The 56959-nt window shown below is 65.6% G+C and carries 53 protein-coding genes (2 of these 53 only partly in view); 23 read left to right on the top strand and 30 right to left on the bottom strand.

The window, feature by feature from the left end; genetic code table 11:
• The 5 genes from QX010_RS24795 to QX010_RS24775 all read left to right on the top strand — a co-directional run.
• Positions 1-1068 carry the 3' portion of a formimidoylglutamate deiminase gene (locus QX010_RS24795; RefSeq protein ID WP_315803424.1) on the top strand. 291 nt of this gene lie to the left of the window's left edge, so only the last 1068 of its 1359 coding nucleotides appear in the window; its start codon lies beyond the left edge, outside the window; the stop codon is at positions 1066-1068.
• The gene (gene hutC, locus QX010_RS24790) at positions 1065-1802 is read left to right on the top strand and encodes a histidine utilization repressor (protein ID WP_315803423.1); all 738 of its coding nucleotides are present in this window, start codon (positions 1065-1067) and stop codon (positions 1800-1802) included. The genes QX010_RS24795 and hutC overlap by 4 nt, the downstream gene beginning before the upstream one ends.
• 127 nt (positions 1803-1929) lie before the next feature.
• Positions 1930-2874 carry an ABC transporter substrate-binding protein gene (locus QX010_RS24785; RefSeq protein ID WP_316182453.1) on the top strand — a complete coding sequence of 315 codons (945 nt, stop codon included), beginning with the start codon at positions 1930-1932 and terminating at the stop codon, positions 2872-2874.
• Positions 2875-3130: 256 nt separating this feature from the next.
• Entirely contained in the window at positions 3131-3904 is a 774-nt protein-coding gene (locus QX010_RS24780) for an ABC transporter permease (RefSeq protein WP_315803502.1), read from the top strand.
• Positions 3901-4686: an ABC transporter ATP-binding protein gene (locus QX010_RS24775; RefSeq protein ID WP_315803421.1), complete on the top strand. Its 786-nt coding sequence runs from the start codon at positions 3901-3903 to the stop codon at positions 4684-4686. Before QX010_RS24780 ends, QX010_RS24775 begins: the two co-directional genes overlap by 4 nt.
• A gap of 316 nt (positions 4687-5002) precedes the next feature.
• On the opposite strand, the gene QX010_RS24770 is transcribed toward QX010_RS24775, so the two are convergent.
• On the bottom strand, positions 5003-5269 hold the full coding sequence (locus tag QX010_RS24770; protein WP_315803420.1) for a hypothetical protein: 267 nt from the start codon (positions 5267-5269) through the stop codon (positions 5003-5005).
• 11 nt (positions 5270-5280) lie between these two features.
• A complete protein-coding gene (locus QX010_RS24765) occupies positions 5281-6042 on the bottom strand; it encodes a DUF899 domain-containing protein (RefSeq protein ID WP_316182452.1) in 762 nt (253 codons plus the stop codon).
• A gap of 86 nt (positions 6043-6128) precedes the next feature.
• Here QX010_RS24765 and QX010_RS24760 point away from each other — a divergent pair, with 86 nt between their 5' ends.
• Both QX010_RS24760 and QX010_RS24755 read left to right on the top strand, forming a co-directional pair.
• Entirely contained in the window at positions 6129-7349 is a 1221-nt protein-coding gene (locus QX010_RS24760; protein WP_316182450.1) for a helix-turn-helix domain-containing protein, read from the top strand.
• A gap of 32 nt (positions 7350-7381) precedes the next feature.
• Positions 7382-8026, top strand: a complete 645-nt coding sequence (locus QX010_RS24755) for a PQQ-binding-like beta-propeller repeat protein (protein ID WP_315803417.1) — start codon at positions 7382-7384, stop codon at positions 8024-8026.
• Between the two features lie 30 nt (positions 8027-8056).
• On the opposite strand, the gene QX010_RS24750 is transcribed toward QX010_RS24755, so the two are convergent.
• The gene (locus QX010_RS24750) at positions 8057-9196 is read right to left on the bottom strand and encodes a hypothetical protein (RefSeq protein WP_316182449.1); all 1140 of its coding nucleotides are present in this window, start codon (positions 9194-9196) and stop codon (positions 8057-8059) included.
• Positions 9197-9411: 215 nt separating this feature from the next.
• Here QX010_RS24750 and QX010_RS24745 point away from each other — a divergent pair, with 215 nt between their 5' ends.
• From QX010_RS24745 to QX010_RS24720, 6 genes are read left to right on the top strand one after another with little or no spacing between them, the layout of a single operon-like run.
• Positions 9412-10233: a sugar phosphate isomerase/epimerase family protein gene (locus QX010_RS24745; protein WP_316182448.1), complete on the top strand. Its 822-nt coding sequence runs from the start codon at positions 9412-9414 to the stop codon at positions 10231-10233.
• 49 nt (positions 10234-10282) lie between these two features.
• On the top strand, positions 10283-11920 hold the full coding sequence (locus QX010_RS24740) for an ABC transporter substrate-binding protein (protein ID WP_315803414.1): 1638 nt from the start codon (positions 10283-10285) through the stop codon (positions 11918-11920).
• A 4-nt stretch (positions 11921-11924) separates the two neighbouring features.
• The gene (locus QX010_RS24735) at positions 11925-12899 is read left to right on the top strand and encodes an ABC transporter ATP-binding protein (RefSeq protein ID WP_315803413.1); all 975 of its coding nucleotides are present in this window, start codon (positions 11925-11927) and stop codon (positions 12897-12899) included.
• The gene (locus QX010_RS24730; protein WP_316182447.1) at positions 12896-13888 is read left to right on the top strand and encodes an ABC transporter ATP-binding protein; all 993 of its coding nucleotides are present in this window, start codon (positions 12896-12898) and stop codon (positions 13886-13888) included. The genes QX010_RS24735 and QX010_RS24730 overlap by 4 nt, the downstream gene beginning before the upstream one ends.
• The gene (locus QX010_RS24725) at positions 13888-14817 is read left to right on the top strand and encodes an ABC transporter permease (RefSeq protein ID WP_315803411.1); all 930 of its coding nucleotides are present in this window, start codon (positions 13888-13890) and stop codon (positions 14815-14817) included. Before QX010_RS24730 ends, QX010_RS24725 begins: the two co-directional genes overlap by 1 nt.
• Positions 14814-15671 carry an ABC transporter permease gene (locus QX010_RS24720; RefSeq protein WP_315803410.1) on the top strand — a complete coding sequence of 286 codons (858 nt, stop codon included), beginning with the start codon at positions 14814-14816 and terminating at the stop codon, positions 15669-15671. Before QX010_RS24725 ends, QX010_RS24720 begins: the two co-directional genes overlap by 4 nt.
• 6 nt (positions 15672-15677) lie before the next feature.
• Here QX010_RS24720 and QX010_RS24715 read toward each other — a convergent pair whose 3' ends face one another.
• Both QX010_RS24715 and QX010_RS24710 read right to left on the bottom strand, forming a co-directional pair.
• Entirely contained in the window at positions 15678-15845 is a 168-nt protein-coding gene (locus tag QX010_RS24715) for a hypothetical protein (RefSeq protein ID WP_315803409.1), read from the bottom strand.
• Between the two features lie 109 nt (positions 15846-15954).
• Positions 15955-16848: an NAD(P)/FAD-dependent oxidoreductase gene (locus QX010_RS24710; protein ID WP_315803408.1), complete on the bottom strand. Its 894-nt coding sequence runs from the start codon at positions 16846-16848 to the stop codon at positions 15955-15957.
• A 225-nt stretch (positions 16849-17073) separates the two neighbouring features.
• Here QX010_RS24710 and QX010_RS24705 point away from each other — a divergent pair, with 225 nt between their 5' ends.
• Positions 17074-17235 carry a hypothetical protein gene (locus tag QX010_RS24705; RefSeq protein WP_315714266.1) on the top strand — a complete coding sequence of 54 codons (162 nt, stop codon included), beginning with the start codon at positions 17074-17076 and terminating at the stop codon, positions 17233-17235.
• A gap of 288 nt (positions 17236-17523) precedes the next feature.
• On the opposite strand, the gene QX010_RS24700 is transcribed toward QX010_RS24705, so the two are convergent.
• From QX010_RS24700 to QX010_RS24680, 5 genes are read right to left on the bottom strand one after another with little or no spacing between them, the layout of a single operon-like run.
• Entirely contained in the window at positions 17524-19011 is a 1488-nt protein-coding gene (locus QX010_RS24700) for an ABC transporter substrate-binding protein (protein ID WP_315803407.1), read from the bottom strand.
• A gap of 34 nt (positions 19012-19045) precedes the next feature.
• Positions 19046-20080: an oligopeptide/dipeptide ABC transporter ATP-binding protein gene (locus tag QX010_RS24695; RefSeq protein ID WP_316182476.1), complete on the bottom strand. Its 1035-nt coding sequence runs from the start codon at positions 20078-20080 to the stop codon at positions 19046-19048.
• 14 nt (positions 20081-20094) lie between these two features.
• Entirely contained in the window at positions 20095-21105 is a 1011-nt protein-coding gene (locus QX010_RS24690; RefSeq protein WP_316182446.1) for an ABC transporter ATP-binding protein, read from the bottom strand.
• Positions 21102-21968 carry an ABC transporter permease gene (locus tag QX010_RS24685; protein ID WP_316182444.1) on the bottom strand — a complete coding sequence of 289 codons (867 nt, stop codon included), beginning with the start codon at positions 21966-21968 and terminating at the stop codon, positions 21102-21104. Before QX010_RS24685 ends, QX010_RS24690 begins: the two co-directional genes overlap by 4 nt.
• An 8-nt stretch (positions 21969-21976) precedes the next feature.
• Positions 21977-22927 (bottom strand): ABC transporter permease, encoded by a 951-nt coding sequence (locus tag QX010_RS24680; RefSeq protein WP_315803404.1) that lies wholly within the window; start codon positions 22925-22927, stop codon positions 21977-21979.
• A 212-nt stretch (positions 22928-23139) separates the two neighbouring features.
• Here QX010_RS24680 and QX010_RS24675 point away from each other — a divergent pair, with 212 nt between their 5' ends.
• The 3 genes from QX010_RS24675 to QX010_RS24665 are packed head-to-tail and all read left to right on the top strand — an operon-like array spanning position 23140 to position 26420.
• A complete protein-coding gene (locus QX010_RS24675; protein WP_316182475.1) occupies positions 23140-24492 on the top strand; it encodes a GH1 family beta-glucosidase in 1353 nt (450 codons plus the stop codon).
• Between the two features lie 2 nt (positions 24493-24494).
• Positions 24495-25475 (top strand): glucokinase, encoded by a 981-nt coding sequence (glk, locus tag QX010_RS24670; RefSeq protein WP_316182442.1) that lies wholly within the window; start codon positions 24495-24497, stop codon positions 25473-25475.
• Between the two features lie 6 nt (positions 25476-25481).
• Entirely contained in the window at positions 25482-26420 is a 939-nt protein-coding gene (locus QX010_RS24665) for a 1-phosphofructokinase family hexose kinase (protein WP_315803402.1), read from the top strand.
• Here the strand turns inward: QX010_RS24665 and QX010_RS24660 are convergent.
• Positions 26380-27507, bottom strand: coding sequence for an SbmA/BacA-like family transporter (locus QX010_RS24660; RefSeq protein WP_315803401.1), 1128 nt, complete (start codon positions 27505-27507; stop codon positions 26380-26382). The genes QX010_RS24665 and QX010_RS24660 overlap by 41 nt on opposite strands.
• Positions 27508-27681: 174 nt before the next feature.
• On the opposite strand from QX010_RS24660, the gene ppsA reads away from it, so the two are divergent.
• On the top strand, positions 27682-30135 hold the full coding sequence (gene ppsA, locus QX010_RS24655; RefSeq protein WP_316182439.1) for a phosphoenolpyruvate synthase: 2454 nt from the start codon (positions 27682-27684) through the stop codon (positions 30133-30135).
• A gap of 13 nt (positions 30136-30148) precedes the next feature.
• Here the strand turns inward: ppsA and QX010_RS24650 are convergent, their stop codons facing one another.
• Together QX010_RS24650 and QX010_RS24645 are read right to left on the bottom strand one after the other, a co-directional pair.
• The gene (locus QX010_RS24650; RefSeq protein WP_316182438.1) at positions 30149-31582 is read right to left on the bottom strand and encodes a lysophospholipase; all 1434 of its coding nucleotides are present in this window, start codon (positions 31580-31582) and stop codon (positions 30149-30151) included.
• Positions 31583-31805: 223 nt separating this feature from the next.
• On the bottom strand, positions 31806-32831 hold the full coding sequence (locus tag QX010_RS24645; protein ID WP_315803398.1) for a histone deacetylase family protein: 1026 nt from the start codon (positions 32829-32831) through the stop codon (positions 31806-31808).
• A gap of 437 nt (positions 32832-33268) precedes the next feature.
• Here QX010_RS24645 and QX010_RS24640 point away from each other — a divergent pair, with 437 nt between their 5' ends.
• Positions 33269-34606, top strand: coding sequence for an MFS transporter (locus tag QX010_RS24640; protein ID WP_315803397.1), 1338 nt, complete (start codon positions 33269-33271; stop codon positions 34604-34606).
• 332 nt (positions 34607-34938) lie between these two features.
• Here QX010_RS24640 and QX010_RS24635 read toward each other — a convergent pair whose 3' ends face one another.
• Complete coding sequence (locus QX010_RS24635; RefSeq protein WP_316182435.1) at positions 34939-35352, bottom strand: hypothetical protein; 414 nt, start codon at positions 35350-35352, stop codon at positions 34939-34941.
• Between the two features lie 108 nt (positions 35353-35460).
• On the opposite strand from QX010_RS24635, the gene QX010_RS24630 reads away from it, so the two are divergent.
• A complete protein-coding gene (locus QX010_RS24630; protein WP_316182433.1) occupies positions 35461-36396 on the top strand; it encodes a LysR family transcriptional regulator in 936 nt (311 codons plus the stop codon).
• Between the two features lie 231 nt (positions 36397-36627).
• Here QX010_RS24630 and QX010_RS24625 read toward each other — a convergent pair whose 3' ends face one another.
• Genes QX010_RS24625 through QX010_RS24615 form a run of 3 tightly spaced genes read right to left on the bottom strand, consistent with a single transcriptional unit; the run spans position 36628 to position 39082 of the window.
• Entirely contained in the window at positions 36628-37518 is an 891-nt protein-coding gene (locus QX010_RS24625; protein WP_316182431.1) for a U32 family peptidase, read from the bottom strand.
• 35 nt (positions 37519-37553) lie between these two features.
• Positions 37554-38531 (bottom strand): peptidase U32 family protein, encoded by a 978-nt coding sequence (locus QX010_RS24620; RefSeq protein ID WP_316182429.1) that lies wholly within the window; start codon positions 38529-38531, stop codon positions 37554-37556.
• Complete coding sequence (locus QX010_RS24615; RefSeq protein ID WP_316182428.1) at positions 38522-39082, bottom strand: SCP2 domain-containing protein; 561 nt, start codon at positions 39080-39082, stop codon at positions 38522-38524. Before QX010_RS24615 ends, QX010_RS24620 begins: the two co-directional genes overlap by 10 nt.
• A 101-nt stretch (positions 39083-39183) precedes the next feature.
• Between QX010_RS24615 and QX010_RS24610 the strand changes: the two genes are divergently transcribed.
• Both QX010_RS24610 and QX010_RS24605 read left to right on the top strand, forming a co-directional pair.
• Entirely contained in the window at positions 39184-40710 is a 1527-nt protein-coding gene (locus QX010_RS24610; RefSeq protein WP_316182427.1) for a UbiD family decarboxylase, read from the top strand.
• Entirely contained in the window at positions 40707-41339 is a 633-nt protein-coding gene (locus QX010_RS24605; protein ID WP_316182426.1) for a UbiX family flavin prenyltransferase, read from the top strand. The genes QX010_RS24610 and QX010_RS24605 overlap by 4 nt, the downstream gene beginning before the upstream one ends.
• A 168-nt stretch (positions 41340-41507) precedes the next feature.
• On the opposite strand, the gene QX010_RS24600 is transcribed toward QX010_RS24605, so the two are convergent.
• The 11 genes from QX010_RS24600 to QX010_RS24550 form a co-directional block, all read right to left on the bottom strand.
• On the bottom strand, positions 41508-41822 hold the full coding sequence (locus QX010_RS24600; protein WP_316182424.1) for a metal-sulfur cluster assembly factor: 315 nt from the start codon (positions 41820-41822) through the stop codon (positions 41508-41510).
• Positions 41819-42328: a DUF2249 domain-containing protein gene (locus QX010_RS24595; protein WP_316182423.1), complete on the bottom strand. Its 510-nt coding sequence runs from the start codon at positions 42326-42328 to the stop codon at positions 41819-41821. The genes QX010_RS24600 and QX010_RS24595 overlap by 4 nt, the downstream gene beginning before the upstream one ends.
• 10 nt (positions 42329-42338) lie before the next feature.
• A complete protein-coding gene (locus QX010_RS24590) occupies positions 42339-43730 on the bottom strand; it encodes a hypothetical protein (RefSeq protein ID WP_316182421.1) in 1392 nt (463 codons plus the stop codon).
• 295 nt (positions 43731-44025) lie between these two features.
• The gene (locus tag QX010_RS24585) at positions 44026-44631 is read right to left on the bottom strand and encodes a DUF2478 domain-containing protein (protein WP_316182420.1); all 606 of its coding nucleotides are present in this window, start codon (positions 44629-44631) and stop codon (positions 44026-44028) included.
• Between the two features lie 45 nt (positions 44632-44676).
• A complete protein-coding gene (locus QX010_RS24580; RefSeq protein WP_315803383.1) occupies positions 44677-44970 on the bottom strand; it encodes a hypothetical protein in 294 nt (97 codons plus the stop codon).
• Positions 44971-44981: 11 nt separating this feature from the next.
• Complete coding sequence (locus tag QX010_RS24575) at positions 44982-45794, bottom strand: peptidylprolyl isomerase (protein ID WP_316182418.1); 813 nt, start codon at positions 45792-45794, stop codon at positions 44982-44984.
• Between the two features lie 15 nt (positions 45795-45809).
• A complete protein-coding gene (gene narI, locus QX010_RS24570) occupies positions 45810-46532 on the bottom strand; it encodes a respiratory nitrate reductase subunit gamma (RefSeq protein ID WP_316182416.1) in 723 nt (240 codons plus the stop codon).
• An 11-nt stretch (positions 46533-46543) separates the two neighbouring features.
• The gene (gene narJ / locus QX010_RS24565; RefSeq protein WP_316182414.1) at positions 46544-47254 is read right to left on the bottom strand and encodes a nitrate reductase molybdenum cofactor assembly chaperone; all 711 of its coding nucleotides are present in this window, start codon (positions 47252-47254) and stop codon (positions 46544-46546) included.
• Entirely contained in the window at positions 47254-48774 is a 1521-nt protein-coding gene (gene narH, locus QX010_RS24560; protein ID WP_316182412.1) for a nitrate reductase subunit beta, read from the bottom strand. The genes narJ and narH overlap by 1 nt, the downstream gene beginning before the upstream one ends.
• Entirely contained in the window at positions 48771-52523 is a 3753-nt protein-coding gene (locus QX010_RS24555) for a nitrate reductase subunit alpha (protein ID WP_316182411.1), read from the bottom strand. Before QX010_RS24555 ends, narH begins: the two co-directional genes overlap by 4 nt.
• An 11-nt stretch (positions 52524-52534) precedes the next feature.
• Positions 52535-55276 (bottom strand): MFS transporter, encoded by a 2742-nt coding sequence (locus QX010_RS24550; protein ID WP_316182409.1) that lies wholly within the window; start codon positions 55274-55276, stop codon positions 52535-52537.
• A 197-nt stretch (positions 55277-55473) separates the two neighbouring features.
• Here QX010_RS24550 and QX010_RS24545 point away from each other — a divergent pair, with 197 nt between their 5' ends.
• Complete coding sequence (locus QX010_RS24545) at positions 55474-56172, top strand: helix-turn-helix domain-containing protein (RefSeq protein WP_315803377.1); 699 nt, start codon at positions 55474-55476, stop codon at positions 56170-56172.
• Positions 56173-56522: 350 nt separating this feature from the next.
• Here the strand turns inward: QX010_RS24545 and QX010_RS24540 are convergent, their stop codons facing one another.
• Together QX010_RS24540 and QX010_RS24535 are read right to left on the bottom strand one after the other, a co-directional pair.
• Positions 56523-56852 (bottom strand): hypothetical protein, encoded by a 330-nt coding sequence (locus QX010_RS24540; protein ID WP_316182407.1) that lies wholly within the window; start codon positions 56850-56852, stop codon positions 56523-56525.
• An 11-nt stretch (positions 56853-56863) separates the two neighbouring features.
• Positions 56864-56959: the end of a DUF302 domain-containing protein gene (locus QX010_RS24535; RefSeq protein ID WP_316182405.1), read on the bottom strand. 318 nt of this gene lie beyond the right edge of the window; the window shows 96 of its 414 coding nt (coding positions 319-414); its start codon lies off the right edge, out of view; the stop codon is at positions 56864-56866.

The following is a 56959-nucleotide window of genomic DNA, read 5'->3' as shown; positions in this document are numbered from 1 at the left end:
GCGGTCGCGACGCTGCTCTATGTCGAGATGCTCGAGCGCGGCTTCACGCGGGTCGGCGAATTCCATTATCTGCACCACGATCGCGACGGCACGCCTTACGCCGATATCGCCGAGATGGCGGTGCGCATCGCCGCGGCTGCCCAGACATCCGGAATCGGCCTGACGCTGCTGCCGAGCTTCTATGCGCACGGCGGCTTCGGCGGCGCGGCGCCGCATGACGGCCAGCGGCGCTTCATCTGCGATGTCGATCAGTTCGCAAAGCTGCTGACGGCCTCCCGCAAGGCGATCAGCGCGCTCCCCGGCGCCAATCTCGGCATCGCGCCGCACAGCCTGCGCGCTGTCGCACCGGATGAGTTGAGCGCGCTGCTGCCGCTCGCGGACGGCGGCCCGATCCACATCCATGCCGCCGAGCAGGTCAAAGAGGTCGAGGAATGCCTCGCCTGGTCGAGCCGGCGTCCGGTGCAATGGCTGCTCGATCACCACACCGTCGATGCGCGCTGGTGCCTGATCCACGCCACGCACATGACGGCCGACGAAACGGCGGCGCTCGCGCGGAGCGGCGCGACGGCCGGCCTTTGCCCGATCACCGAAGCCAGCCTCGGCGACGGCATCTTCCCGGCGCGCGACTATCTGCGCGCGCACGGGCGCATTGGCGTGGGCACTGACTCGAACGTGCTGGTCGGCGTCAGCGACGAGTTGCGCCAGCTCGAATACGGTCAGCGGCTGACGCATCGCGAGCGCAACGTGCTGACGTCGGGCCCGCATGCGTCGACGGGCCGAACGCTGTTTGATGCCGCTCTCGCCGGCGGCGCTCAGGCGCTGGCGCAATCCAACGCCGGGCTCCAGGTCGGAGGCCGTGCCGATATCGTCACGCTCGATCTGTCGCATCCTTCGCTCGCGGGGCGGACGCAGGATGCGCTGCTCGACGGCTGGATCTTCGCGACATCGCACGACGCCATCGACTGTGTCTGGGCGAGCGGCGCCAAGGTCGTCCAGGGCGGCCATCATCGTTCGCGCGAGGCCGCCCGGCGCGGCTTCAACACGGCGGTGCGGAGGCTGCTCGCATGAGCCTCGCCGAGGATCGCGTCAAGCCGGGCGCCGGCACGCTCTACAAGACGATCCGCCAGGACATCGAGCGCCGCATCCTCACCGGCGAATGGCCGCCCGGACATCGTATCCCGTTCGAGCACGAGATCATGGCGCGCTACGGCTGCTCGCGCATGACCGTGAACAAGGCGCTCTCAGAGCTCGCCCAGGCCGACCTGATCGAGCGACGACGTCGCGCCGGCACGTTCGTGCGGCGTCCGCAATTCCTGTCGGCGGTGCTGAAGATCCCCGACATCCGCGCCGAGATCGGCGCGCTCGGCCGCGCCTACGGCTATCAGTTGATCTCCTCGACCCGCCGCACGGCCAATGCTGCCGATCGCGAGCGGCTCGGCGTCAAGAAACCGTGCAAGGTGATTGCGATCCGCTGCCGGCACAGCGCCGACAACGTCCCGTTCGCAATCGAGGATCGCCTGATCGATCTCGACGCGGTGCCCGATGCGGCCAAGGCCGACTTCAAGATCGATCCGCCAGGCTCATGGCTGCTGCATCACGTGCCCTGGACCGAGGCTGAGCACGCGATCAGCGCCATCGTCGCCGACGATACAATTGCCGAAGGTCTCGACATCGCGACCGGCGCACCCTGCCTAGTGATCGAGCGCCACACCTGGCGCAAGGGGCAGCCGCTCACGGCTGTCAGGCTGATCTATCCCGGCGAGCAGCACCGCCTGGTAGCACGATTCAGGGGCAGCGAATGAGACGGCTCATGCGCGCCCGATCTGAGCACGGGATTTGCAAGCACGCATGCAAAGACAAGCGGAGATCGCAGCCATCACGGCTGCGAGCCGCACGACAAGCTTCCTCTCACAGCAAAGGACGATGACGATGCGCAGACTAGGGCTTCTCGCAGTAACGGCCGCGCTCCTGGCCTCGACGACCGCCTACGCCGACGACGTCAAGGTCGGCGTCGGCATTTCCGGCTGGACCGGTTTCGCGCCGCTGACGCTGGCGAAGGAGGCCGGCATCTTCAAGAAGAACGGGCTCGACGTCACCATCAAGAAGATCCCGCAGAAGGATCGCCACCTCGCCATTGCCGCCGGCGACGTGCAGTGCGCGGCGACGACGGTCGAGACCTGGATCTCATGGAACGCCAATGGCGTCGCCACCAAGCAGATCTTCCAGCTCGACAAGAGCTACGGCGCCGACGGCATGGCCGTGCGTAACGACATCGCCTCGATCAAGGATCTGAAGGGCAAGACGATCGCGGCGTCCGCGCCCGGCACCTCGCCCTATTTCGGGCTGGCCTGGATGCTCAAGAAGAACGGCCTGAGCATCAAGGACGTCACCGTCGTCAACATGGAGCCGGGCCCGGCCGCGCAGGCTTTCGTCGCCGGCCAGAACGACGCCGCGATGACCTACGAGCCGTATCTCTCGACGGTCCGCGCCGCCCCCGACAAGGGCAAGATCATCGCCACCACGCTCGACTATCCGATGGTGATGGACACGTTCGGCTGCACGCCGAAATTCCTGTCCGAGAACCCGAAGGCCGCCAAGGCGCTCGCCGACAGCTATTTCGAGGCGCTCGACCTGATCGCCAAGGACCAGGCCAAGGCCTATGAGATCATGGGCGCGGACGTGAAGCAGACGGCCGATCAGTTCGGCAATTCCGCCAAATATCTGCGCTGGCAGGACAAGGCTGCGAGCCAGAAGTTCTTCGAGACCGAGTTCAAGACCTTCAACAAGGACGCGGCCGAGCTCCTGCTCGAGGTCGGCATCATCAAGCAGATCCCGAAGATCGAGGATCTCTATGATGCGAGCTTCATCAAGTAGACTCGAAGCGCGATCTGGGTGACTTCGTCATTGCGAGCGAAGCGACGTGTCCGCCGAAGCTCGTAGAGCGAAGGCGGAAGCAATCCTGGGCCCAGGGTGAGACCCTGGATTGCTTCGTCGCTTCGCTCCTCGCAATGACGAGCTTGATGCATCGTGCGCAGCATTGGCGCCGCCCCCTGAGCCCACTCATTCGAGGTCACCATCCGCAGCCCGCGTCACCTCGCGGGCCGCATCCAACCCGAAAGCCCGATCCGTGATCCGTCCTCTCGATCCCGTCAGCGCCCGGTCCAGAACAGCGCTCGGCCTCGCCTTTTTCGTCGTGTTCGTCGCGGCGTGGGCGTTGGCGACGTTCGGCGGCTACGTGCCGAAGACCTTCCTGGCCGATCCCTTGACCATGCTGCACGAGGGCTGGGATCTGCTGGTCAAGTTCGGCTTCCTCTACGATATCGGCATGACGGTCTGGCGCGTCGTCGGCGGCTTCGTGCTAGCGGCCGTGATCGCCATTCCGCTGGGCCTGCTCATGGGCGCCTACAAGCCGGTCGAGGCGTTCCTGGAGCCGTTCGTCTCGTTCGCCCGCTATCTGCCGGCATCGGCCTTCATTCCGCTGCTGATCCTGTGGGCCGGCATCGGCGAACTGCAGAAGCTGCTGATCATCTTCATCGGCTCGGTGTTCCAGATCATCCTGATGATCACGGTGACCGTCGGCAACACGCGGCGCGATCTCGTCGAAGCCGCCTATACGCTCGGTGCCAGCGATCGCGGCATCATCGGCCGGGTGCTGCTGCCGTCAGCGGCCCCTGAGATCGCCGAGATCCTGCGGCTCGTGCTGGGCTGGGCCTGGACCTACGTCATCGTCGCCGAGCTGATCGGCTCGTCCTCCGGCATCGGCCACATGATCACCGACAGCCAGGCGCTGCTCAACACCGGGCAGATCATCTTCGGCATCATCGTCATCGGCCTGATCGGGCTGATCTCGGACTTCCTGTTCAAGGCGTTCAACGCCTGGCTGTTCCCGTGGAAGCTGGCATGACCACGCTCGTCATCGACAACGTCACGCGCATCTTCCCGGCCCGCCAGGGACATGCGCCGACGCGCGCGCTGGAGCCGGTCGAACTCACGATCGGCAACAACGACTTCGTCACGATCCTGGGGCCCTCCGGCTGCGGCAAGTCGACCTTGCTGCGCATCGTCGCCGGGCTCGATCATCCGACCAGCGGCAAGGTGCTGCTCGATGGCCGTGAAGTGACAGGGCCCGGCGCCGATCGCGGCATGGTGTTCCAGTCCTACACGCTGTTTCCCTGGCTCACCGTGCGCGAAAACATCGCCTTTGGCCTGCGCGAACGCGGCGTGCCGGAGAGTGAACGCAACGCGATCGCCGACCGCTTCATCCAGCAGATCGGCCTCAAGGGTTTTGAGAACCACTGGCCCAAGCAGCTCTCCGGCGGCATGCAGCAGCGCTGCGCGATCGCCCGCGCGCTCGCCAATGATCCGAAGATCCTGCTGCTCGACGAGCCGTTCGGTGCGCTCGACAACCAGACGCGCGTGCTGATGCAGGAGATGCTGCTCGGCATCTGGGAGCGCGACCAGAAGACGGTGCTGTTCGTGACCCACGACATCGAGGAGGCGATCTTCCTTGGCAGCCGCGTGCTGGTGATGAGCGCGCGGCCCGGCCGCATCAAGGCCGACATCAAGATCGAGCTGCCGCATCCGCGCTCCTACAAGGTCAAGACCTCGCCGGAATTCGTAGCGCTCAAGGAGCGGCTGGTGGAAGAAATTCGCGCGGAAGCGCTGAAGGTGGCGGCGGAGGCGTGAGAAGTGGCCGCCAGCTAAGTGGCCTCGCTCAGCGCCGCCTCTGCGAGCGGGATCGCGGAGACAGACCCCCACCCAAGCGCGTTTGCCGCTCTGTCGTACATGCCCTCTCCCACAAGGGGAGGGCGCAGTAGTGGCCACCGCGCTTGAAGCGATCTCGAGCGACGCGTTCCAATTGGGGCCGCGGCAAGACTGCACAATGCAGTGCCCTCGCCCCTTGTGGGAGAGGGCATCGCCGGCTCATCCATACACTCGCTTGGGTGAGGGTCTCTCTCCGCAAGGACACTCTTAGCTGCATAGCTCACTGCTGCGTCGACGATCAGCTCACATCGCATCGATTCCTATGGAGGCTTCCTCCAATTCGCTTCAACCACGGCACCAGATGGAACGCGCTCATCAGGAGATACATCACGGTCATGTCGCCGAGCGGCGCACCCGCCGGCATGGCCGAGCAGATCACGTCTGATCGGCCGTCGCGGGCCATGGCGTTCAGCACCGCCATCAGCGCGAAGGTCGGCGCCGCAGCGTAGCGGAGACCATTGGCGATGTCGGGCATCACGCGCATCCTGGTCGGGAAGAACGCCATGGCTCTGCTCCTTAGCGTGTGCCGTATTCGTCGCGGCGCCGCCACCAGACGCCCTGCTCGTTGCGCCCCTTGGGCGCGCGGTCGAGCCATTGATAGGCACCCCACAGGCCGTCGAGGCCGCGGGCATAGCTCGAATAGGTGTGATAGACGACACCATCCTCGAGGACGAAGGCGCTCATGCCCGGCCGGTCGCGCATGAAGGTCGCGCCGTCGGTCCCGGCGCCGGCGGCAATCTCCGCCACCATCGCCGGCACATCGGACGCCCCGAGCGGGGGACTGGTGCGATAATTGTACTCGCTGCCGCCCTGGCGCTGCTGCTCCTCGGTGATCGCGACGTTGAAGTCGAAATTGAAGTCGCTGCTCGCCGATGACGCCCAGGGGAAGCTCCAGCCCATGCGCGCCTTGTAGGCTTTCAGTTTCGCCAATGGTGCGCGCGACACCGCCCACAGCATCACGTCGTGATTGGCGAGATGGACCTGGAAGCCGTTGAAGCCATCGGCGATCATCGAGCAGGATGGGCAGCCGACCTGGAAATCGGGGCCGAACATGAAGTGATAGACGAGCAGCTGCGAGCGGCCCTTGAATAGGTCTGGCAGCGTCGCCGGCCCGTCCTCGGTGTCGAAGCGATAGGCCTTGTCGACGCGCACCCATGGCAGGGCCTGGCGGCGTTCCGCCACCTCGTCGCTGCGGCGGGTGAGTTCCTTCTCGGCTTGCAGCAGGTCGAGCCGGGCCTTCAACCAATCTTCGCGCGTTCCGGTGATATGCATGGTCATGGTCGTCATCCTTTTGCGTGTTGACCGCAGCTCAGACTAGGATCGGCAGGAGAGCGACCGGGAGTGACAAGTATGGCGGGATTTGCATGGACTCGCTGATCTCGGCGGCGGCGCAGGCGCTCGCCGCGGGCGATCCGCTCGGCGCATTGAACCGGGTCGCGTTGCGCGATGATCCCCCGGCGCTGGCGCTGCGCGGCATCGCGATGGCGCGGCTTGGCGATTTCGGGCGCGCGAAGGCGCTGCTCCGGCAGGCCGCGCGAAGCTTCGGTCCCAAGGCGGTTCTGGCCCGCGCCCGCTGCGCCGTCGCCGAGGCCGAGATCGCCCTTGCAGCGCGCGACCTCGGCTGGCCGACGAAGTCGCTCGCGGCCGCGCGCGAGACCCTGGAGCAGCACGGCGACCGCACCAACGCTGCCTATGCGCGCAGCCTCGAGATCAGGCGCATGGTGCTGGTCGGGCACCTCGATGACGCCGAGCGTGGCCTCGCCGATCTCGATCCCTCGCCACTGCTGCCGGCGGCCCGCACGATCTACGAACTGATCGTGGCCGGACTGGCCTTGCGCCGGCTGCAAACGAAGACCGCGCGATCGGCGCTCGAACGCGCCGCGCGGTCGGCGCAGCAGGCCCGCATTCCCGAGCTCCGGGCGGAGATCGAGCGGGCCTCGTCGGCGCTGTCGGCACCGGCGGCGCGGATGATCCGGCGTGGCGAGGAACGCCTGCTGCAGCTCGACGACGTCGAGCGGCTGTTGCGGTCGGACCGGCTGATCATCGATGCCTGCCGCCTGGCGGTACGCCAGGCGAGCCAGATCGTGCCGCTGGCGCGGCGCCCGGTGCTGTTTGCACTCGCCCGGCGACTGGCCCAGGGAGCGCCCGACGACGTGCCGCGGGCCGAGCTGATCGCGCATGCGTTCCGCGGCAAGGAGGCCGACGAGTCGCACCGCGCGCGCCTGCGCGTCGAGATCGGACGGCTGCGCCAGTTGCTCCAAGGCCTCGCCGAGATCCATGCCACGCGCGACGGCTTCGCCCTGGTGCCGTGTGACGATCGCGAGGTCGTCGTGCTGGCGCAGCCGATCGAGGACGACAACGCCACCGTGCTCGCCTGCCTTGCCGATGGCGAGGCCTGGTCGAGCTCCGGCCTCGCGCTGGCGCTGGGCGCAAGCCAGCGAACGGTGCAGCGTGCCCTCGACGAACTCGCATCGTCTGGGAAGGTGCAGTCGTTCGGCCGCGGCCGCGCGCAACGCTGGACCTGTCCGGTCGTGCCGGAATTCGCGACGGCGTTGTTACTCCCCGCGTGGTCGTCGCTCGACTAGCGTGGGTCCATCGGAAGCAGAGGATGGCAGACATGACACGAGCAGCCGCGGAGATCACTCGCGAGTACGGCCCCTTCGACGGCGCCGAGCGCGTCAACGGCGTCAGCTATGACGGCCGGCAGGTGTGGATCGCGACCGGCAGCAGCATCAAGGCGTTCGATCCCGCCGACGGCACGGTGCGGACGTCCATCGATCTCCCCTCTCACGCCGGCACGGCGTTCGATGGCCGGCATCTCTATCAGATCGCGGAAGATCGCATTCACAAGGTCGATCCCGACGACGGCCGCGTGCTCGCGACCATCCCGGCGCCCTCGGGTGGCGGCGACTCCGGACTTGCCTGGGCGGAGGGATCGCTCTGGGTCGGCGCCTATCGCGATCGCAAGATCCACCAGATCGACCCTGCGACCGGAAAGATCCTGCGCAGCATTCCGTGCACGCGCTTCGTCACCGGCGTCACCTGGGTCGACGGCGAGCTCTGGCACGGCACCTGGGAGGACGACGTCAGCGACATCAGGCGCATCGATCCCGCCACCGGCGAGGTGCTCGACCAGCTCGACATGCCCGCCGGCACCGGCGTCTCCGGCATGGAATCCGACGGCGAAGAGACCCTGTATTGCGGCGGCGGCGACAGCGGCAAGGTGCGCGCGATCAGGCGGCCGAAGCGGGCGCGAGGGTGAGCCGCTGACGGCTCCGCGACAGGAAGTGGCCTACTTGCCGATCGAGGTGTAGGCCGCCTTGCGGAAATTGGCGTTGGCCTCCTCGCGCGTCTGCAGCTGCTGGCCACCGCCGCCACCGACCGGCCTGGTGGGCGTGACCACCGAGAACAGCACGAAGCCGCCGGCCTTGCGCGGGAAGATGAAGTATTCGGCGATATCCGACTTCTCGCTGTCCTCGCAGGAGGACATGCCGCGGAACACCACGGCGCTGTCGACCAGCTCGCTGTTGCGCGCCGAGATGAACTTGCCCTTGCAGTCGCGCGCGTCGTTGCCGATGATCGTGGCAGCGACTTCCAGGCCGTCGACATTGCGCTGTGGCGGCACGATCCGAACGAAGCCGGTGGCGTTGTCCGCCTTCCAGGCGACCCCGCCCGATGTCAGCCACACCGGCCGCTCGCCTCCGCCCAGAATGGCCGGATGCGACAGCGAGGCCTTGAGGATGAAGTTGGAGGCGATCTGCATCGCTTCCAACTGCAGCTCGGGAGAATCCTCCGCGGCACGTGACGGCTGCGTGCTGGCGGTTGCGGCGGGCGCGGCGCCGGCGGGGGCTCCCTGACGCTGCGCCGAGTGAGCACCGGGCTGCACCGTGAAATTCGTCGCTGCCGCCAATCCGCCGGCATTGATCATGCGCACGCAATTCGCCAGCGACGGCAGCAGCACCGACGTGCCGTTCAGATCGAACTGGAACAGATTGCCCTGCGCGAAGGCCGACATCGTCCGAGCCGCCCTGAACGATTTGATCAGGCTGGAGTCGTTCGGCATCGGCACGACGACCATGTTGGCCGACCACACCGAGCCCTCGACATTGTAGGAATTGCGCCCGTCGAAGCTGAGCACGATGGGAAACTTCTGCCCCTGCGAGAGCGACCAGCCAGGATGGATGAAGGCGAGAGCCCAGTTGTAGGTCGGCAGCGCGAGAACGCCGAAATTGATGCCGCTCTTGTAGCTGGCGGATGCGATGCAGCTCGAGAACTTCCCGGTGTTGTCGTCGGTGTAGGCGCCGCCCGACCAACCGGCCACGGAGACGGAGCCGTAGGGCCCCTTCGCATGCGCAGTCTCGTTCAACGCAGATATCGCCGTCAGCGCCAGAAGTGAAAGTACCGTTCCAAGGATCGCCCGCCGCACCGTCATCCCAATTCCCCGTTTTTGCCGCATTGTTGCAATTCCCGCGGCTACGTCAAGTAGCAGCGACGAATGCGCGACTACCCCAGGGATTGATCTGCTGACCGGCTTCGTGCCGGCGCAGGCACAACATGTCGCGGTCGTCCTCCACAGCCCTTCATGGGAGCGTCATCGAACTCCGCTAGCGCTTGCCGGGTCTCACGCAGGCCAAAGGTTTCCTCGACATGACCACCACGCTGCCGGTGCTCGGCGCCGCCCTCTCCGTCAAGTCCATTCCCGCGCATCGCGACTGGCTGCTCGAACGCCAGCGCGATCTCGAAATCCAGGACTTCTTCCGGGCGGATCTTCTCGACAGCGACTGGCGCAGCACCGCCAACGAGATCAAGTCGATGCTGTCGGGCCACACCGGCCGGCTCGGCATCCACGGCCCGTTCTGGGGCTTCAAGATCGACAGCCACGATCCGATGATCCGCCGCGCCGTCACCAAGCGCCTGCTGCAGGGGCTCGAGGTCGCCGAGTTCCTCGGCGCCACGCAGATGGTGATCCACTCGCCCTACACGACCTGGGACTACAACAACATCGACATGCTGCCGGACAACCGCGAGGCGCTGATCGAGCGTGTCAGGGCGACGCTGTCCGATGTGATCGCTTCCGCCGAACAGGCCAATTGCGAGCTGGTGATCGAGAACATCGAGGACAAGGATCCGCTCGATCGCGTGGGCCTGGCGAAGGCGCTGGGCAGCAGCAAGGTGCGCGTCTCGCTCGACACCGGCCATGCCAACTACGCGCATCATTCGACGGGCGCACCGCCGGTCGACTACTACGTCGACGCCGCCGGCGACATGCTGACCCACGTGCATCTCCAGGACACCGATGGCTATGCCGACCGCCACTGGGCGCCCGGTGAAGGCAACATCCGCTGGGTGGCGGTGTTTCGCGCGCTGGCCCGCCTCACCTCCAATCCGCGCCTGATCCTCGAGCTGCGCAACCACGATCATGTCAAGGCCGGCGCGGCGTATCTCGCCTCGCTCGAGCTGGCTCAGTAAGCCACCACGTTCGCGCTTTCAGACAACCTCAGACCACAGAGAGATTGCCATGACCAAGCTCACCCGCCGCGGCCTGCTCGGCGCCGGCGCCGCGATCGGCGGCAGCTTCATCCTGCCGCGCGTGTCGATCGCGCAAGCCGACAACCGTCCCTCGGTCACCATCGCCGTACAGAAGGTGACCAACTCGAACGTGCTCGACGTGCTGCGCGAGCAGTCCAATGTCGGCGAGCGCGTGTTCTACTCGTCGCTGTGGGAAAGCCTGATCTCGAAGAACTTCCGCGGCAATCTCGAAGCCGTCCCCGGCCTTGCCACCGAGTGGAAGCGCATCGACGACCAGACCGTCGAGCTGAAGCTGCGCCAGGGCGTCAAGTTCCACAATGGCGACGAGATGACGTCCGAGGACGTCGTGTTCTCGTTCAGCCGCGAGCGCATGTTCGGCGACAGCGAAGCCAAGAGCCGCACCACCATCAAGGCGTTCGAGAAGATCCCGACGCCGCGCCCCGGCAAGGAGCTGCCGCCGGACGTGATCGGCGTGGCGCGCCGGATGTGGCCGGACCTCGTCCGCGTCGACGCCGTCGACAAATACACCGTGCGCTTCGTCAACGCGACGCCCGATGTGACCATCGAGGGCCGCCTGATGCGCTACGGCTCCGACATCATGAGCCGGCGCGGCTGGGAGGAGGCTGCGAGCTATCTCGACTGGGCGCGCAAGCCGATCACGACCGGTCCCTACAAGATCGTCGAGTTCAAGCCCGACGTGTCGCTGACGCTCGAGGCTCATGACGAATATTGGGGCGGCCGACCGCCGCTGAAGCGCATCCGGTTCCTGGAAGTGCCGGAGGTCGCGAGCCGCATCAACGGCCTGCTGTCCGGCGAATACCAGTTCGCCTGCGACATCCCGCCGGACCAGATCGCCGGCATCGAGAAGAACGCGGCGTTCGAGGTCCAGGGCGGCACCATCCTCAATCACCGTCTCACCGTGTTCGACAAGAACCATCCGCAGCTCGCCAATCCCCTGGTGCGCCGCGCCTTCACCCATGCGATCGATCGCCAGGCCATCGTCGACAGCCTGTGGGCCGGCCGCACGCAGGTGCCGAAGGGCCTGCAATGGGAGTTCTACGGCGACATGTTCATCGCCGACTGGAGCGTGCCGGCGTTCGATCCGAAGCTGGCGCAGGACCTGCTCAAGCAGGCCGGCTACAAGGGTGACCCGATCCCCTATCGCCTGCTCAACAACTACTACACCAACCAGGTCGCGACCGCGCAGGTGCTGGTCGAGATGTGGCAGGCGGTCGGCCTCAACGTTCAGATCGAGACCAAGGAGAACTGGTCGCAGATCCTGGAGCGCGGCCCGACCCGCGCGGTGCGCGACTGGTCGAACTCGGCCGCCTTCAACGATCCGGTGTCGTCGCTGGTCGCCCAGCACGGCCCCAACGGCCAGCAGCAGCAGGTCGGCGAATGGAGCAACGACGAGCTCAACCGGCTGTCGGAGTTCCTGGAAACCTCGACCGATCGCGAGGCGCGCAAGAAGGCGTTCCGCCGCATGCTGGAGATCGCCGAGCGCGAGGACCCCGCCTATACGGTGCTGCACCAGAACGCGACCTTCACCGCCAAGCCGAAGTCGATCAAATGGAAGGCCTCGCCGGCCTTCGCGATGGACTTCCGCACCGGCAACTACGGAGCGTGACGCCGTGGCGCCGCTGGTCAGCATCTCCGGCCTGAAGGTCGCCTTCGACGGCACGCCTGTGCTGCACGGCATCGATCTCGACATCGGCAAGGGCGAGGCCATCGGCCTCGTCGGCGAGTCCGGATCCGGCAAGTCGGTGACGTGGCTCGCGGCGCTGGGTCTCCTGCCCGGCAAAGCGCAAGTATCAGGCTCGGCCAGGCTCGAAGGCCGCGAGCTGCTCGGCGCCGACGGCAAGGTGCTCGACCAGGTGCGCGGCCGCCGCATCGCGATGATCTTCCAGGATCCCGCCAGCGCGCTCAATCCGGTGCTCACGATCCGGCGCCAGCTGTGTGAAAGCCTGGCGCTGCATCGCGGCCTGCGCGGCGAGGCCGCGCGCATCGAGGCGCTGAGGCTGCTCGATCTCGTCGGCATCCCCGATGCTGTCAGGCGGCTGTCGGCCTATCCGCACGAATTCTCCGGCGGCCAGGTCCAGCGCATCATGATCGCGATGGCGCTCGCCGGCCAGCCCGACCTCCTGATCGCCGACGAGCCGACCACTGCGCTCGACGCCACCATCCAGGCGCAGATCCTCGATCTGCTGTCGGCCATCCGGCGCGAGTTCAACATGGCGATGGTCCTGATCAGCCACGACCTCGGCGTCGTCGCCGAGAATTGCGACCGCGTCTGCGTGATGTATGCCGGCCGCATCGTCGAGCGCGCACCCGCCACGCGGCTGTTCGACGATCCCTGGCATCCCTATGCGCAGGGCCTGATCGGCGCGCTGCCGCCGCTCGATGGCATCAGGCGGCGGCTACAGGCGATCCCCGGCACGGTGCCTGATCCGCGCGCGCTGCCGAGCGGCTGCGCCTTCGCGCCGCGCTGCACGTTTGCCGGCGACGGCTGCCACGCCGGCGTGCCGCCGCTGGCGCCGGTGGAGCCAGACCGCGCGGTGGCCTGCCTGCGGCCGCAGCGCCTGCCGGTGGAGCTCGCCGCCGAATGACAGCGCCGCTGATCGAGGTCTCCGGGATCTCGCGCACCTATCGGATGCGGTCCGGCCTGTTCGGGCGTCCCGCATCCGTCCACGCCGTCGATGGCCTGAGCTTCTCCATCCAGAAGGGCGAGACACTCGGCATTGTCGGCGAATCCGGCTCCGGCAAGTCCACCACCGGCCGCATGGTGCTCGGGCTCGAGCCGCCTGACCGCGGCAGCGTGCGCTTCGACGGCGCGCCGATCGCTGCCCCCGGCTCGGCGGCGTGGCGCGCCCAGCGCGCGCGCATGCAGATGATCTTCCAGGATCCGCTCGGCGCGCTCGATCGACGACTTCCCGTGGCCTTGCAGATCCGCGAGCCGCTCGACATCCACGACATCGGCACCAAAGCCGAGCGCGACGCGCGCGTGCGTGAGTTGCTCCAGGCGGTCGATCTCAACGACAGCCACGGCGCCCGCTATCCCGGCGCCCTGTCCGGCGGTCAGCGTCAGCGCATCGTGCTCGCCCGCGCGCTGGCGACCAAGCCCGACTTCCTCGTCTGCGACGAGCCGGTCAGCGCGCTCGACGTTTCGATCCAGGCGCAGGTCGTGAACCTGCTGGTCGACCTGCAGGCCCAGCTCGGATTGACGATGCTGTTCATCAGCCATGACCTGCGCGTCATCAGGCAGATCAGCAGCAAGGTGGCGGTGATGTATCTCGGCCGCATCGTCGAGTATGGCGACGCCGACGATCTGTTCGCGCGGCCACAGCACCCCTACACGCAGGCGCTGGTATCGGCCTCCCCTGCTCCGGGACGCCGCAGCACCAACCGAATCGTGCTGACGGGCGACCCGCCCAATCCGGCGGCGCGTCCCGCCGGCTGCGCCTTCCATCCGCGCTGCAGCCACGCGACCGCCCGCTGCGCCCACGAGGTGCCCGTGCTCACCGCGCTGGATCAGCAGCGCCAGGTGGCCTGTCATCTCGTCTCAGGGCAGCAATCGCAGACCCAGGACGCCGCGTGATGCTGCGCTATTTCGCCATCCGCCTGGCGCGTGCGCTGCTGACGATCGCGCTCGTCGTTACCTTTGCCTTCATCGTGCTCCGGCTGTCGGGCGATCCCGCGCTGATGATCATGGGGCCCGAAGCGCCGCCCGAGGTCATCGAAGCGTTCCGCAAGGCCTGGGGCCTCGATCATCCGATCTGGATGCAATATCTCGACTACTTCAAGGCGATCGGCCAGGGCGAGCTCGGCCGCTCGATGCGTGATGGCCGGCCCGCGATCCAGCTCGTCATCGAGCGCATCCCCGCGACCCTGGCGCTGACCGCCCCGGCGTTCCTGCTGAAAGTGCTGCTTGGCATTCCCGCTGGCGTCTACGCCGCGCTGCATCGGGGATCGGCGATCGACCGCGCCGTGATGATCACAGCGGTCGCGGGCTTCACGGTGCCGAGCTTCGTGCTGGCGCTGATCCTCGTGCTGATCTTCGCGGTGCAGCTCGGCTGGCTGCCCTCGGGCGGACAGGACTCGTGGCGTCATGCCATCCTGCCGATCGTGACGCTCGGCTTCGGCGGCGCCGCGGTGCTGGCGCGGTTCACGCGTAGCGCCATGCTGGAAATCCTCGGTCAGCCCTATATCAGAACGGCGTCGGCCAAGGGCGTGCCGTGGCGCCGGGTGATCACGAATCACGCGCTGCCCAACGCGGCGATCCCCACCGTCACCATTCTCGGCTTCATGGTCGGCAGCCTGATCGCCGGCGCTGTCGTGGTCGAGAGCGTGTTCTCCTGGCCCGGCGTCGGCCGTCTGCTGGTCGTCGCCGTCGCCAACCGCGACCTCGCGGTCGTGCAATGCATCCTGCTGCTGGTGGCGATGACGATGGTCACGTCGAACCTGATCGTCGATTTCCTTTACGGCCTGCTCGATCCGCGGCTGCGCAGCAAGGGAGCAGAGGCATGACCGACCTTGCATTGAAATCGCCCGCCGCGCGGCGGCCGCGCTGGCCGAATATTCCCGTCTCCGTGACCATCGCCGTCGGCTGGATCGTCGCGATGCTGTTGCTGGCGATCTTCGCCGATCAGCTCGCGCCATACGGCTTCACCAAGTTCGATCTGCGCAATCGCCTGTCCTTGCCCGGCAACCCGGCGCATTGGCTCGGCACCGACGAGCTCGGCCGTGACGTGCTGTCACGGCTGATCGTCTCGATCCGGATCTCGCTGCTGATTGCATTCGGCGCCACCGCGATCTCCGCCATCGCCGGCACCACGCTCGGCTTTCTCGCCGCGCATTTCCGCGGCCTCGTCGAGCAGGCGGTCCTGATGCTGGCGGACTTCCAGGCCAGCATGCCGTTCCTGATCCTGGCGCTCGCCGTGCTCGCCTTCTTCGGCAATTCGCTGCCGCTGCTGATTGGATTGATGGGCCTGTTCGGCTGGGAACGCTACGCACGCATCGCGCGCGGGCTCGCCATCTCCGCCAATGCGCAAGGCTACGCCGCCGCCGTGCGCCAGCTCGGCGCGACGCCGCAGCGGGTCTATCTCAGGCACATCCTGCCGAACATCGCCTCGACTCTGATCGTGTCGATGACGCTGGTGTTTCCGGAAGTCATCCTGCTGGAGTCCGGCCTGTCCTTTCTCGGGCTCGGCGTGCAGCCGCCGATGACGAGCCTCGGCAACATGGTCGGCTATGGTCGCGAGTATCTGACGCGCGCGCCGTGGATCATGCTGGCGCCAGCGGTCACGATCGTTGTGACGACGCTCGCCGTGTCCGTCATCGGCGACTGGCTGCGCGACCGGCTCGACCCGACGCTGCAATAGCTATGGTCAACGGCTAGCGTCGTGACGAGCCGCGGCACCATGCTCGCAGACGATCATGGCATGCCCCGCCTGCTCGCCCGCCAGCGCCATCCATTTCGACGCCTGCTGCAACCACTGATCGCGGCGGGCCGGATCGCGTTCGGCCTCCTCGCGACAACTCAATGCCGCAGTCATGCATGCCGATCTTCTGTCCATAAGATCATGGTCCGACACATCAACGCAAACGGCACTCACATGGGATATCGCGATTTCAGGTTGTGATCAATTCCACGCCGCCTTGCCGCTATGGTTCCGCATGGCGCATCGGCAATGAATGATGCGCGTGACAGGCGGCGACCGCGGCATGGCCGAACGCCACCGCGATCTGATGCAGGTCGGTGACGACGTCGCCGATGCCATAGAGTCCTGCGACGCCGCAGCGCTGCTTGGCATCGACCTCGAGAAAGCCCTCAGTCGTATGCCGCGCGCCGAGCCGGATGGCGAGGTCGGAGCGGACATCGGCCCCCATCGCAGGATACACGATCTCGAACCGCGCGCGGCTGCCATCGACGAACGACGCTTCGAGCGCACCGTCCCGGCGCTGCAACGCATGAAGCTGTGGCGTCACCCGAACGCCGGCGGCGGCAAGCTCCTGCCGCTTGGCCGCATCCTGCGCATCATCGATCGGGATCAAGGTGACGTCCGAACTGTAGACGCGCATGAACAGCGCCTTGCCGGCGGCATCGGCGAGCTCGCCCACGATCGCAATCTTGTGGCCGATGGTTTCGAAGCCGTCGCAGACGGGACAATAGCGCAGCTCGCCGTCACCGACCGCCGCTCGCCAATCGGCCAACGGCGGCTGCTTGTCGACAATCCCCGTTGCGAGGATGACGCGCTTTGCGGTGACCGTTCCGCGCTCATGAGTCGCAACGAGATCTGCATCGCGCGTGTCGAGAGCGCTCACCGTGCTCCGGATGATCGGAACGTGAAGTTCTTCGACCTGCCGCTGCATCCGTGCGAGCAGCTCGCTTCCAGGCATGCCGTTCGGAAAACCCGGCAGGTTATGGCTCCGGGGAATCAGCGCCGCCCGCGACGCGCCGCTGTCGACGATCACGACCCGGCGCCGGAACCGTGCGAGGTAGATCGCGGCCATCAGGCCTGCGGGACCGCCGCCGATGATAAGTACTTCGGTGTGCATTGTCGCTCTCGTTCAACTAACGGAACCAAATGTCGGGAGGCGGAACGGTTCCTGATCCTCTTGTCAACTGGCGGAGACGCCGGAACAAGAATGGAACCATTCACGGCCATCGAGTGTTAACTTATGTCGCTGCCGCGGCGGAAAAGCCGTGCAAACTTGGCAGCGAGGGGGATTTGTTGCGAGGGCGCGTGGATGCGATTTGTAAATTCGACCGATGAAAGCTTGATGGCGTACTACGAAAGTGTCCGAAAGCAGGTGGCCGCCGACAGCCGGATCGGGGGCCCCTACCGCCTGATCGGTGATCGGGCCAAGCAGTATGCGCAGGAGCTCCAGGCCGAGATGCGGCGGCGGCAGTTGCGCTTCACGCCGATCGATTGGCCGAACTGATTTGGACAAGGATCGTGTGGCTCATCGAAGCCACCAGACAATCATTTGCGAAAGCACGGCGGCTGCTTATACGCCCTCTCCCCTTGTGGGAGAGACAAGTAGGACAGAGCGGCAAACGCGGTTGGGTGAGGGGTCTCCCGCCGCGAGAGCCGTATTCGCAGCAATACCGCTAGCAATACCCCTCACCCTACCGCGCACGCGGATAGGCCGGCGATGCCCTCTCCCACAAGGGGAGAGGGCGCTGTATCGTGCAGCTTCACTGCGGTGTTATACGAAGAGCGGCGACAATCATTCCCACGACCAGCTCGAGAAATCATTCTCGAACTGCGGCACGTCCTTCCAGACGCCCTTGAGCTTCTTGTTGATGATCGTGATCCACTGCGGCTGGAACAGGAAGCCCGCAGCGGCATCGGTCGCCAGCATGCGCTGGGCGTCGCCGAGCAGCTTGGCACGCCCGGTCTCATCAGGCGTATCGACGATCTTCTGATAGAGCTTGTCGAAGGCCTCGGACTGATAGCCGAAATAGTAGTTCTTCTCGGTGAACTTCACGAGATCGAACGGCTCGACATGCGAGACGATCGTCAGGTCGAAATCATGCGGCCCGTTGAACACCTGTGACAGCCACGCCGCCCATTCGAGGTTCTCGATCTTGGCGACGATGCCGACCTTGGCCAACTGAGCCGCAAGCACCTCGCCGCCCTGCCGCGCATAGGCCGGCGGCGGCAGCCGCAACGACAGTTGCAGCGGCGTGGTCACGCCGGCTTCGGCGAGCAGCTTCTTCGCCTTCTCCGGGTCGTAGGGATTGATGTCGGTGGTGTCGACATAGCCGAGCGAGCCCGGCACGTAGAAGCTGCCGATCGGCGTCCCCAGACCGTCGACGGCGCCCTCAATCATCGCCTTGCGATCGATCGCAGCAAGGATCGCGCGGCGGACGCGAACGTCGTCGAGCGGCTTCTTCTTGTTGTTGATGGTGACGATGGTCTTCGCCTTGGAGCCTCCGATCAGCACGGTGAAGCGCGGGTCGGACTTGAACTGGGGCAAGGTGCGCGCCGTTGTGCCGCGCGGGAAGGCGTCCACGTCGCCGGACAGCAGCGCCGCGACCTGCGCCGCCGGATCGGAGATGAAGCGTATCGTCACCTTGGACAGCTTCACGGCAGCGGCGTTGCGATACTCGGGCCATTTGTTCAAGGTCAGCGATGAGCCCTTGGCCCAGGCGCCCAGCGTGTAAGGCCCGGTGCCGACCGGCTGCGTCGCGTTGGTCGGTGCGCTCTTCGGCTCGACGATCGATGCGGTGGCCTGTCCGAGCAGGAACGGCAGGTTGGGCTCAGAATATTTCAGCTTGACGACGATGGTCTCGGCGTCGGGAGCCGTCACGGACTCCATCGCCTGGAACAGCGCCTTGTCCTTGTTGGTGCTGTTGGCGGCGCCGGCGCGCTCGAACGAGAACTTCACCGCGGCGGAGTCGAACGCCTCGCCGTTCTGGAATTTCACACCCTTGGCGAGCTTGAAGGTGTAGCTCTTCAGATCGGACGAGGCCTGCCAGCTCGAGGCCAGCAGCGGCGAAACCGAGCCGTCCTCGTTGATCTTGGTCAGCGTCTCATAGACGTTGTAGAGCGTCACCTCGGCGATGGCCGCCGCGGCCGCGCTGGTCGGATCGAGCCCCGGCGGCTCCAAGGTCATGCCGACGACGACGCTGTCCTTCTTGTTCTGCGCGTGAGCCGGCGCTGCGGCCGCAACGAGCGCGGCCAAGACGATGATCGATAGTCTTTTCAACATTGTTTGTTTCTCCCTGAGGAAACCAAATTACGCGTCAAAGCGGCTTCGAGACAAGTGGCTGCTGTTCCGTTGCGACGAGCGCCGGCAGCGTCATCACGCTTTCCGCTTTATGGCAGGCGGCCGAATGCGCTCCCGTGAGCGTTCGCAATGCGGGGGCCGTCGTGCGGCACTGCGCATCGGCGAGCGGACAGCGCGGCGCATAGGCACACCCGGCGGCTCCCGATGACTGCGAGGCGATCGCAACGTCTGTACGCCGGCGCCTGACAGCGCCAGCCTGCGCGCGAGGCACGGCGTCGAGCAACGCGCGCGTATAAGGATGCGCGCATTGGCCGAACAGGTCCTCCGGCCGCCCGCGCTCGACGATGCGGCCGAGATACATCACCGCGACCTCGTCGCAGAGATAGTCGACGACCGCGAGGTCATGGCTGATCAGCACGTAGCTGAGGCCGTACTGCTCCTGCAGGTCCTGCATCAGGTTGAGCACCTGCGCCTGCACCGACACGTCCAGCGCGCTGACTGGCTCGTCGGCGACGATCAGCTTGGGCTGGGTGATCAACGCCCGCGCGATCGCGATGCGCTGGCGCTGGCCGCCGGAAAACTCGTGCGGATATTTGTCCATGTCGGCATCGCGCAATCCGACCTGCCGCAGCACCGTGGCCACGCGCGTGCGCAGGACTTCGCGATCAGGAGACTGCAGAGCGGTCAGCGGCTCGGCGACGATGCGCGCAATGGTCTGGCGCGGATCGAGCGATCCGTACGGGTCTTGGAACACCATCTGGAATTCGCGGCGGGCGCGCCGCAACTCATCCGCCGAAAGGCGGTGGAGGTCGCGTCCGGCCATCAGCACCGATCCCGATGACGGCTTCTCCAGCGCCATGATCAGCCGCGCCAAGGTCGATTTGCCGGAGCCGGACTCACCGACGATGCCGAGACTCTTGCCCGCCATCAAAGACAGCGACACGCCGTTCAACGCGAGCACCTCGCCGGGCGGCCGCAGCAGACTCTCGCGCGGCAGCGCATAGCGCTGCACGAGATCCGTGACCTCGAGCAGCGGCGTCTCGGCCGACATCTGCGCGGCGGTGCTCAAGCGACCACTCCCACCGGGTCACGCGCGAGCGCGGCATCGGCGCGGATGCAGCGGACGCCGTGCCCGGCGCCGATCTCGCCCAGAGACGGCAGCGCGGTGCGGCAGGCGTCGATCACCAGCCCACAGCGATCTGCGAACGGACAACCGGCCGGCAGATCGGCCAGCTCCGGCACCGTGCCGGCAATGGTCGAGAGGCGCGTGCCCTTGCGGGCCCCGAGCCGCGGCCGCGCCCTGAACAGGCCCTGCGTGTAGGGATGACCCATGCGCGAGAACACCGCGTCGGTGGTGCCGCTCTCGACCACCGTGCCACCATACATCACGATCATGCGGTGCACGTTCTCGGCGATCACGCCGAGATCATGCGAGATCAGGATCATCGCCATGCCCTGCTCCGCCACGAGATCGGCGATGAGATCGAGGATCTGGCGCTGGATGGTGACGTCGAGCGCGGTGGTCGGCTCGTCGGCAATCAGCACGTCGGGCTTGCAGGCAAGCGCCATCGCGATCGTGATGCGCTGGCGCTGGCCGCCGGAGAACTGGTGCGGATAGGCGTCGTAGCGTCGGACGGGGTCCGGCAGACCGACGCGGTCGAGCAGCGCGATTGCCTGGCGCTTCGCCTCGGTCGCCGTGCAGCCGGTATGCCGCAGCAGCGGCTCGGCCACCTGGTGGCCGATCGTGTGCATCGGGTTGAGCGCGGTCATCGGCTCCTGAAAGATCATGCTGATGCGGTTGCCGCGCAGCGTGCAATAATCGGCATCACCGAGACCGACCAGCTCGCGGCCATCAAGCTTGATGCTGCCGCTAACGACGGCGCTGTCGGGCAGAAGCCCAAGCAGAGCGAGCGCGGTGATCGACTTGCCGCAGCCGGACTCGCCGACGATGCCGAGCGTCTCGCCGCGCCGGAGCGCGAAGGAGACCTCGCGCACAGCTTGCGCCGAGCCGCGGCTGGTATTGAGCCGGATGCCGAGACCCGACACATCGAGCAGAGGCTGATCGCTCGCCATCATCGCTGCCTCGCCAGCCGTGGGTCGAGCAGATCGCGCAAGCCGTCGCCGAGCAGGTTGAGGCCGAGCACCGCGAGCGCGATGGCGGCACCAGGATACACGGCGAGGCTCGGCGACTGGAACAGCAATGTCTGCGCATCGTTCAGCATCCGTCCCCAGGACGGCTGCGGCGGCTGGGTGCCCAAGCCGAGATAGGAGAGCGCCGCCTCAGCCAGGATCGCCAGGGCGAACTGGATCGTCGCCTGCACGATCAGGATCGACAGGATGTTCGGCAGCACGTGCTCGATGGTGATGCGGAAGCGGCCCTTGCCGGCGGCGCGCGCCGCCAGGATGAACTCGCGCGCCCAGATCGCGCCGGCCTGGCCGCGGGTGACGCGCACGAACACCGGGATCTGGAAGATGCCGATCGCGGCGATCGACGTCGCCATGCCCGGCCCGATCACCGCCGCCAGCATGATCGCCGACAGCACCGCGGGAAAGGCGAAGGTGAAGTCGCTGAAGCGCATGATCAGCTCCTCGGTCCAGCCGCGCCGGGCGGCCGCGACCAGGCCGAGGCAGACGCCGCAGGTGAGACCGATGCCGACGGCGATGACGCCGACCAGAATGGTCGCGCGGGCACCCACCAGCAATAGCGAGACGATGTCGCGGCCGAGCACGTCGGTGCCGAGCCAATGCGCTGCTGATGGCGGCCGCAATTTGGATGCGACGTCGATCTCATAGGCCGACCATGGCGTCCATACCAGCGACAGCAGTGCGGCGCCAAGCACCAGCAGACAGAGCAGCGCGCCGACCGTGAAGCTGCGATGGCGCAGCGCGCGGCGCCAGAACGCATTGGACGCAGGCGCAGCGCCCGTTTGAACGACCACGGCAGAACTCACAACTCGTGCACCTTGATGCGTGGATCGATCACCGCATACAGCACATCGACCACGAAGTTGACGATGATGACCATCGCCGCCAGCAGCATCACGCAGTTGCGCACGACGATCAGGTCGCGGTTGGCGATCGACTGGAAGATGAGGCGCCCCAGGCCGGGCAGATAGAACACGTTCTCGATCACGATGGTGCCGGCGAGCAGATTGGCGAATTGCAGCCCCATCACGGTCAGCACCGGGATCATCGCGTTGCGCAGCACGTGCTGCCACAGCACCTCGCGCTTGGTCAGGCCCTTGGCGCGCGCGGTGCGCACGAAATCCTCGCGCAGCACGTCGAGCACGGCCGAGCGCGTCACCCGCGCCAGGATCGCGGCCTGCACCACGGCCAGCGCCACAGCCGGCAACAGCAGCGCGCGCAGGCCCGGCCAGATGCCGTCCTCCCAGCCGGGGAAGCCGCCGGCCGACAGCCATTGCAGCTTCACTGCAAACAACAGGATGAGGAGGATCGCGAACCAGAAGTTCGGCAAGGCGATGCCGATCTGGGTCAGCGACATCACGCCGACGTCGCCGAGGCGGTTGTGATTGGCGGCCGTGTAGATGCCGGCCGCGAGCGCCAGCACGGTCGTGAGTCCCATGGCCAGGATCGCGAGCGGAATGGTCATCGCCAGCCGCTCGCGGATCAGTTCGGCCACCGGCGTTCCATAGGCGTAGCTGTTGCCGAGATCGCCGGTCAGCAGGCCGCCGATCCAGTGCAGGTAGCGCCAGGCCAGCGGCTGATCCAGCCCGAGCTTGACGGTCAGCGCCCTCACCGCATCGGGCGAGGCATCCGCGCCCATCAGCATCTGGGCGGCGTTACCCGGGAGCGCGTCGAGCACCAGGAATATGATCAGCGACGCGCCGACGAGGGTCGCCAGCAGGGTCAGGAAGCGCCGCAGCAGAAAAACGCTCATTCGCGCCGGGACTCCAGTTTTCGGCGGCCGCACGTTCCACAGCTTTCGGCTCCGATGCAAGCCCGTTGCCTGCATGATTGCCATTGCCCGACGCAGGCACCTTCGCACACCGCACCGGCCGGGGTATCGCCCGCTTGATCCCGGTCAACGGCGGAGCGCCGGCGACCGCCATCATGCGGCTGATCGCAACAACGCAAGGGCCCATCTCGATCATGACCATCCGTCCGAGCTTTCTCTGGGGCGCCTCGACCTCGGCCTTCCAGATCGAGGGCGCAGCGCACCTCGACGGCCGCGCCGACAGCATCTGGGATGTCTATCTGCGCGCCCCCGGCCGGGTGAGCCACAACGACACCGCCGAGACCGCCTGCGATCACTATCATCGCTACGCTGCGGATGTAGCGCTGATGCGCGATCTCGGCCTCAATGCCTATCGGTTCTCGGTCGCCTGGCCGCGGCTGCTACCGCAGGGCCGCGGCGCGGCCAACGAAGCCGGTCTCGCCTTCTACGACCGCCTCATCGACGCCCTGCTTGCCGCTGAGATAGAGCCGTGGCTCTGTCTCTACCACTGGGACCTGCCGCAGGCGCTGGAGGCGCTCGGCGGCTGGCAGAACCGCGACATCGCCGGCTGGTTCGCCGACTATGCCGCGCTGGTCGCGCGGCGCTATGGCGACCGGGTCAAGCGCTTCGCGACCTTCAACGAGCCGTGCGTGTTCACCCTGTTCGGCTACGGCCTCGGCTGGCACGCGCCGGGGATCGCCGATCGAGCGGCCCTGCACAAGGCCATTCATCACGTCAATCTCGGCCATGGCCGCGCCGTCGACGTGCTGCGCAGGGACGTGGCCGGCGCCTCGATCGGCGCCATCCACAATCGGCAGCCCTGCTACCCTGCGAGCGACAGTGCGGAGGACGCCGCGGCCGCCTTGCGGCTCGCCGCCTATTGGAACGATGCCTTCCCGTTTCCGCAGGCCTTTGCCTGCTACCCGCCGGAGCTCCAGGAGGCCGTCGCACCCTATATCGCAGCCGGCGACATGGCGCAGATCGCTCGCCCCGTCGACTGGTTCGGCCTCAATCACTATTCGCCGCATTACGTCAAGGCGGGCAGCAACCTGATGGGCGCCAGCTTCGGACCGCCTCCCGCGGAAGTGCCGCGCAGCGCAATCGGCTGGCCTGTCGTGCCCGAGGCGTTCCGCGATACGCTCCTGGACATCCACAGCCGGTTCCGGCTTCCGATCTACGTCCTGGAGAACGGAACGGCGGCCAATGACATCGTCGATGCATCAGGCTGCATCCAGGACGACGGCAGGATCGGCTATCTCAAGGCGTATACGACCGCGATGGAACAGGCGATCGCGGCGGGCGCCGACGTGCGCGGCTATTTCGTCTGGTCGCTGCTGGATAATTTTGAATGGGGGGCAGGCTATTCGCAGCGCTTCGGCATTGTCTATGTCGATCGCGCCACCCAGCGCCGCATTCCCAAGGCGTCGGCGCGGTGGTATTCGAACATGATTGCGGCTCACCGGGCATCCGACGATCCCGCCGGGCGGCACAACCGGGCGGAAGAGTGAGGATGAGCGAACGCGTTCTTCTGGGCGACATCGGCGGCACCAATGCGCGCTTCGCGCTGCTTGACGGCGGCACCATCGGCGAGGTTGCTCATCTCAAGGTCGCGGATTTTCCGACCATCGCTGACGCGATCACCGACTTCCTCTCGCGCCAAGCAACCGGCGGAGCGCCCAACGCGGCCGTGCTCGACGTCGCCGGCCCGATCGAACGCAATCGCGGCATGCTGACCAACTCGACCTGGGTGATCGACGGCGCCGAACTGGCGGAGCGGTTCAAGCTGCGCTCGGCCAAGCTCCTGAACGATTTCGAGGCGGTCGGCTGGTCGCTGCCAGCGCTACATCCCGACGACCTGTTTTCGCTTGGCGGAAGCGCCGCGGTCGACGGCGCGCCGATGCTGGTGATCGGCCCGGGCACTGGCTTCGGCGCCGCCTGCTATCTGCCGGGCGACGGCCACCCCACGGTTGCCGTGACCGAGGCCGGTCATGCCACGCTGCCGGCGACGACGGCGCGCGAGGCCACCGTGCTGGCGAAGATGCGCGAGCGCTTCGGCCATGTCTCGATCGAGCGCGCATTGTCCGGCATGGGCCTCGAGAATGTCTATCGAGCCGTCGCGGCGGTGGATGGTGTCGACGTGCCGCCGCGCGATGCCGCTGCGATCACCCACGCCGCGCTCGACGGCAGCTGCGCCACCAGCCGCGCGACGCTCGACATGTTCTGCGCCTGGCTCGGCGCCGTCGCCGGCAACCTCGCGCTGACCTTCTGCGCCCGCGGCGGCGTCTACATCGCCGGCGGCATCCCGCCGCGGTTTCCGGACTACTTTGGCAGATCCGATTTCCGCCGGCAGTTCGAGAGCAAGGGGCGCTATGACAGCTATCTGCGTCCGATCCCGGTTCATCTCGTCACCAAGCCCGACATCAGCTTTCTCGGCCTCAAATCGTTCTTCGAGGCCGGCATCACCGCGAGCGGCGGCTCCCCGACGCACTGAGATCGAATGAGCGACATCGTCACGATCACGCCGAACCCGGCCGTCGACGTCTCGACGACCGTCGAGAAAATCGTGCCGGTGGCCAAGCTGCGCGGCACGACGCAACAGCGAGATCCCGGAGGCGGCGGCATCAACGTCGCCCGCGTCATCGCCCGACTCGGCGGCGACGTCACTGCGCTCTATCCGGTCGGCGGCCCGACCGGCCTTCTGCTGAAGCAACTCGTCGAGAAGGAAGGCGTCGCCAGCCACACCTGGGCAACGGCCGAGGACACGCGCGAGGATTTCTTCGTCCAGGAGCGCGTCAGCGGCCAGCCCTATCGCTTCATCCTGCCGGGTCCGACGCTGACCGAGGCCGAGTGGCAGGCCGGCCTTACCCTGCTCGCGGCCCAGGATCCGTTCCCCCGGTTCGTCGTCGGCAGCGGCAGCCTGCCGCGTGGCGTGCCGGCCGACTTCTACGCGCGCGTTGCGACGCTTGCACGGTCACACGGCGCGCAATTCGTGCTCGACACCTCGGGACCAGCTTTGGCTGCGGCGGTTGCCGGCGGGGTCGACCTGATCAAGCCGTCGCTGCACGAGATGCAAGAGCTGGTCGGCGGCGCGCTGCCCGATGCAACGGCCTGGGAGAAAGCCGCCCACGCGCTGGTCGCGAGCGGCAAGGCCGGCGCCGTCGCGCTGACCATGGGTCATCTCGGCGCCCTGCTGGTCACCCGCCACCGCGTGCTGCGCGCTCAGCCGCTGACGATGGTGCCGGTCAACGCAGTCGGCGCCGGCGACAGTTTTCTCGGCGCGCTGGTCGCGAAGCTCGCCGCGGGCGAGCTGCTGGACGAAGCGTTTCGCTTTGCAGTCGCCGCAGGTGCCGCGGCGCTGCTGCGCACCGGCACCGCGCTGTCCGATCCCGCCGACGTCAGCCGTCTGCTGGCTGATGTGCGGCTCGAGACGGCGTGACATCGCTCGCCGTATCACCGTTGAGCCGATCCAGCGAGAGCAGCAACCCGCCGACGCGCTCCAGCGACGACATCCACTCGGCGAGGCGGTTGAAATTGTCCACCATCCAATTGAACGACCCCTGCACCAGCGTGAACGCGGCGGCAGCCTGGGTGAGTTCGCCCAGCGTCATCTGATCATCGAGGAACTTCGGCGCGCACAGCACGAGACCGATGATCGGCGCGAGCAGCGAATTCAGATGAGACACCAGGGTATTGCGCATCAGCTGCCAGCACAGCCGCTTCCATTGCCGGATCGTGCGGTCGAGCGCCATCCACAGCCCAGCAATGACGCTGCGCTCTTCCTGCTTGGGCGCGATGCCTTCGCCGATGTCGCGCAAGTGATGTGCTGCGGTAATCAGCTCCGATTCGGCCTGGTTCTTGGTCTGGATGACGCGCGTGAGCGGCGAACCGACCCACAGCATCGCCCCGGTCACCAGCCCGGAATAGATGACGACGCTGACCACCAGATAGCCTGGAATCCACAACTGGTGCCCGGCTACGGCAAAACCGATGGATCCGCCAACCTGCCACAGCACCTGGACGAACACGACCGCCGTCAGCAGCGAGGAGATCACACTGACCACGAAGTCGATCGGTGCATCGGTGGCGATGCGGATGTCCTCGGCAATGCGATACTCCGGAATCTTCAGATCGCCCTGCACCGTCGCGAGCCGCGCATAGCGATCGTTCTCGACCCAATAGTTGATCACCTTGGTGCTCAACCATTGCCGCCAGTTGCGTTGCATCACCATGCGGCCCCACACCGAGACGATCGCCAGCACGACGCTCGCCAGGCAGAGCGGAATGAGCAGAGTGGCCTGCTGCCGCAGCCGCGTCGGATCGCGGCCTTCCAATGCGTCGAAGAAATCCCTGTTCCAGTAATTGAACCGAAACTGCACGTAGAGCTGAAGCACCACGAGGACGATCAGGGCGACGCAGAGCAGCCAGACCCGCCATGCCGTCGATCCGAGCCAGAATTGCCGCGCCGTGAGCCAGAACCGCGACCATTCGCGATTGCCGTCCTCGTTCTCGTCGTCGGAGATCATTGGTGATCCGGATGGGTGCGATTGATGAGTCTTACCAAACATCCTTGCCTATGGTGGAACCGTTGTCATCTCGCGATTTAAGGGGCTCGCGGAGCGCCCTGCTTGATCTTGCGCAAGGCAGCCGCCGCCCGTCGCGACAAACTGAAGCTCGCGCTGCGATGCGGGAGATCACCGATGACGGCACCCGGCTACATCCGCTGGTTCAAGGACCTTCGTATCGAGGACGTGCCCGGGGTCGGCGGCAAGACGGCCTCGCTCGGCGAGCTGTATTCGGCGCTGGCGTCGCAGGGCGTGCGCGTACCCAACGGCTTCGCACTGACGGCCGCCGCCTATCGCGATGCCTTGCGCGCGACCGGCGCTGACGACGAGCTGCGCAAGCTGCTCGCAGGCCTCGACAAGCGCCGCATCGCCGATCTCGCCAAACGCGCGGCGAAGGCGCGCGCGATCGTTTTCGCGGCGACCGACCGTGACGACCTGCGCTACGAGGTCGCAGAGGCCTACAAGCAGCTGGAGCAGGAGTATGGCCGCGGCGTCGCGGTTGCCGTGCGCAGCTCGGCCACCGCCGAGGACCTGCCGAATGCGAGCTTCGCAGGCCAGCACGAGAGCTTTCTCAACATTCGCGGCGCCAAGGACCTGTTCGAGGCGTGCCGCCGCTGCTTCGCCTCGCTCTATACGGACCGCGCGATCTCCTACCGCATCGACAACGGTTTCGACCACGACAAGGTCGCGCTTTCGGTGGCGGTGATGAAGATGGTACGCTCGGACCGCGCCGCGAGCGGCGTGATGTTCTCGTTGGACACCGAGAGCGGCTTTCGCGACGTCGCCTTCATCACCGGGGTCTATGGCCTCGGCGAGACCATCGTGCAGGGCACGGTCGATCCGGACGAGTTCTACGTCCACAAGCCGACCTTCGCGGCCGGCTTCCGCAGCGTGCTGTCGCGCCGGCTCGGCGCCAAGGACAAGCGGATGGTCTATGCCAAAGCCGGCGTAAAGGCCGGCGCACGAAGCCGCGGCCCCACGACGCGCACCGAGACGACGCCGCCGGCCGACAGGGCGAAATTCTGCATCAGCGACGCCGACGTGCTGGAGCTGGCGCAGGCCACCATCGTCGTGGAGGCGCACTACTCGCAGAAGGCTGGCAGGCCGACACCTATGGACATCGAATGGGCCAAGGACGGTCGCGACGGTGCGCTCTACATCATCCAGGCGCGGCCGGAGACAGTGGCCTCGCAGCGGCGGCCCGAGGCGATCGAGACCTACGTTCTGAAGAAGACCGGCAGGACGCTGGCAACCGGCCGCGCCGTGGGCGAAAAGATCGCCACCGGCAAGATCCGCTTGATCCGCAATCCCAAGGATCTGAACGCGTTCCGCCCCGGCGAGGTGCTGGTCGCCGCGTCGACCAGTCCGGACTGGGAGCCGGTGATGAAGACCGCGGCGGCGATCGTCACGGATCATGGCGGCCGCACCTGCCATGCCGCGATCATCGCTCGGGAACTCGGCGTGCCGGCCGTGGTCGGCACGGAGGATTTCAGCAAGCGCGCGAAGACCGGAACGACGGTCACCGTCTGCTGCGCCGAGGGCGATGCCGGCCATGTCTACGACGGCGCACTGCCGTTCGATGTCGAGCGCCTGGCGATCGACAGACTGGAGAAGCCGCGCACCGAGATCATGGTCAATCTCGGCAACCCCGAACTGGCCTTCAAGACCGCGCTGCTGCCGAACGATGGCGTGGGCCTTGCGCGCATGGAGTTCATCATCAACCAGGCGATCGGCATCCACCCGATGGCGCTGGCGACGCCCGCAAAGGTGACCACGGCAAAAGATCGCGCGACGATCAAGCGCCTGACCGCGCGCTACAAGAAGCCCGCCGACTTCTTCGTCGAGCGGCTGTCGGAAGGCGTCGGCACCATCGCCGCGGCATTCTACCCGCGGCCGGTGATCGTGCGCCTCTCGGACTTCAAGACCAACGAATATGCCAGCCTGATCGGCGGCTCCGATTTCGAGCCGAAGGAAGAGAACCCGATGCTCGGCTTCCGCGGCGCCTCGCGCTATGCGCATCCCGCCTACGCCGCCGGTTTCGCGCTGGAATGCGCGGCGTTGCAGCGCGTGCGCGACACGATGGGGCTCTCCAATCTGAAGATCATGATCCCGTTCTGCCGCCGCGTGGAGGAGGCACGCAAGGTGATTGCGGCGATGGCCGGGCATGGCCTCGTGAGAGGCGAAAACGGGCTCGAGATCTACATGATGTGCGAGATCCCGAACAACGTCATCCTGATCGACGAGTTCGCCAAACATTTCGACGGCTTCTCGATCGGCTCCAACGATCTCACCCAGCTCACGCTCGGCGTCGACCGCGACTCCGACATCGTCGCCTTCGATTTCGACGAGCGTGATCCCGGCCTGCTGGCGATGCTGCGGATGGCGGTCGAGGGCGCGCACCGCAACCATCGCCATGTCGGCATCTGCGGCGAGGCGCCGGCCAACTATCCGGAAGTCGCGCGCTATCTGGCCGAACTCGGCATCGATTCGATCAGCGTCAATCCGGCGAGCGTCGTGCGCACCATGGAGATCGTCCGCACCGCCGAGCGGGAGCTCGCGACCCACAGGCCGCAGGCGCTGGCAAGCTGATCATCGCCGAAATTCAGGAACTGGTCTTGAAGAAGTCCAGCACGGTCGAAGCGCCGCCGATGACGTGGCCGCCGCCATAGAGGCTTGCCAGGAACGTGCCGCGATGGCTGGCGCCGGCGACCGCGATGCCTTGCGCAAAGCGGCCGTCGGCCGCCAGCGGCATCTTGACGAGGCTCGGCGGCAGCGCCTCGTCGAGAAGGCCGTAGTAGAACCGCATCGGGGCGTCATAGTCCCAATAGGTCGAGCTGTTGCCGGCCAGGCGGCGGAGGAAGCGGCTGTTGGTCTCGTGGGTGAAGCGCTCGAAGAAGCCGTCGACCAGCAGATCCGAGGGCTGCGGCACCGACTTGCTGAACGTCTCGTCCATGCTGTAGTCGGCCCAGTATTTCTCGGCCAGCGCGACGTGCTGCGGCTTGATCGCAGTCTTGAACAGGTCGCCGAGCCGGTAATACTGGCGATAGCTGCCCAGGAGGACGATGACGCACGGCGTGATCCAGATCGGCTGCTTCGGATAGGTGCTGTCGGTCGACGCGCTGCCCGGTTGGGCGGACACCCAATAGCGCATCGAATCCGCAAGATTGTTGAACGGACTTTGCGTGGCGCTCGCCGCCACCGCGACGCGCCGCCGCTGCAGCTCCTGGCGCAGCCATTGCGTGTTCAAGGCACCCTGCGACCAGCCGTTCAGGAACAGCCCGGTCTTTCGCAGGCCGAGGTGATCGAGCGCGAGCAGACCCGCGTTCAACACGTCCAGGCAGCACTGCACGGTCGCGTCCTTCACCGCATAGGCCTCGCCTCGCCCCTGGCGATACGGTCCCTTGCCGAGATAGTCGGCCGCGATCAACGCAAACCCGTTGCCGACCAGGCGCTGGACGTTGAACAGCGTCTCGATCGAATCGACATTGTCGCGCGGCTCGTAGTTCGGATCGGCCAGCTTGACGAGATTGGACGGGACCTGGTCGAACGACAGGATGGTGCCGTGCTGCCACGACACGACCGGCAGTGCGCCCTTGTGATCGGCGGGCAGCGCGAGCAGGCCGCTGACCTTGACGCGCTCACCGGTGCTGGGGATGCGCGTGTAGGTCGTCAGCCGGCGCAGTTCGACGTCGACCCGCGCCCCGTGCTTGTCGGCCGAGAATGGCGGCAAGATATTCTGCTCATTGAAGACGGCGTGGAGCTTCGCTGCGAGCGCATCGAGCCGATCCTTGCTGACGCGCACCGGCCGGCCAAGGCTTGCGCCGTCACGTGGCTGCGCGAAAGACGGGCCGGAGGAAAACGAAAATGCCGCAGCGCCGAGGCCGAGGCCGGCTGAGGCCAGCAGCCTTCGCCGGGATGGCCGGCCGGCCGAGGCTGCGGAGCTGAGCTCCGACGGGGTCAGCTTGGCCGTCGGCTGGGCCAATGCCTCTTCGGGTCCCCCGACCAGGGTATCCAGGCCGATCATTCGCCGCTTCATCACGTCCCTCCGAGCCGACTACAGCCGAGGGTAGTTCGCAAAGCCTAGCACTTGCTAAATGGTGCAGCAATTGGAGCCGGATGTTTCGCCAGTCACCTGCTCTGTCGAGCCTCGCGTGGTCGCGTCGCGGCTCGCCTCCGCACGTCAAGCGCCGCTATGCGAATGATTTGCGATGGCGTTCTGCAGGCACACCAGGAAGAGATCGCGAGGACGAGATGAAGGCCTACCGCGCCGCTTCGAAGCCTCCGAGCACCGCGGTCAGGTTCTGCCCGAGAATGTCCGAGAGATAGCCGCCCTCCTGCACGAACACCGTGGGAAGGCCGAGCCGCGCGATCGCGCCGCCGATGCGACGGAAACCTGGCGTGGTCACGGAGAGCCCCTTGAGCGGATCGTGCTCGGAGGCATCGAGGCCGAGCGCCACCACGAGCGCACCGGGCGCGAACGCATGGATCGTCTTGGCCGCGGTCTCGAACGCCTTGAGATAGGTGTCGTCGCCGCTCTTGAGCGGCAGCGGAATGTTGAGGTTGGCGCCAAGCCCGGCGCCTGCACCGCGCTCATGCGCATAGCCCCAGACGAACGGATAGTAATGCGTGGGGTCGGCGTGGATCGAGATGGTCAGCACGTCGGGCCGCTCGTAGAAGATGCCCTGCGTGCCGTTGCCGTGATGGACGTCGACGTCGAGGATGGCGACGCGCTCGTGGCGCTGACGCAGATGCGCGGCCGCGATGGCGGAGTTGTTCATGAAGCAGAAGCCCGAGGCCATGTCCCGATACGCATGGTGGCCCGGCGGCCGGCACAGTGCGTACATCGCATCCTCGCCGTCGAGCAGCAGTTGCGCTGCGGTCGCAGCCACGTCGGTCGCGGCGCAGGCGCCTTCCCACGTCCCCGGCCCGATCGGCGCTGAGGTATCGGTCGTGTGCCAGCCCAGCCGCCCGACGATGTGCGTCGGATAGGTGGCGGCATTGCGAACGGGATGAATGTTCGGGATCATTTCCGCACCGGCATCGCCGAGCGCGGCCCAGGCGTCCCACGCCTCTTCCAGGAAATTGAGGTATTCCGGACTGTGCACGCGCGCGCGAGCTTCCTGGCCGAAATGAAGCGGCGCGACCAACTCGTGATGGCCGGCCTTCAATCCCGCAAGCAAACGATCCGCCCGCTCGGGCTGCTCGGTGGTGCGCTTGACGACGCCACGCACCAGATAGAATTGCGGATCATGGCTGCGATGCAGCTCGGTGTAGACGGCCTTCACGCGCAATGGCTCCTGTTCGCTCGCACCGACGATTGTGCACGCAGTCACGACGGATACAAGCACGGATGGTTCGCACGTCGATCGGTCCGTGCCGGCAGCTTCCAACCGGCGGAACGGTACGCTGTGCATCGTATCTTCTCGGCAGCGAGTGCGTCGGGATCCAGGCGATCCGGCGCGTGAGGCGCGGTGGATGTGGGGAGAGATCCGCCGCGACGGCGGTCGACTGCGCCACGAAATCTGCAAAACCTCGGCGCGCAAGCCTGACCAGCTCATGCATCGCAAGCCGCGGCTGGTGACGAGCCCCAGGCTTCAACCGGCATGGAGACCCCGGGGATCGATCCAAAATTTGCATCGATTGATACAGGCTTCGGTTTGGACCCCGGCCCTCCCTCTCCTCTAGGACAGTCATCGAGGAACGTACAAGAGAGGTGGAGCGCATGAGCGCTATCGTAACCACGGCCGAATTGCGCCGATCACGCGTGCGGCTGTTTATCGTGACCATGCTGTTCCTGGTCACGACCGTGAACTACGCCGACCGGGCGACCTTGTCGATCGCAGGACCTTCGCTGTCCAAGGAGCTGCATCTCGATCCCGTCGCGATGGGCTATGTGTTCTCCGCCTTCGGCTGGTCCTATGTGCTCGCGCAGGTGCCGGGCGGCTGGCTGCTCGACCGCTTCGGTTCGCGCTGGGTCTATGCCTGCAGCATCGTGATCTGGTCGATCTTCACCATGATGCAGGGTTGGATCGGCTTCTTTTCCGGCGCCGCCGCGGTCACCGCGCTGTTCGCGTTGCGCTTCCTGGTCGGTCTCGCCGAAGCGCCGAGCTTCCCGGCCAATGCCCGCATCGTCGCCGCCTGGTTTCCGAGCAACGAGCGCGGCACGGCGTCGGCCTTCTTCAACTCGGGCCAGTATTTCGCGACCGTGATCTTCGCGCCGCTGATGGGCTGGATCGCGCATGCGTTCGGTTGGCGCCACGTCTTCACAGTGATGGGTGCGCTCGGCATCCTCATGGGCCTGATGTGGATCAGGACCATGTACGGACCGAAGGAGCACGCGAGCGTCAACCAGGCCGAGCTCGACTACATCAAGGACGGCGGCGCGCTGGTCGACATGGAGGGCGCGAAGGACGCCAAGGCTACCTCCGGTGGTCCGACCTGGTCGCATATCGGACAGTTGCTGTCGAACCGCATGATGCTCGGCGTCTATATCGGCCAGTACTGCATCAACACGCTGACCTATTTCTTCCTGACCTGGTTCCCGGTCTATCTGGTCAAGGAGCGCGGCCTGTCGATCCTGCAGGCCGGCTTCGTCGCCACCCTGCCGGCGCTGTGCGGCTTCATCGGCGGCGTGCTCGGCGGTTTCATCTCCGACGCCATCCTGCGCAAGACGGGATCGCTGACGCTCGCCCGCAAGATCCCGATCGTCGGCGGCATGCTGCTGTCGATGGCAATCATCGGCTGCAACTATGTCGACGGACAGGCGCTGGTGGTCGGCCTGATGGCGCTGGCGTTCTTCGGCAAGGGCATCGGCGCGCTCGGCTGGGCTGTGGTCTCCGACACCTCGCCGAAGGAAGCCGGCGGCGTCTCCGGCGGCCTGTTCAACACCTTCGGCAACCTCTCCAGCATCACCACTCCGATCGTGATCGGCTACATCCTGTCGGCCACCGGCTCCTTCAACGGCGCGCTGGTGTTCGTCGGCCTCAACGCCCTGGTCGCGGCGTGCGCCTACTTGCTGATCGTCGGCAAGATCCAGCGCGTCCAGCTCCGAGCCTCCTGAGCACCACGCTCAGCTTCGCGTGGTCTCGACTCCAACGGCGGCCCCCCCCGGGCCGCCGCTTTCTTTTTGTCGGTGCCCTCGCCGTCATTCCGGGGCGACGCGCGGCCCTGCCGATTGACGCGGAGGAAATTCACGCCAGCAAGGGAAATGCGAGGAAAGCTGGTCGCGGGGGTCCGCTACATCGCGAGACCCACTGTTTTGGAAGCTCTGCTTTCTTACCGGCGCGCGGCCCAACTGGCCTCGCGGCGATCGGATAGTTCTCCAATACCGCAATTTGGGCGCGATCCAAGCCGGCCCTGAAATGCCAAATGAAGGCCGGCGCCCTAATGCGTTCAGATCGCCTTGAGGAGCGCGAACAACCGGAAATCCTCGAGCGCCGCGTGCCGATGCGGGGCGACTTCGCGCCGGTAGGTCTCGGTGTCGACGATCGAGCGGAAGGCGGCGAAATCGCCGTATTCATTGATCGCCGCTTCATCCCAGCGTTCGCCTTGCGGGCCGACCAGGCTCGCCAGGACCGGCCCGGAAAACATCCGCACCAGTGGCTTACCGGCTGCGAGACGCCGGAAGGCCGGTCTATAGCGTTCGTTGAAGGCTTCGCGGCCCGAGCAGGGCGCGGCGTCGAAGCCGTCCTCGTAACGCGCGCGGGGGCGGTAGCGCAGCAGATTGAGCATATAGACCGGCTGGCCAGGGGGAATTACGCGCTCGGCGGCGTCGAGGGCTTGCAGCGTGATTTCGATGGGGTTCATGGGACTTCTCGCGTTTTCCAGCGGCGCAGCATGCGCGCTGACGCTCTCCATCTGGCCCATCGGAACGGCCCCTTGTAGCGACCCTGTCGCCATGACTATGTGGACTGAATGTCCACAACCGCCTTGCCTCCCGACCTCTCGCGTCTCCTCGCCTTCGTTCGCGTCGTCGAGGCGGGCTCCTTCGCCGAAGCCGCGCGGCGGGCGGGGACGACCACCTCGGCGATGTCCAAGGCGGTCGCCCGCCTCGAACAGGCTCGCGGGATACGGCTTTTGCATCGCACCACCCATTCGCTGGCGCTGACCGACGAGGGCGAGCGGCTGATGGCGGCGGGACGCGCGCTGGCCGAAAGTCTCGATCGCGTCCAATCCGCGCTCGGCGAAGCCACGCGTAACGATGGCGGACGGGTGCGAGTGACCGCCCCCGCCTCGTTCGCGCGTGCCTGCATCCTGCCGAGACTTCCCGCGTTCCTGCGGGAGCGGCCGGAAATCGAGATCGAGATCAAATTCCGCAACGAGATTCTTGATCTCGCGGCGGAAGGCGTCGACATCGCCATCCGCTCAGGACCCCTCGATCGCGCGCCCGGTCATCTGGCGCGGCGGCTTTGCACGTTCTCCTGGATCGCTTGCGCCTCGCCCGCGTATCTGAACGCGCGCGGCGCGCCGGCGACTCCATACGAGCTTTCCGAACATGACCACGTCGGCTTCCGCAATCCCGCGAGCGGGCAGATCCTGACCTGGCGCTTCACCGATCCGCGCGGCAAAAAGCTCGTTCGCGTCGCGCCCAAGCCCAAGCACATTTGCGACGACGCGCACGCGTCGGTCGCTTTGATCGCGAATGGGTTCGGCATCGGCTGGGGGCCGGCGTGGCTCTTCCATGAAGACCTGCGCACCGGCCGGCTCGTCGAAGTGCTTGCGCCTTGGCGCGCGCCGCCGGAGCCCCTATGGATGCTGCGCACCTCCAACCGCCGGCCGCCCCTACGCACGCAGCGCGTCATGGCGTTCCTGGCGACGCTTCCCGCCACGTTCAGCGACAAATCGGGATGAGGCGCCGGCCGTCAGCAGGGCTCTGCGGTCGGCGCGTCGGACGTCAGCCGGCTTGGGAGGGGAAATCGGGGACAGACCACGATTTCCCAGGCTTCCGCCTTGGCGCGGTCAGCAATCTGCAGCATGCCGGCAAGAACGGGCTGCGCGTCGTCTCGCAACGTCGTCCATCCGTGGTCAGTCAACATGCAGACTGAGCACATCTGAGTTCACCTCGAAAGGACACAGCGGTACCTACCCCGAGACGTAGGACACACCGGGGGCGCCGTGCAGGAAGCCGTTGGCGAATGGAACGTCCGGATAGATCTCGCGCAGGCGGCCCGTTGCGGCTTCGGCTTCCACGCGCCCCGCCAGGACCGCCTGGAAATGCTCGGACACCGCGACCATGTCGCAGGCCTGAGGTGATAGCCGCAGCGATGTCACGCCGCTCTGCTTCAGACGATCGAGATCGCCGAGCAGGTTTGAGCACCCATGCGACAGCGTCTGCACGCCGTTCATGGTGAGGAACGCCTCGTTGTCCAGCGTCGTCACGACGAGGCCGTCGGGGTCCTGCTCGCACACGAAGCGGCAATTGTCCTTGGCGAGCTTGTGCAGGCGGGCGTGATAGCAGCGCGCGGAGATCGCGAGCGGCACACGGCCGAAGGCGAACACTTCGATCGCCACCTCCGGCACGGCGCCGGCGATGGCGGCAACCGAGGACAGCGGCAGCTCCGGCGGCAGGCAGATCCGGGTGGCGCCCTTGGCGGCATGAAACGCGGCGCTGGCCTCGTTGTAGATGTTGACGAAGGGACCGATGGCATGCGGCCGGCCTGCAATCGATTTGAGGCAGGTGAGATCGTTGACTTCGACGAGACCGTCGCCGAACTCGGCGAGGCCTGCCGTCTGCCGGCGCTCGCGTCGCAACGACACCAGGACCAGCGACCCCAGCAGAACCTGCTTGCCGGCCGCGGCAAGCCGTTCGATGACTTCAGGCAGATACGGTTCGAAGAACGGCGCGCGCTTCGAGCACACGACCTCGCCGACCACGACGCGGTCGACCGGGGCCTCGTCGGCGATGCGAAAGTAGAAATCACGCCAGCGCTCCGGCTGCCAATTGTAGAGCACGGGTCCCAGAGTGAGTTGCATTCGCTCTACGCCTTGATCCGCCATTGTCATGTCGTCTAACGCCAGGTCTTGCGGTAGGCGCCCTGCGTGGTGGCCTGCCCTTCGGTGAATGCCGTGAGGTCGGCCGCCTCGGTGGACCTGCCGGCATCGAGCGCTGCCAGCACGCTGCGAAAATGCCGTACCACGCTGTCGACATAGGCGCGGCCGCGCTGGCGGCCCTCGATCTTGAGCGCGGTGACGCCGGCTTCGCGCAGACCCTCGAGCAGGGTCGTGGCATCGAGACTGACCGGATCCTCGAAGATGTAGCCGGCGCCTTGCGTGGTCGAGAAGCGGCCCTTGCACAGCGTCGGATAGCCGGCCGGCTCGTCGCGGCCGAAGCGGTTGATGGTAAAGCCGCCGAGCCGCGAGGTCGTTCCCTGTGACGTCTCCTGATAGGCGACGTGACTGGGCGGCGAGCACACGCCCTGCATGTTCGGTGACTTGCCGGTGGCGTAGGAGGACAGCGAGCAGCGGCCCTCGGCCATCACGCATAGTCCGCCAAACACGAACACCTCGGTCTCGCAGGCCGTCTCACGGGTGATCTCGGCGATCTCGGGCACGCTCAGCACGCGCGGCAGCACCACGCGGCGGGCGCCGAAATTCTCGACGTAGAACGCGATCGCGTCGACATTCGCCGCCGCCGCCTGCACCGAGACATGCAGTCGCTGTTCGGGATGGCGCCGCGCGGCATGGTCCATCAGCCCGACATCGGCAAGGATCAGGGCGTCGGCTCCGGCGTCAACGGCGTCGTCGACCGCGCGACGCCACAGCTCGACGGCACCGGCGCGCGGAAAGGTGTTGATCGCGACCAGCACCTTGGCGCCGCGCCGATGCGCGAACGTGATCCCTTCGCGCATCTGCTCGCGGGTAAAATTCAGCCCGGGAAAGTTGCGGGCGTTGGTCTCGTCGGCGAATCCGCAATAGACGGCATCGGCACCGGCTTCGACCGCGCTCTTCAGCGCCGCCGGCGTCCCTGCCGGACAGATCAGCTCCATCGTCGCATCCCGCTTTCGTTCGTCGTCGATCTCAGCAGCGAGTCGCGTGCGGCCGCGAGCAGTCGTTGCGCGGGCACGCCGAACGGCCCCGAGAGCGTCGCGATCTCGCCGACCAGATCCAGACCGGCATCGTCGATCGCATTGCGGAGCGCCAGCACCGCCTCGATATCGCCTTCGATGACGAGCTGACGCGAAAACATCAGCGCATCGCCGTCGAGCCGGCCCTCGACCAGGGCCAGCAGGCTCACGATCGACGCGGAGATGGAGGCATCGAGGCCGGTGGGCAGTTGGCGCACCGCCACGAGTTGCGGCTGCTGCGGGCCCGCCTGAATCACGAATGCGAACGGCAGATCGGTCGGTTTGATGCCAAAGCGCTTTCCGCGATGCGACCCGAGCCGGTCGAGCAGATGCGGATGCCGCCGCAAAAGCCCACGCAGGAAAGCGCCGAGCGCAATCTGCAGGGGCAGCAACGGCAACGGACGCAGCACCTGCCCGAGCAGTGGCGGCAACAGGGGCCGTGAGGTCGAAGACGCGTCCTGAAGAGAGCTCATGGCACAAGCTCTGGCCGGATCGGCGGGGGAAGTATTTGACGCGGAACAAAGATCACACTGATTGTTCCAGCTACGAGGCGTTTTTTGAACGGAGCCTATCGTTGCGACGTGATGTCCCTCGCTTCCGCGAGCTGTCGGATTTCCTGCGCTTTCTCGACGAGCGGGGACAGCTGCGACGCATTCGCGACAGAGTCTCGGTCGTCCACGAAATCACCGAGATCCATCGCCGCGTCATCTCCGCCGAAGGGCCCGCGCTGCTGTTCGAACGGCCGATCAAGGCGTGCGGCTCACTCTCGGCAATGCCGCTCGTCACCAATCTGTTCGGCACCGTGGAGCGGGTGGCCTGGGGCATGGGCGTGCAGCCCGAACGATTGGCGGAGCTCGGCAAGATGATGGCGGAGCTGCGCGCCCCGCAACCGCCGCGCGACATCAGGGAAGCGCTGCAGAAGCTGCCGCTGGCGCGCGCGGCGCTGTCGACCCGGCCGAGGCTGCGATCAGCCGCGCCGGTGCATGAATGTGTCACCATGGGCGATGACATCGACCTGACCACCTTGCCGGCCCAGATCTGCTGGCCGGGCGAGCCGGCGCCGCTGTTGACGTGGCCGCTCGTCATCACCGTCCCGCCGGACGCATCCACAGGCGAGCAGGAAAATGTCGGCGTCTACCGCATGCAGGTGCTCGGCCGCGATCGTGCCATCATGCGCTGGCTCGCTCATCGCGGCGGCGCCCGCCACCACCAGCAGTGGCAGGCGCTGGGGCGCGACATGCCGATCGCGATCGTGATCGGCGCCGATCCCGCCACCATCCTCAGCGCCGTGCTGCCATTGCCCGAGACCATCTCCGAGCTGCGCTTCGCCGGCATCCTGCGCGGCGACCGCCCCGAGCTGGTCGAATGCCTCACCGTGCCCCTGACGGTGCCGGCGGCCGCCGAGATCGTGATCGAGGGCGTCGTGTCGGCCACCGAAACCGCGCCGGAGGGGCCCTATGGCGATCACACCGGCTACTACAACGCCGTCGAGAACTTTCCGGTGCTGCAGGTCACCGCGATCACCACGCGTCGCAGCCCGCTCTATCTGTCGACGTTCACGGGACGCGCGCCGGACGAGCCGTCTCGAATTGGCGAGGCGCTGAATACGCTGTTCGTCCCTTTGATCCGGCAGCAATTCCCGGAGGTGGTCGACTGCCATCTGCCGCCAGAGGCCTGCTCCTACAGAATCGCCGTCGTAGCGATCAAGAAGCGCTATCCGGGCCAAGCCCGCCGCATCATGCTCGGCCTGTGGTCGATGCTGCCGCAGTTCAGCTACACCAAGCTCCTCATCGTGGTCGACCAGGACATCGACGTCCGCGACTGGCGCGCGGTGATGTGGGCCGTCGCGACGCGCAGCGACTCCTCGCGCGATCTCGTGCCGCTTGCCAACACGCCGATCGACTATCTCGACTTCGCCTCGCCAAAATCCGGCCTCGGTGGCAAGCTCGGCATCGACGCCACAACCAAGCTCGGCGCCGAGACCGAGCGCGCCTGGGGCGAGGTGCTGGCGATGGACCCCGCCGTAGCGGCACGCATCGACGCGATGTGGCCGAGCCTCGGCCTCGGCGAGGGCGGGGCCGGTCGAGTGGCCTCGGCATGAGCGGACGGCACCACGTCATCGTCGGCATCAGCGGCGCCTCGGGCGCCGCGATCGGTGTGCGCATCGTCGAACGGCTCGCGGAGCAACCGCAATGCACGGTCCATCTCGTGGTATCTGACGCCGCCGTGCGCACCTTGCACGAGGAGGTCGGCCAGGGCAGCCTGGCGCGGCTGCGTGATCTGGCGGCGCATGCTCATGATGTCGCCGACATCGGCGCGAGCATCGCCAGCGGCTCGTTTTCTGCAGCCGGCATGATCGTGGCGCCCTGCTCGATCCGCACCCTCTCGGCGATCGCCTGGGGCCAGCTCGACAACCTCCTGGTCCGCGCCGCCGACGTTCAACTCAAGGAGCGCCGCCGGCTGATCCTCTTGGTGCGGGAGAGCCCGCTGCATCTCGGTCATCTCCGAGCGATGACGCAGGCCACCGAGATCGGCGCGATCATCGCGCCGCCAGTGCCGGCGTTTTACCTGAAGCCCCAGTCGCTCGATGACGTCATCGAGCAGATCGCCTGCCGCGCGATCAACCTGCTCGACGTCCCCGGGCTCCGCGCCAACGCGCGGGAGTGGCTTCCGGACCGGACGACCGAAGCAAGCAATCTTGCTGAGGTAGCGAAGCAAGACAGACGATAGGACTTGAAGACAGAACACGACAGACGCACTCGGGCGATGAGCCGAAGGCGTCTGCGACGGTTGACGTGTTCTTCGACGAGCGGGAGTACAGACGCCGCCTCTCCGTGCTGCCGCGCGAACCTGGACTGTTCCCGGCCGAGCAGCCACCAGCTTTTCGCTTTCGTTCGGTCAATTGACGTTGTCGAAACCCAGCGCAGCACGAACGGCCGGATCAATTCTGGATGGGGTCCAAGGCGGATCGAATGTCATCGTCACGTCCACGGCTTCGACGCCCGCAATCTCCGCAATGCTGCATGCGACCCCTTCCTTGAGAAAACCTGTTGCGGGGCACCCGGGCGTCGTGGCCGTCATCGTGACATGCACAACGCCATCCGTCGCCGTGATGTCGTAGATGAAGCCGAGATCGACCACGTTTTCTCCCAGCTCCGGATCGATGACCACGCGCATGGCGTCGCGGATGCGGTCGATGACATCGCGGCTCATAGCGGAGCCCTCACCGACAGTTCGTAGGTCGATCCATCCGGCGTAAACCCGCCGAGCCAGCGAAAGCCACGTTTCTCAAGTTCAGGGAACAGGAACACCGGCTCGCGGCCCAGAAGTGCCGACAAGGTCTCTCCAGGGGCCAACTCCTCCGCGGCCGCAAGGATGCGCACCATCGGCTCGGGTGGGTCGAGCTCCCGGTTGTCGAGCGTGACCACGGGATCTGGCCATCGCTCGAATGCGAGGCTGGCACCAGCGTCTTCCTGACCGGCGTCCTCGGCAGCCAGCGGCGAAAACAGCACTTCCCAGTCGCCATCGTCGAGCGGTCGATCGGTGTGGGCGAAGCCCTTTTTTGCCATGACGGAGAGCAGCGGAATCGGCCTGAAGCTCGCGATCAGCCGCACGCCCTGGCCTGGCGCCAGCCGGCCAACCGCGTCCATGATGACGGAGAACGGCTCGCCTCCAGCCCTGAGAATCGGTCGGACGTCGACGTCAATGTACGCGATCATGGCTTCCCTCCTAGTTTCTGGCGAACAACAGGCTTGGCGCGATGGCTCCGGCCGGAAGCCTCCGGGAGCCCGCAACATCGGAAAGACGTCGGACTCGCACAAGCTCGTGTATGATTCCAATACTGCCCACGGCCATGACCGCCGCGGCGCCGCGAAACGCCTGGTCCTCGCCCATCATCAACATGATGGTCGCCGCCCAGACGCCTAGAAAATAGATGATGAACCACTTCTCGGACCGGCGTTCCACCGCCAGGTCCTGAACCCGTGGCGTCGGGCCGCGCCCCATCACGGGACCGTAGGTTTCGAGCCAGGTCAGAAAGGCGACAATCTTGTAGAGCTTCGCGAATATGAGACCAGACAGCCAGCCGAACACGGCCAAGAACGCGAACGCGCCGACATGAACGCCGACCTTTCCGGTGACGATGATGACGGTGCCGAGCGCCACCGTCGCCGCCAGATTGGCGAAAGACACGGTTGCCATCCGCATGTTCAGCTCGAGCTGGCGCCGTTTGCGGGAGCGATAGATCGTCGCGATGTCCCGTCCATAGAGCGCAAGCGAGATCACACCAAGACCAGCAGCGAGGATGAGCACGGCTCCGAGCTCGGCTGCGAGGCCGATTGCGAACAATCCGCCCACGACTGCCACCGATAGCGCGAGCGCACCAAATTTCAGCGCGGATGTGCTCTGTCGATCGCCGAGGTCCGCCGAGAGCATGAACATGGCCAGCAGGCGATAGCTCACCCCCATGGCGGTCAGGGTCAGCCAGCCTCCCAGCCCGGCAATCGCATGGATCGGAATCGCCGCGGCCAGGAGCGCGGCGCCGAAGGTGCCCGCCGATCCGGCGAGAGCAAACGAGAACGCGGCGCCGAGCGCGACAGTCGCGCATAACGAGCCAAGTCCGGCGATGACAAATAGAGCAGGCCCCTTCGGCTGGCTGAAGAGAGTCAGGCCCAGATCGAGCGCGACCATCGCCAGACCGGCGCCGAGCACCACGCTGCCGGCCGGCAGAAGCCAAGCGGCTGGAGCAATTCGTCCGGCCAGTGAGAGGAAACCCGATATCAGGCAGACCAGACCGACGTTGATGAGGAACAAGGCCGGCAAGGCCCATTTGTCGAAGGGGAGCGGCCTTGCGACGAGAACGGGAACGAACTGGAACAAGGCGCCGCATACCGAGAGACTGAGCCAACCGATGCAGACCGCATGCACAACGACAAGCGTATCGGGAGCGCCGAGGTCTGCAGCGGGGTAACCGAGTCCGCCGACCAGCATTGCCAAGGCAACGAGTAGCCACCCCAGCGCTGCCGCGAAATAGCTCATCGTCCAGCGCGAGATTTTCGCTCCAATCATGAGCGGCTCCAGTTCTTGATCGCGGACGCAGCACTCGCGACGACGCTGCGCCATTCGGCAATTGCCGTGGCGCCCGGAGGAACACAGTCCCCTCACGCCCGAAGGAAGCGCGAGCAATGAGCTTGCGCCATACAATCTCCCGACCATCGGAAAGATGCTAGTCGGGCCCGACCGGCCATTCTTTGTCGGAGCGCAACATTTCGCGTCATCAGCGTCGTGATGACGACTCCAGCACGACCGGCGGACTCCCTGTCGCGTCGAGGAACATCCATGTCAGCCGGCAGATATCTTCGGCGGCCCGGCTCGGCAGTTCTGTGTCCCCCGACCCGTCGATTGCTCGCAATCGCGATCAGCGCAGCTGGCTGGCTGAGTCTATAGTTCGATCCTGCCGAACACTTTCCAGCCACCGCTCCACGTCTCCGCGGGCTTCGAGCTCAATCCCCATATCTCCGGAGAAATCTCTCCAGGCATCGATATTGCTGCGCGGCACGCCGACAATCGTCGGTATCGCGAGGTCCAGCGCGCGGGCAATCAGATCAAGCGTTCCGCGTCCCTCGCACTCTGCCTTGCCAAATTTGTTCAACACCAGGATGTTTGGACGCGCATCCAGGCTGGCGAGGACGCGAACCGTCACCTCTGCCAGCGCCGATTCATCCAGCCGGCAACCTCTCGCTCCCGATCCACGATCCTCGAAGATCGGGGTTTGATTGGCCGTGTCGATCTCCTCGAGCAGGACGTCGCACCGGCGATTTTCGTCGAGGAACAGCCTTCGCTGCAGTGCGCCGGCGACCTTCAATCGCACTCGACGCGAGTGATCCACGAGGTGATCGAACGTCTCGTAGGGATATTTCCCGTCGTCGTAGACGAGCGCCACGAGCGGCGCGGCCTCAACACCGACCTTCTCTACCATCTCATCGTGCATGCGAATCCCAACATCAGCTTGATGCTTCGACATGTCCAACCCACTCCTCCAGCACAGATAGCCTGTGGCGGACCCGGCCTAGGAGTGATCGATTTCATCCCTCTGCAGCGACCATTTGATCATGGACGTCAGACAGACGATCGCGGGATCGGCGGCTCTGTCGATGGCGCTCATCAACCCGAGCCAATCCTCGTTCTCGGCGAGATTTGCAAAGCGCCGGACAGCAGCCGACGCATACTCACCGACATCCTCGCCGAGGCGATCCGCGACAGAGCTGACGCGCACCAGGAGCGTAAGGTCGCCACACCCCTGCAACACCGCACTCGACTTCGCGTCGTCGCTGAGATCGTGAATGAGATCCCCGAGCAGCATGATCGCCCCCTCTACTGCGGCAGCGCCGATTGCGGCGCCGGCAAAGTCACGCCAACGATCGCCGCGCGGCCTGCCAGATCGGCGACATATTTCGCGAGCGCCTGGTGCCGGACACGCTCGGTGAGATATTGCGAAATGCGCGCCCTCGCCATGTCGAACGGCAGGACTTGTCCGGGGGCCCGCCGGTCAAGGCGCACGACATGGATACCAAAGCGTGTCTCAATCAGACCGACCTCTCCAACCGACATCCGGGCCAGCGCGGCGTCGAACTCGGCGGTCGTCTGCCCACGCGACAGCTGCCCGAGCCTGCCACCATTCTCCGCCGAGACCCTGCAGTCGGAGCGATCGCGCGCGATGGTCTCGAACACCTCCGGGCTTCTCCGCACGGCCTCCATGACCGTCCGCCCCTCGTCTCGCGCAGCCGATCGAGCCAGCGAATCGCTGCTCGGCGCGATCAGCAGGATGTGCGACGCTTCGTAGAGCTCGCCGACAAGGAACCGTTGCCTGTTCTGATCGTAGAAGCGACGGCACGTCGATTCGTCCGGCTCGTGTATCAGAACCTCGCGCGCGATCAGCGCCCGCATCGCCGCTTCTTCCTCGGTTTCGCTGCGACCTTCGGCATCACGCAGAGGGGAGGCCGTTACGCCGAGCCTCCTGACCTCCTGTCTCAGCAATTCGCGCACCGCAAGCGCGCGCGCCGCCGCTTGCCAGGCGAGGATCGGCTTGTCCGACGGATGGTTCTGAACTTCCCGGGCAATGACGTCGCGCTCGATCACGACCCCGTTCACACTGACCATCTTCGGCTTTGGAAGCGCCGCGCCCAATGAACAGTCCATCGGCTACTCCGCAGGCTGAATCGGTTGCACGAGATGACGGCGTCCGTCGCGGCTGCGCACCACCTGATAGCCGCGGCGGCCGAGATACCACACCGGCGCACTCCAGATGTGGACCAGGCGGGTGAAGGGGAAGAGCAGGAAGATGGTCATTCCCAGGACCAGATGCGCCTTGAAGATCGGATGGACGTCGACAATGTTGGCGGCGATTCCGGGCTGCAACGTGAGAATGCCCTGCGCCCAGTCCATGAACTTGACCATCTCGTGACCATCGAGATGACCGAGCGACACGGGGATGGTCGCCAAGCCAAGCAGCAGCTGGACGAACAGCACCAGAAGGATACCCGTGTCAGCAAAAGACGACGTCGCGCGGATCCTGGGATCGAAGAGCCTGCGATGCGCGAGGAGCGAAATGCCGACCAGGCACATCAGCCCGGCGCCGCCACCGGCGACGATCGCGAGCATCTGCTTGAAGCCGTGCGACACGCCGAGCATGTCAAACACCCAGATCGGCGTCAGCAGCCCGACGAAATGCCCCGCAAAAATGAAAAGGATCCCGACATGGAAAAGGTTCGAGCCCCAGATCAGTTGGCGCCGCCGAAGCAGCTGACTCGAGCCCGAGCGCCACGTGTACTGCTCGCGGTCGAATCGAATCAGACTGCCGATCAGAAAGACGGTCAGGCAGAGATAGGGATACCAGCCGAAGACGATGGCATTGAGCGTTTGCATGGCCAATCCCCTCATTGCAACTGTGACGGCGGCGCGTTGACCGCACGTTTGGCGTGGCGCAGTTTTGCGATCAGATTGTCGTGCCCACAGGCTGCCTGGTCGCCGCCTCCCGGGCCGAACCTGACCTCTTCGTCCTCCCAGGCCGCGTCGAGCGCGTGCAGGTCCATCGGATCCACGTCCGCCGCCTTCAGCAGCTCATCGACGATCTCCGCGCGGGGCTGGTCCGCGGCGATCTGGAGCAGCGCGTCGAACACCGCCCGATAGCTCGACTGCCGCCGCCCCAATCGTTCCGCGAGCGCGGCGATGATGTGGCTGGTCTGGCCGAGCAACTCGCGCGCATCCGCAAGCTCCCGGATGGCGAGGAATTCGAGGAACAGCGGCAGATAATCAGGCAGCTCGTTGCCGGCGATGACGAGGTCGGCTTTGTCATACATGGCGCGCAGGTCGACCATGGCCTGGCCGCGGTCGCGGCCTTCGCCATGGACATGCTCGAACAGATGCAGCGCCAGGGTCTTGCTGCGGTCGAACAGCAGGCCGTAGCGCTCCTGCAGGTCGTAGACGTCGCTCGTGGCGATCTCCTGCAGCAGCACGTCGAGCTCCCGGCGAATGCCAGGCTGGACGAGGCCTTCCTGGTCGAGCACCCGCGCGAGCTCCGGGATGGCCGCGATCAATTCCCCGCTCGGATAGTTCAGCAACGCCGACAGCACCTTGAACGTCTTCATCAGGCGACCTCCATCGGATTCTTGGTCTTGCGCGGCGACCCGAACAGGTTGACTTCGCTCTCGCCCCCGGAGCAGCCGTTGCCGAACGAGAAGCCGCAGGAGCCGCGGATATCAAACGCGTCGGCACCGAGCTCGCGGTGCGCGGTCGGGATCACGAAGCGGTCCTCGTAGTTGGCGATCGCCATGATGTGGTACATGTCGTCGATCTGCGCGCCGCTCAGGCCGACGCGCCTCGCGATCGCCTCGTCGACCACGCCATCGATGGTCTTGGCCCGCATATAGGCACGCATGGCCAGCATTCGCTCGAGCGCCAGCGTCACCGGCTTCTCGTCGCCCGCAGTCAGCAGATTGGCGAGGTACCGCATGGGAATGCGCAAGGACTTGACGTCGGGCATCTCGCCATCGTGCCCGATCTTGCCGGACGAAGCCGCCGACGTGATCGGCGACAGCGGCGGCACGTACCAGACCATCGGCAAGGTCCGGTATTCCGGGTGCAAGGGGAAGGCGACCTTCCATTCCATCGCCATCTTCCAGATCGGCGACCGGATCGCTGCCTCCAGCCAGGCATGCGGAATGCCCTGGCGCTCGGCCTCTGCAAGGACGTTGGGATCGTTCGGATCGAGAAAGACGTCGAGCTGGGCCTGGTAGAGATCGCCCTCGTCGGGCTTGGACGCGGCCTCGGCGATGCGGTCCGCGTCATACAGCACGACACCGAGATAGCGAATGCGCCCGACACAGGTCTCGGAGCACACGGTCGGCTGCCCCGCCTCGATCCGAGGATAGCAGAAGATGCACTTCTCCGATTTCCCCGAGGACCAGTTATAATAGATCTTCTTGTAGGGGCAGCCGGAGACGCACATTCTCCAGCCGCGGCACTTGTCCTGATCGATCAGGACGATGCCATCCTCCTCGCGCTTGTAGATCGCGCCGGACGGGCAGGATGCGACGCAGGCCGGATTGAGGCAGTGCTCGCACAGCCGCGGCAGATACATCATGAAGGTGTTTTCGAACTGGCCGTAGATCTCCTTCTGCACGCCGTCGAAATTGATGTCCCGAGAGCGCTTGGCGAATTCGCCGCCCAGGATCTCTTCCCAGTTCGGCCCCCACTCGATCTTTTCCATCCGCTCTCCGGACACCAGCGAGCGCGGCCGCGCGGTCGGCATCGCCGATGCCTCGGGCGCACTCTGCAGGTGCTGATAGTCGAAGGTGAACGGCTCGTAGTAGTCATCGATCTCAGGAAGATCAGGGTTGGCGAAGATGTTCGCCAGAACCCGCCACTTGCCGCCGATCCGCGGCTGGATCGACCCGTCGCGATTGCGCGACCAGCCGCCCTTCCAGCGAGACTGGTTCTCCCAATCCTTGGGATAGCCGACGCCCGGTTTGGTCTCGACGTTGTTGAACCACGCGTATTCCATCCCCTCGCGGCTCGTCCAGACGTTCTTGCAGGTCACGCTGCAGGTGTGGCAGCCGATGCACTTGTCGAGATTGAGCACCATGGCGATTTGAGCACGGATCTTCATTCTGCAGCCTCCGAGGGGGTCGTGGCCGACCGGTCAGCAGTCGGCTGGTCCAGCCAATCAATCTTCGACATCTTCCGGACGATGACGAATTCGTCGCGGTTGGCACCGACCGTGCCGTAGTAGTTGAAGCCATAGGCCTGCTGAGCGTAGCCCCCGATCATGTGCGTCGGCTTCGGAACGACACGCGTGACCGAATTGTGGATGCCGCCGCGCTGCCCGGTCTGCTCGGAGCCCGGCACGTTCACGATCTTCTCCTGCGCATGATACATCATGCACATGCCCTGCTTGACCCGCTGCGAGACCACTGCGCGCGCAACCAGCGCACCATTGCTGTTGTAGGCTTCGATCCAGTCATTGTCGGCGATGCCGGCAGCCTTTGCGTCGATCTCGCTGATCCACACGATGGGACCGCCGCGCGACAAGGTCAGCATCAGGAGGTTGTCGGTATAGGTGGAGTGGATGCCCCACTTCTGATGCGGCGTGATGAAGTTCAGGACGACGGACGCATTGCCGTTCGGCTTGCGATCGATCACCGGCTTGACGGTCTTGGTATCGATCGGCGGCCGGTAGACGCAGAAGCCCTCGCCGAAGGCCCTCATCCACAGGTGATCCTGATAGAGCTGCTGCCTGCCGGTCAGCGTCCGCCAGGGAATCAGCTCGTGGACATTGGTGTAGCCGGCGTTGTAGCAGACCTTCTCCGACTCGAGCCCCGACCAGATCGGCGACGAGATGATCTTGCGCGGCTGCGCAACGACGTCGCGGAACCGGATCTTCTCATCCTCCTTCGGAATGGCGAGATGAGCATGGTCGCGGCCAGTGAATTGCTCCAGCGACGACCACGCCTTGACCGCGACCTCGCCATTGGTTTCCGGCGCCAGGCTGAGGATCACCTCGCAAGCGTCGACCGCACTGTCGATGCGAGCCAGCCCCCGGGTCGGCCCGTCCTCGGCGACGACGCCGTTGAGGCGCTTCAGGAGCTCGACCTCATGGTCGGTGTTCCAGGCCATCCCCTTGCCGCCATTGCCGAGCTTGTTCATCAGCGGTCCAAGCGAGGTGAAGCGCTTGTAGAGATTCGGATAGTCTCGTTCGACCACCGTGACCGCCGGCATGGTCTTGCCGGGGATCGGGTCGATCTCGCCCTGCTTCCAGTCCTTGACGTCGAACGCCTGCGCGATTTCGCCTGGACTGTCGTGCATGATCGGGGTCAGCACGACGTCCTTCTCGACCCCGAGCACTTCGGGCGCGACCCTGGAGAAGGCCTCGGCGATGCCCTTGTAGATGTCCCAGTCGCTGCGCGATTCCCACACCGGATCGATCGCCGCCGAGAGCGGATGGATGAAGGGATGCATGTCGGACGTATTGAGGTCGTTCTTCTCGTACCAGGTGGCCGTCGGCAGAACGACGTCCGAATACATGCACGTGGTCGACATCCGGAAGTCGAGCGTGACCAGCAGATCGAGCTTTCCTTCCGGGGCCTCCTCGTGCCAGGTGACCTCGACCGGCCTGTTATGGCCCTGGTCGCCGAGGTCCTTGCCGAGCACGCCATGCTTGGTGCCGAGCAGATGCTTGAGGAAGTATTCGTGGCCCTTGCCTGAGGCGCCGAGCAGGTTCGAACGCCAGACGAACAGGTTGCGGGGCCAGTTCTTCGGCTCATCGGGGTCCTCGCAGGAGAGCTTCAGCTCGCCCGACTTCAAGGCCGTCGCAACGTAGTCCTTCGGCTCCAGGCCGGCGGCGGCGGCGCGCTTCGATACCTCGATCGGATTGGCCTGCAGTTGCGGCGCCGACGGCAGCCATCCCATGCGCTCCGCGCGGACATTGTAGTCGATCAGCGCGCCATCCCAGGAGCCGGCCGGTGCGGTCGGTGAGAGAATCTCGCTGACATTGACCGTCTCGTAGCGCCATTGGTCGGTGTGGGCGTAGAACGCCGAAGTCGAATTCATCTGCCGCGGCGGGCGCCCCCAATCGAGCGCAAAGGCGAGCGGCGTCCAGCCCGACTGCGGCCGCAGCTTTTCCTGGCCCACATAATGCGACCAGCCACCGCCGGACTGGCCGACACAGCCGCACATCACCAGCATGTTGATGATGCCGCGATAGTTCATGTCCATATGGTACCAGTGGTTCAGACCGGCGCCGACGATGACCATCGAACGCCCCCGGGTCTTCGACGCATTCGAGGCAAACTCGCGGGCCACCGCGATGATCTGGCCGCGCGGCACCCCGCAGATCGCCTCGGCCCATGCCGGGGTGTACGGCTCCAGATCATCGTAGCTCTTGCCGAGATGGTCGCCGCCGAAGCCGCGATCGACACCATAATTGGCGGCGAACAAGTCGAAGACCGTGGCCACGACCGCCTCACCATCGGCAAGACGAAGTCGCTTCACCGGCACGTTGCGGGTCAGCACGTCGGGATGATTGGTGCCGCTGAAGTGATCGTGCTGACGGTTGCCGAAATAAGGGAATCCCACCGGCGCGATCTCGTCCTCGATGCCGGCCAGAGACAGCCGCAGCCGGGTATCGTTGTTCGCCGAGCTCTTCTCTTCCAGGCTCCACTTGCCCTTTTCGCCCCAGCGGAAGCCGACCGATCCCTTGGGCACGACAATGGCCCCGCTGATCTCATCATAGGCAACGGTCTTCCATTCGGGATTGTTGGCCTCGTCGAGAGATGTGGCGAAATCCGAGGCGCGCACGAACCGCTCAGGAACGAGCCGTCCCTCGGATTTCACCAGCCGCACCAGAAATGGCATATCCGTATACTGGCGCGCATAGTCGTTGAAGTATGGCGTCTGCCGGTCGATGTGAAACTCCTTGAGGATCACGTGACCCATCGCCATCGCCAGCGCCGCGTCAGTGCCCTGCTTCGGCGACAGCCAGAGATCGGCGAATTTCGCAGCCTCGGAATAGTCCGGGCAGACAACGACGCTCTTGGCCCCCTTGTAGCGAACCTCCGTATAGAAATGCGCATCCGGCGTACGCGTCTGTGGCACGTTGGAGCCCCAGAGCATCAGGAAGCCCGAATTGTACCAGTCCGCGCTTTCAGGCACGTCGGTCTGCTCGCCCCAGGTCTGCGGCGAGGCCGGCGGGAGGTCGCAATACCAATCGTAGAACGACATGCAGACGCCGCCGAGCAGCGACAGATAGCGCGCGCCGGCCGCGTAGCTCACCATGGACATCGCCGGGATCGGCGAAAACCCGAACACCCGGTCCGGACCATAGGCCCTGACCGTATAGGCATTGGCCGCCGCGATCAGCTCGTTGACCTCGGCCCAGCTCGCCCGCACGAAGCCGCCCAGTCCGCGCTTCTGCACGTAGTCCGAGCGCTTGTCCGGATTCTCGACGATCGACTTCCAGGCCGCGACCGGCGTCATCCGCGCCCGCGCCTCGCGCCACAGCCTGAGCAGCCGCGAGCGCACCAGCGGATATTTCACCCGGTTTCCGGAATAGAGGTACCAGCTGTAGCTCGCGCCGCGGGCGCAGCCGCGCGGCTCATGATTGGGAAGATCAGGGCGCGTCCGGGGGTAGTCGGTCTGCTGGGTCTCCCAGGTGACGATGCCGCCCTTGACGTAGACCTTCCACGAGCAGGAGCCGGTGCAGTTCACGCCATGCGTCGAGCGCACGATCTTGTCGTGCTGCCAGCGCTTGCGATAGCCCTCCTCCCAGGAACGGTCCTCGGTCGTCGTCACGCCGTGTCCGTCTGCGAACTCCTCCTTGGCCCGGGTGAAAAAGGTCAGCCTATCGAGAAAATGGCTCATCGTTTACGTCCTCATTCAGCGGGTTGGGCAGCGGTCGCGATCGCTCGGCGCCGTTCGACGTCGTGCAGGACGCCGCCCTTGCGGGTGTAGACGGCCCAGGTGATCAGCACGCAGGTGACGTAGAAGCCGAAGAAGCCCCAGAGGGCGGCCTGCACGCCGCCGGTGAGGTCAATCGAGGTGCCGTAGGATTTGGGAATGAAGAATGCGCCGAAGGCGGCGATCGCGGAGGTGAAGCCGGTGATGGCAGCGGATTCCTTCTCGGCCTGGCGCAGCCGCGTCTCCGCGTCCGCAGTCGGCATGAGCCGGATCATTTCCTGGCGCATGATGTTGGGGATCATCTGGAAGGTCGATGCATTGCCGACGCCGGTCGCGAAGAACAGCAGCAGGAACATCGCGAAGAAGCCCCAGAATGCACCGGGCTGATCCTTGATGCCCAGGAAGTAGAGCACCCCGAGCACACCGGCCATCATCAGCAGGAACACCCCGACGGTCACCCGCCCGCCGCCCCATTTGTCGGCCATCCAGCCCGTCGCGGACCGCGACAAGGCACCCACCAGCGGCCCGAGGAACGCGAACTGCAACGCGTCGACGGCCGGGAACTGGGTCTTTGCCAGCAGCGGGAAGCCCGCAGAATAGCCGATGAACGAGCCGAACGTGCCGGTGTAGAGCCAGCACATGATCCAGTTGTGCCGCCGCTGGAAGATGACGGCCTGATCGGCGAAGGAGGCTTTCGCGGAGGCGATGTCGTTCATTCCGAACCAGGCGGCGAAAGCGCTGGCGACGATGAACGGCACCCAGACGAAGCCGGCATTCTGCAGCCAGATCGGCATCGGCTGCGACCCACTCGTCATCGCCGGATCTCCGCCGAACCAGCCGAAGACTCCGACCGTGATCACGATCGGCACCACGAACTGGACGACGCTGACGCCGAGATTGCCGAGGCCGGCATTGAGCGCGAGCGCGTTGCCCTTCTCGGCGCGAGGAAAGAAGAAGGAGATGTTGGCCATCGACGAGGCGAAATTGCCGCCGCCGAAGCCGCACAACAGAGCCAGTATCAGGAACACCGGATAGGGCGTCGCCGGATTCTGCACCGCATAGCCGATTCCGATCGCCGGGATCAGCAGCGACCACGTGGCCAGCGTGGTCCACAGCCGGCCGCCGAAGATCGGCACCATGAAGGAATAGAAGATGCGCAGAACTGCACCGGAGATCCCAGGCAGCGACGCCAGCCAGAACAGTTCATCGGTCGTGAACTTGAAGCCGACCGAAGGCAGCTTCGCAACCACGACGGACCAGACCTGCCACACCGCGAAGGACAACAGCAGCGCCGGAATGGAGATCCAGAGGTTGCGTCGCGCGATGGCTCGGCCCTTCTCTCTCCAGAACGTGTCGTCCTCGGGCCGCCAATCGGTGAGGATCGCGCCGGACAGGGCTCCGATGTGCTCGGGCCGGTGAATTTCCTCCATTTCCGGCAGCTCCGGCAGCCTCTTCAGCGCTTCGCCGGCGACGCCGCGCTCCATCTGCCGGATCGAGAGATGCATCCAGACCAGCGCGACCGCGACCAGCAGGAACAGCAGCATGAAGCAGCTGGTTCGCAGACCGGTGAGATCCACCAGCGCGCCGAACGCAATCGGAAGCACAAATCCCCCGAGCCCGCCGATCATGCCGACCAGGCCGCCGACGGCTCCGACATTGTTCGGATAGTAGACGGGGATGTGCTTGTAGACGGCGGCCTTGCCGAGCGCCATGAAGAAGCCGAGCACGAAGACGATGACGACGAACGGGACGAGCCCCATCTCCAGATGGAAGCCGACCTTTCCGTTGACGGTCGTCACAACGTAGTCCGTCGGCGGGTAGGACAACAGGAAGGTCGCGACGACGGCGACCAGAAATGTCCAGTACATCACGCGACGGGCGCCGAACCGATCGGACAAGTGTCCGCCATAGGCGCGAAACACGCTGGCCGGAAACGAGAACATGGCGGCCATCATGCCGGCCGACTGGATTCCGACGCCGTAGACCTTGATCAGGTATTGCGGCAGCCACAGCGACAACGCGACGAAGGCGCCGAAGACGAAGAAGTAGTACAGCGCGAAGCGCCAGACCTGGATGTTCTTGAGCGGCGCGAGCTCGAGCCAGGCGCTGCCGGCCTTTTGGTTGCGCTGTCTTCGCGAGCGGACCACCGGGTCCTCCTCGGAGAACAGCCAGAAGACGATTCCCATGACGCCGATCGCGAGCGCCCAGACCTGGGCCACGGTCTGCCAGCCATAGGCGACCAGCACGAACGGCGCCACGAACTTCGTGACGGCGGCGCCCACATTGCCGGCGCCGAAGATTCCGAGCGCAGTGCCCTGCTTGGCCGTCGGATAGAACCGCGACACGTAGGCGACACCGACCGCGAACGAGCCACCGGCGATTCCTACGAAGAGCGCGGCGACGAGAAATTGCGGATAGGTATGCGCCCAGGTCAGAAGATAGGTCGCAACCGCGGCAGCGAGCATCACGACGGTATAGACGCGGCGTCCGCCATACTGATCGGTCCAGATGCCGAGCATCAGCCGGATCAGCGAGCCGCTCAGGATCGGGGTGCCGATCAGGAGGCCGAACTCGGTTTCGTTCAGATCGAGCTCTTGCTTGATCCGGATGCCGATGATCGAGAAGATCGTCCACACCGCGAAGCAGATCGTGAACGAGATTGTTGAGAGCCAGAGTGCTCGCGTTCGGTGCTCAGGGCTAGAATCTACGGCGTCCATGGTGGCCTCGACGTATGAATTCGACGCCACAGCAGTTATTCGGGGCACCCGGGAAAGGTTTTGCGATGCATCAACCGGACGGCCCGGTCGGCCACAATCTGCCAAATGCTCCAGATCGGATTATCAGACCGCACGTATGCAATTGACTTTTGTCACAGTTCGGGGCGATAGCAGATGAGTAACCGCTGGAGCTTCGCTTGCGCCCCGACGAACTCGCCCAGTTGAAGACGCTGCCGCTGTTCGCTGACCTCAGCGACGAGAATTTGAAGCGGCTGCTCGGCGCGGCTCTGCTGCAGCAATTTCCGGCCGGAGTGCGGTTGGCTCGCGAGGGAGATCAGGCCGACTTCCTGCATGTGCTGATTGGCGGATTGGTGGAAATCTACACCGAGCAGGATGAGGCCGAGTGGGGCATCTCGCTGCTTCGTCCCGTGTCGACCTTCATACTTGCTGCAGTCGTGGTCGATCAGGCGTATCTCAATTCAGCCCGCACACTGACCGAGTCGCGGGTGCTGCTGATCCCGGCCCGCGATGTAAGGGCACTCTTCGACGAAGACATCGCATTCGCACGGATTGTCGCTCAGGAGTTGGCGTATGCCTATCGCGCTTCTGTCAAGAAGCTGAAGGGCAACCTGGCCCGGTCGAGCATCGAGCGCCTCGCCAACTGGATCCTTGCCGAAGCCCAGCGCGAACCGGCGCACCCGAATATCGTCATTCCATTCGACCGCGGCACGCTGGCCTCCCACATCGGCACGACGCGCGAAAACCTGTCACGCAGTCTTGCCCAACTGACGAGCCATGGGGTTCGCATCCGCGGACGAGAGATCGTCATCGACCGCAAGGAGAAGTTGGAGCTGTTTGCCCGGCCAAAGCCGCTGATCGACGATCCCGGCTCGTAGGCTCCTCTTGCGATCGGTCCTGCCCCTCTGTTGGGAACGGTCAATCAGCAGAGTCCGGAATCGGAGCCGTCGATATGGTTCTTCTCCGCCGCCACACCCACTCCGCATGGCAGTCGCTGAGACGGCCCGAAACCGATCGGCCGCTGCGTCGGTGATCTGGTTTTGCGCGATCGGCATTGCCAATGCCAGGGGTTCACCAGCCCTCCTCTAAACGTGACTGCTTTTAGATTTGACGAGGCCACTTCAGCATATCGGCGGGCTCAACGCCGGGCGCTACTGCCAGGGCTTGGACGTTGTCCAGTGTGAGGTTAATCAGCCCCGCCTCTATCTTGCCACGCCGCAACATCCGCCTAGACCAGGCCCGGCGGACCTGGGTGATCGTCGGCGTCCCGCGACACGATCGTCGGCGGCTCATCATAGCCGGCACGGCTGCTATAGAACACCAGCACCATCAGCCCGATGCCGCATACGAGCGAGAACAGCACGCCGATGGCCATCGCGGCATAGCCTGACGACGGCACGTCGGTGCCTTCTGCGGACGACCAGCCGAGAACCGCGACGACGATCACCGCAACCAGCATCGACAGCAATGCTGCGACGAGCAGATAGGCGCCGGCCCCCATGGTGCGGGCATCCGACGCCATCTCTCCCCACAGCGAACGCCAGGATATGCGCGGCATGGCATGCGCCCCTATTGCGGCGACGCTTCGGACGCCGCGGCTCCGGCAATCGCCTCGAGCGCGCCGCTCATGGCCCGCACGGCCGGCTCGGCCGCCGCCGGTCGGCC

Origin of the sequence: Bradyrhizobium sp. SZCCHNRI1009 (genome assembly GCF_032487575.1) — a bacterium.
In the GTDB taxonomy this organism is placed as follows: Bacteria; Pseudomonadota; Alphaproteobacteria; order Rhizobiales; family Xanthobacteraceae; genus Bradyrhizobium.
Note: the sequence above shows the minus strand (reverse complement) of the source record. Positions and strands in the feature narration are given on the sequence as shown.

Excerpts from the sequence above, each read along its gene's own strand:
- hutC (WP_315803423.1), top strand. The coding sequence starts at position 1,065 with ATGAGCCTCGCCGAGGATCGCGTCAAGCCGGGCGCCGGCACGCTCTAC.
- QX010_RS24785 (WP_316182453.1), top strand. The coding sequence starts at position 1,930 with ATGCGCAGACTAGGGCTTCTCGCAGTAACGGCCGCGCTCCTGGCCTCG.
- QX010_RS24775 (WP_315803421.1), top strand. The coding sequence starts at position 3,901 with ATGACCACGCTCGTCATCGACAACGTCACGCGCATCTTCCCGGCCCGC.
- QX010_RS24770 (WP_315803420.1), bottom strand. The coding sequence starts at position 5,269 with ATGGCGTTCTTCCCGACCAGGATGCGCGTGATGCCCGACATCGCCAAT.
- QX010_RS24765 (WP_316182452.1), bottom strand. The coding sequence starts at position 6,042 with ATGACCATGCATATCACCGGAACGCGCGAAGATTGGTTGAAGGCCCGG.
- QX010_RS24760 (WP_316182450.1), top strand. The coding sequence starts at position 6,129 with ATGGACTCGCTGATCTCGGCGGCGGCGCAGGCGCTCGCCGCGGGCGAT.
- QX010_RS24755 (WP_315803417.1), top strand. The coding sequence starts at position 7,382 with ATGACACGAGCAGCCGCGGAGATCACTCGCGAGTACGGCCCCTTCGAC.
- QX010_RS24750 (WP_316182449.1), bottom strand. The coding sequence starts at position 9,196 with ATGACGGTGCGGCGGGCGATCCTTGGAACGGTACTTTCACTTCTGGCG.
- QX010_RS24745 (WP_316182448.1), top strand. The coding sequence starts at position 9,412 with ATGACCACCACGCTGCCGGTGCTCGGCGCCGCCCTCTCCGTCAAGTCC.
- QX010_RS24740 (WP_315803414.1), top strand. The coding sequence starts at position 10,283 with ATGACCAAGCTCACCCGCCGCGGCCTGCTCGGCGCCGGCGCCGCGATC.
- QX010_RS24730 (WP_316182447.1), top strand. The coding sequence starts at position 12,896 with ATGACAGCGCCGCTGATCGAGGTCTCCGGGATCTCGCGCACCTATCGG.
- QX010_RS24725 (WP_315803411.1), top strand. The coding sequence starts at position 13,888 with ATGCTGCGCTATTTCGCCATCCGCCTGGCGCGTGCGCTGCTGACGATC.
- QX010_RS24720 (WP_315803410.1), top strand. The coding sequence starts at position 14,814 with ATGACCGACCTTGCATTGAAATCGCCCGCCGCGCGGCGGCCGCGCTGG.
- QX010_RS24715 (WP_315803409.1), bottom strand. The coding sequence starts at position 15,845 with ATGACTGCGGCATTGAGTTGTCGCGAGGAGGCCGAACGCGATCCGGCC.
- QX010_RS24710 (WP_315803408.1), bottom strand. The coding sequence starts at position 16,848 with ATGCACACCGAAGTACTTATCATCGGCGGCGGTCCCGCAGGCCTGATG.
- QX010_RS24705 (WP_315714266.1), top strand. The coding sequence starts at position 17,074 with ATGGCGTACTACGAAAGTGTCCGAAAGCAGGTGGCCGCCGACAGCCGG.
- QX010_RS24700 (WP_315803407.1), bottom strand. The coding sequence starts at position 19,011 with ATGTTGAAAAGACTATCGATCATCGTCTTGGCCGCGCTCGTTGCGGCC.
- QX010_RS24695 (WP_316182476.1), bottom strand. The coding sequence starts at position 20,080 with ATGTCGGCCGAGACGCCGCTGCTCGAGGTCACGGATCTCGTGCAGCGC.
- QX010_RS24690 (WP_316182446.1), bottom strand. The coding sequence starts at position 21,105 with ATGATGGCGAGCGATCAGCCTCTGCTCGATGTGTCGGGTCTCGGCATC.
- QX010_RS24680 (WP_315803404.1), bottom strand. The coding sequence starts at position 22,927 with ATGAGCGTTTTTCTGCTGCGGCGCTTCCTGACCCTGCTGGCGACCCTC.
- QX010_RS24675 (WP_316182475.1), top strand. The coding sequence starts at position 23,140 with ATGACCATCCGTCCGAGCTTTCTCTGGGGCGCCTCGACCTCGGCCTTC.
- glk (WP_316182442.1), top strand. The coding sequence starts at position 24,495 with ATGAGCGAACGCGTTCTTCTGGGCGACATCGGCGGCACCAATGCGCGC.
- QX010_RS24665 (WP_315803402.1), top strand. The coding sequence starts at position 25,482 with ATGAGCGACATCGTCACGATCACGCCGAACCCGGCCGTCGACGTCTCG.
- QX010_RS24660 (WP_315803401.1), bottom strand. The coding sequence starts at position 27,507 with ATGATCTCCGACGACGAGAACGAGGACGGCAATCGCGAATGGTCGCGG.
- ppsA (WP_316182439.1), top strand. The coding sequence starts at position 27,682 with ATGACGGCACCCGGCTACATCCGCTGGTTCAAGGACCTTCGTATCGAG.
- QX010_RS24650 (WP_316182438.1), bottom strand. The coding sequence starts at position 31,582 with ATGAAGCGGCGAATGATCGGCCTGGATACCCTGGTCGGGGGACCCGAA.
- QX010_RS24640 (WP_315803397.1), top strand. The coding sequence starts at position 33,269 with ATGAGCGCTATCGTAACCACGGCCGAATTGCGCCGATCACGCGTGCGG.
- QX010_RS24635 (WP_316182435.1), bottom strand. The coding sequence starts at position 35,352 with ATGAACCCCATCGAAATCACGCTGCAAGCCCTCGACGCCGCCGAGCGC.
- QX010_RS24630 (WP_316182433.1), top strand. The coding sequence starts at position 35,461 with ATGTCCACAACCGCCTTGCCTCCCGACCTCTCGCGTCTCCTCGCCTTC.
- QX010_RS24625 (WP_316182431.1), bottom strand. The coding sequence starts at position 37,518 with ATGCAACTCACTCTGGGACCCGTGCTCTACAATTGGCAGCCGGAGCGC.
- QX010_RS24620 (WP_316182429.1), bottom strand. The coding sequence starts at position 38,531 with ATGGAGCTGATCTGTCCGGCAGGGACGCCGGCGGCGCTGAAGAGCGCG.
- QX010_RS24615 (WP_316182428.1), bottom strand. The coding sequence starts at position 39,082 with ATGAGCTCTCTTCAGGACGCGTCTTCGACCTCACGGCCCCTGTTGCCG.
- QX010_RS24605 (WP_316182426.1), top strand. The coding sequence starts at position 40,707 with ATGAGCGGACGGCACCACGTCATCGTCGGCATCAGCGGCGCCTCGGGC.
- QX010_RS24600 (WP_316182424.1), bottom strand. The coding sequence starts at position 41,822 with ATGAGCCGCGATGTCATCGACCGCATCCGCGACGCCATGCGCGTGGTC.
- QX010_RS24595 (WP_316182423.1), bottom strand. The coding sequence starts at position 42,328 with ATGATCGCGTACATTGACGTCGACGTCCGACCGATTCTCAGGGCTGGA.
- QX010_RS24590 (WP_316182421.1), bottom strand. The coding sequence starts at position 43,730 with ATGGCGCAGCGTCGTCGCGAGTGCTGCGTCCGCGATCAAGAACTGGAG.
- QX010_RS24585 (WP_316182420.1), bottom strand. The coding sequence starts at position 44,631 with ATGTCGAAGCATCAAGCTGATGTTGGGATTCGCATGCACGATGAGATG.
- QX010_RS24580 (WP_315803383.1), bottom strand. The coding sequence starts at position 44,970 with ATGCTGCTCGGGGATCTCATTCACGATCTCAGCGACGACGCGAAGTCG.
- narI (WP_316182416.1), bottom strand. The coding sequence starts at position 46,532 with ATGCAAACGCTCAATGCCATCGTCTTCGGCTGGTATCCCTATCTCTGC.
- narJ (WP_316182414.1), bottom strand. The coding sequence starts at position 47,254 with ATGAAGACGTTCAAGGTGCTGTCGGCGTTGCTGAACTATCCGAGCGGG.
- narH (WP_316182412.1), bottom strand. The coding sequence starts at position 48,774 with ATGAAGATCCGTGCTCAAATCGCCATGGTGCTCAATCTCGACAAGTGC.
- QX010_RS24555 (WP_316182411.1), bottom strand. The coding sequence starts at position 52,523 with ATGAGCCATTTTCTCGATAGGCTGACCTTTTTCACCCGGGCCAAGGAG.
- QX010_RS24550 (WP_316182409.1), bottom strand. The coding sequence starts at position 55,276 with ATGGACGCCGTAGATTCTAGCCCTGAGCACCGAACGCGAGCACTCTGG.
- QX010_RS24540 (WP_316182407.1), bottom strand. The coding sequence starts at position 56,852 with ATGCCGCGCATATCCTGGCGTTCGCTGTGGGGAGAGATGGCGTCGGAT.